General features: G+C 58.8%; 63 protein-coding genes and 1 tRNA gene (2 of these 64 running past the window's edge). 29 read left to right on the forward strand and 35 right to left on the reverse strand.

The genetic code is table 11. From position 1 onward, the window contains the following. A protein-coding gene (locus VWZ85_RS03835; protein WP_340547041.1) for a flagellar basal body P-ring protein FlgI crosses the window boundary here: on the forward strand, positions 1–671 show its 3' portion. The gene continues 433 nt to the left of window position 1, outside the view; the window shows 671 of its 1,104 coding nt (coding positions 434–1,104); its start codon lies beyond the left edge, outside the window; it ends in the stop codon at positions 669–671. A gap of 405 nt (positions 672–1,076) precedes the next feature. Here VWZ85_RS03835 and fliP read toward each other — a convergent pair whose 3' ends face one another. The 4 genes from fliP to fliF are packed head-to-tail and all read right to left on the reverse strand — an operon-like array spanning position 1,077 to position 4,387. Continuing rightward, positions 1,077–1,820, reverse strand: a complete 744-nt coding sequence (gene fliP / locus VWZ85_RS03840; protein ID WP_340547042.1) for a flagellar type III secretion system pore protein FliP — start codon at positions 1,818–1,820, stop codon at positions 1,077–1,079. Next, complete coding sequence (locus VWZ85_RS03845; RefSeq protein WP_040175044.1) at positions 1,817–2,113, reverse strand: FliM/FliN family flagellar motor switch protein; 297 nt, start codon at positions 2,111–2,113, stop codon at positions 1,817–1,819. The genes fliP and VWZ85_RS03845 overlap by 4 nt, the downstream gene beginning before the upstream one ends. Continuing rightward, complete coding sequence (locus tag VWZ85_RS03850; protein WP_340547043.1) at positions 2,106–2,702, reverse strand: ABC transporter ATP-binding protein; 597 nt, start codon at positions 2,700–2,702, stop codon at positions 2,106–2,108. The genes VWZ85_RS03845 and VWZ85_RS03850 overlap by 8 nt, the downstream gene beginning before the upstream one ends. Continuing rightward, positions 2,702–4,387: a flagellar basal-body MS-ring/collar protein FliF gene (fliF, locus tag VWZ85_RS03855; protein ID WP_416534390.1), complete on the reverse strand. Its 1,686-nt coding sequence runs from the start codon at positions 4,385–4,387 to the stop codon at positions 2,702–2,704. Before fliF ends, VWZ85_RS03850 begins: the two co-directional genes overlap by 1 nt. A gap of 118 nt (positions 4,388–4,505) precedes the next feature. On the opposite strand from fliF, the gene VWZ85_RS03860 reads away from it, so the two are divergent. From VWZ85_RS03860 to VWZ85_RS03905, 10 genes are all read left to right on the forward strand, one after another. Beyond that, entirely contained in the window at positions 4,506–5,030 is a 525-nt protein-coding gene (locus tag VWZ85_RS03860) for a flagellar basal body-associated FliL family protein (protein ID WP_416587190.1), read from the forward strand. Positions 5,031–5,039: 9 nt separating this feature from the next. Then, positions 5,040–5,504, forward strand: coding sequence for a hypothetical protein (locus VWZ85_RS03865; RefSeq protein ID WP_416534389.1), 465 nt, complete (start codon positions 5,040–5,042; stop codon positions 5,502–5,504). Continuing rightward, positions 5,504–6,151, forward strand: coding sequence for a hypothetical protein (locus VWZ85_RS03870; RefSeq protein ID WP_340547047.1), 648 nt, complete (start codon positions 5,504–5,506; stop codon positions 6,149–6,151). The genes VWZ85_RS03865 and VWZ85_RS03870 overlap by 1 nt, the downstream gene beginning before the upstream one ends. Positions 6,152–6,228: 77 nt before the next feature. Next, complete coding sequence (gene motA / locus VWZ85_RS03875; RefSeq protein WP_340547048.1) at positions 6,229–7,098, forward strand: flagellar motor stator protein MotA; 870 nt, start codon at positions 6,229–6,231, stop codon at positions 7,096–7,098. Then, positions 7,098–9,554, forward strand: a complete 2,457-nt coding sequence (locus VWZ85_RS03880; protein ID WP_416544166.1) for a hypothetical protein — start codon at positions 7,098–7,100, stop codon at positions 9,552–9,554. Before motA ends, VWZ85_RS03880 begins: the two co-directional genes overlap by 1 nt. 139 nt (positions 9,555–9,693) lie before the next feature. Continuing rightward, positions 9,694–10,494: a transglycosylase SLT domain-containing protein gene (locus VWZ85_RS03885; protein ID WP_416538495.1), complete on the forward strand. Its 801-nt coding sequence runs from the start codon at positions 9,694–9,696 to the stop codon at positions 10,492–10,494. A gap of 73 nt (positions 10,495–10,567) precedes the next feature. Continuing rightward, positions 10,568–12,601 carry a flagellar biosynthesis protein FlhA gene (flhA, locus tag VWZ85_RS03890; RefSeq protein WP_374015601.1) on the forward strand — a complete coding sequence of 678 codons (2,034 nt, stop codon included), beginning with the start codon at positions 10,568–10,570 and terminating at the stop codon, positions 12,599–12,601. After that, a complete protein-coding gene (locus tag VWZ85_RS03895) occupies positions 12,598–13,377 on the forward strand; it encodes a flagellar biosynthetic protein FliR (RefSeq protein ID WP_416534386.1) in 780 nt (259 codons plus the stop codon). Before flhA ends, VWZ85_RS03895 begins: the two co-directional genes overlap by 4 nt. Then, complete coding sequence (gene flhB / locus VWZ85_RS03900; protein ID WP_416534385.1) at positions 13,374–14,453, forward strand: flagellar type III secretion system protein FlhB; 1,080 nt, start codon at positions 13,374–13,376, stop codon at positions 14,451–14,453. The genes VWZ85_RS03895 and flhB overlap by 4 nt, the downstream gene beginning before the upstream one ends. Next, positions 14,453–14,854 carry a hypothetical protein gene (locus tag VWZ85_RS03905; protein ID WP_340547053.1) on the forward strand — a complete coding sequence of 134 codons (402 nt, stop codon included), beginning with the start codon at positions 14,453–14,455 and terminating at the stop codon, positions 14,852–14,854. The genes flhB and VWZ85_RS03905 overlap by 1 nt, the downstream gene beginning before the upstream one ends. Before the next feature lie 78 nt (positions 14,855–14,932). On the opposite strand, the gene VWZ85_RS03910 is transcribed toward VWZ85_RS03905, so the two are convergent. From VWZ85_RS03910 to VWZ85_RS03950, 9 genes are read right to left on the reverse strand one after another with little or no spacing between them, the layout of a single operon-like run. After that, the gene (locus tag VWZ85_RS03910) at positions 14,933–15,421 is read right to left on the reverse strand and encodes a flagellar basal body-associated FliL family protein (protein WP_340547054.1); all 489 of its coding nucleotides are present in this window, start codon (positions 15,419–15,421) and stop codon (positions 14,933–14,935) included. 9 nt (positions 15,422–15,430) lie between these two features. Further along, positions 15,431–16,171, reverse strand: coding sequence for a flagellar basal body L-ring protein FlgH (gene flgH / locus VWZ85_RS03915; protein ID WP_340547055.1), 741 nt, complete (start codon positions 16,169–16,171; stop codon positions 15,431–15,433). Further along, a complete protein-coding gene (gene flgA, locus VWZ85_RS03920) occupies positions 16,171–16,587 on the reverse strand; it encodes a flagellar basal body P-ring formation chaperone FlgA (protein WP_340547056.1) in 417 nt (138 codons plus the stop codon). Before flgA ends, flgH begins: the two co-directional genes overlap by 1 nt. After that, positions 16,587–17,372 carry a flagellar basal-body rod protein FlgG gene (flgG, locus tag VWZ85_RS03925; protein WP_340547057.1) on the reverse strand — a complete coding sequence of 262 codons (786 nt, stop codon included), beginning with the start codon at positions 17,370–17,372 and terminating at the stop codon, positions 16,587–16,589. The genes flgA and flgG overlap by 1 nt, the downstream gene beginning before the upstream one ends. A 10-nt stretch (positions 17,373–17,382) precedes the next feature. Then, positions 17,383–18,099 (reverse strand): flagellar hook-basal body complex protein, encoded by a 717-nt coding sequence (locus VWZ85_RS03930; protein WP_340547058.1) that lies wholly within the window; start codon positions 18,097–18,099, stop codon positions 17,383–17,385. After that, entirely contained in the window at positions 18,099–18,371 is a 273-nt protein-coding gene (locus VWZ85_RS03935; protein WP_340547059.1) for a flagellar biosynthetic protein FliQ, read from the reverse strand. The genes VWZ85_RS03930 and VWZ85_RS03935 overlap by 1 nt, the downstream gene beginning before the upstream one ends. Positions 18,372–18,375: 4 nt before the next feature. Next, the gene (gene fliE, locus VWZ85_RS03940) at positions 18,376–18,672 is read right to left on the reverse strand and encodes a flagellar hook-basal body complex protein FliE (protein WP_340547060.1); all 297 of its coding nucleotides are present in this window, start codon (positions 18,670–18,672) and stop codon (positions 18,376–18,378) included. A gap of 44 nt (positions 18,673–18,716) precedes the next feature. Further along, the gene (flgC, locus tag VWZ85_RS03945; RefSeq protein ID WP_340547061.1) at positions 18,717–19,109 is read right to left on the reverse strand and encodes a flagellar basal body rod protein FlgC; all 393 of its coding nucleotides are present in this window, start codon (positions 19,107–19,109) and stop codon (positions 18,717–18,719) included. A 12-nt stretch (positions 19,110–19,121) separates the two neighbouring features. Next, positions 19,122–19,511: a FlgB family protein gene (locus VWZ85_RS03950; protein ID WP_416587192.1), complete on the reverse strand. Its 390-nt coding sequence runs from the start codon at positions 19,509–19,511 to the stop codon at positions 19,122–19,124. A gap of 88 nt (positions 19,512–19,599) precedes the next feature. On the opposite strand from VWZ85_RS03950, the gene VWZ85_RS03955 reads away from it, so the two are divergent. After that, on the forward strand, positions 19,600–20,928 hold the full coding sequence (locus tag VWZ85_RS03955) for a FliI/YscN family ATPase (protein WP_416538493.1): 1,329 nt from the start codon (positions 19,600–19,602) through the stop codon (positions 20,926–20,928). A 741-nt stretch (positions 20,929–21,669) separates the two neighbouring features. Here VWZ85_RS03955 and flbT read toward each other — a convergent pair. From flbT to VWZ85_RS03980, 5 genes are all read right to left on the reverse strand, one after another. Next, positions 21,670–22,074, reverse strand: a complete 405-nt coding sequence (gene flbT / locus VWZ85_RS03960; RefSeq protein WP_416534381.1) for a flagellar biosynthesis repressor FlbT — start codon at positions 22,072–22,074, stop codon at positions 21,670–21,672. Positions 22,075–22,076: 2 nt separating this feature from the next. Beyond that, positions 22,077–22,448: a flagellar biosynthesis regulator FlaF gene (gene flaF, locus VWZ85_RS03965; protein ID WP_340547064.1), complete on the reverse strand. Its 372-nt coding sequence runs from the start codon at positions 22,446–22,448 to the stop codon at positions 22,077–22,079. 81 nt (positions 22,449–22,529) lie between these two features. After that, positions 22,530–23,342: a flagellin gene (locus VWZ85_RS03970; protein WP_416539911.1), complete on the reverse strand. Its 813-nt coding sequence runs from the start codon at positions 23,340–23,342 to the stop codon at positions 22,530–22,532. 208 nt (positions 23,343–23,550) lie between these two features. Then, positions 23,551–23,910 (reverse strand): flagellar export chaperone FlgN, encoded by a 360-nt coding sequence (gene flgN / locus VWZ85_RS03975; RefSeq protein ID WP_340547066.1) that lies wholly within the window; start codon positions 23,908–23,910, stop codon positions 23,551–23,553. Beyond that, positions 23,903–24,190 carry a rod-binding protein gene (locus VWZ85_RS03980; protein WP_416538492.1) on the reverse strand — a complete coding sequence of 96 codons (288 nt, stop codon included), beginning with the start codon at positions 24,188–24,190 and terminating at the stop codon, positions 23,903–23,905. The genes flgN and VWZ85_RS03980 overlap by 8 nt, the downstream gene beginning before the upstream one ends. Before the next feature lie 236 nt (positions 24,191–24,426). Between VWZ85_RS03980 and VWZ85_RS03985 the strand changes: the two genes are divergently transcribed. The 6 genes from VWZ85_RS03985 to VWZ85_RS04010 all read left to right on the forward strand — a co-directional run bounded on the left by VWZ85_RS03985 (position 24,427) and on the right by VWZ85_RS04010 (position 31,926). Beyond that, on the forward strand, positions 24,427–26,010 hold the full coding sequence (locus VWZ85_RS03985) for a flagellar hook-length control protein FliK (protein ID WP_416587194.1): 1,584 nt from the start codon (positions 24,427–24,429) through the stop codon (positions 26,008–26,010). A 4-nt stretch (positions 26,011–26,014) separates the two neighbouring features. After that, complete coding sequence (locus tag VWZ85_RS03990; RefSeq protein ID WP_340547069.1) at positions 26,015–26,701, forward strand: flagellar hook capping FlgD N-terminal domain-containing protein; 687 nt, start codon at positions 26,015–26,017, stop codon at positions 26,699–26,701. A 29-nt stretch (positions 26,702–26,730) separates the two neighbouring features. Continuing rightward, positions 26,731–27,621: a phosphotransferase gene (locus tag VWZ85_RS03995; RefSeq protein WP_374015437.1), complete on the forward strand. Its 891-nt coding sequence runs from the start codon at positions 26,731–26,733 to the stop codon at positions 27,619–27,621. A 184-nt stretch (positions 27,622–27,805) separates the two neighbouring features. After that, the gene (locus VWZ85_RS04000) at positions 27,806–28,792 is read left to right on the forward strand and encodes a glycosyltransferase family 2 protein (RefSeq protein ID WP_416544165.1); all 987 of its coding nucleotides are present in this window, start codon (positions 27,806–27,808) and stop codon (positions 28,790–28,792) included. After that, positions 28,789–30,489: a beta-1,6-N-acetylglucosaminyltransferase gene (locus tag VWZ85_RS04005; protein ID WP_416587197.1), complete on the forward strand. Its 1,701-nt coding sequence runs from the start codon at positions 28,789–28,791 to the stop codon at positions 30,487–30,489. Before VWZ85_RS04000 ends, VWZ85_RS04005 begins: the two co-directional genes overlap by 4 nt. 6 nt (positions 30,490–30,495) lie before the next feature. Continuing rightward, entirely contained in the window at positions 30,496–31,926 is a 1,431-nt protein-coding gene (locus tag VWZ85_RS04010) for a nodulation protein NodH (RefSeq protein WP_416587199.1), read from the forward strand. Between the two features lie 25 nt (positions 31,927–31,951). On the opposite strand, the gene VWZ85_RS04015 is transcribed toward VWZ85_RS04010, so the two are convergent. The 11 genes from VWZ85_RS04015 to VWZ85_RS04065 form a co-directional block, all read right to left on the reverse strand. Next, positions 31,952–32,416, reverse strand: coding sequence for a PTS sugar transporter subunit IIA (locus VWZ85_RS04015; protein ID WP_416534374.1), 465 nt, complete (start codon positions 32,414–32,416; stop codon positions 31,952–31,954). A 43-nt stretch (positions 32,417–32,459) separates the two neighbouring features. Beyond that, positions 32,460–33,023: a ribosome hibernation-promoting factor, HPF/YfiA family gene (gene hpf / locus VWZ85_RS04020; protein WP_340547074.1), complete on the reverse strand. Its 564-nt coding sequence runs from the start codon at positions 33,021–33,023 to the stop codon at positions 32,460–32,462. A gap of 348 nt (positions 33,024–33,371) precedes the next feature. Beyond that, positions 33,372–34,130 (reverse strand): LPS export ABC transporter ATP-binding protein, encoded by a 759-nt coding sequence (gene lptB, locus VWZ85_RS04025; RefSeq protein ID WP_340547075.1) that lies wholly within the window; start codon positions 34,128–34,130, stop codon positions 33,372–33,374. Beyond that, the gene (locus VWZ85_RS04030) at positions 34,130–34,609 is read right to left on the reverse strand and encodes an LptA/OstA family protein (RefSeq protein ID WP_416538503.1); all 480 of its coding nucleotides are present in this window, start codon (positions 34,607–34,609) and stop codon (positions 34,130–34,132) included. Before VWZ85_RS04030 ends, lptB begins: the two co-directional genes overlap by 1 nt. 24 nt (positions 34,610–34,633) lie before the next feature. Beyond that, positions 34,634–35,233 carry an LPS export ABC transporter periplasmic protein LptC gene (lptC, locus tag VWZ85_RS04035; protein WP_340547076.1) on the reverse strand — a complete coding sequence of 200 codons (600 nt, stop codon included), beginning with the start codon at positions 35,231–35,233 and terminating at the stop codon, positions 34,634–34,636. A gap of 18 nt (positions 35,234–35,251) precedes the next feature. Then, on the reverse strand, positions 35,252–36,223 hold the full coding sequence (locus tag VWZ85_RS04040; protein ID WP_340547077.1) for a KpsF/GutQ family sugar-phosphate isomerase: 972 nt from the start codon (positions 36,221–36,223) through the stop codon (positions 35,252–35,254). Next, a complete protein-coding gene (locus tag VWZ85_RS04045) occupies positions 36,220–36,834 on the reverse strand; it encodes a ribonuclease D (RefSeq protein WP_416538485.1) in 615 nt (204 codons plus the stop codon). Before VWZ85_RS04045 ends, VWZ85_RS04040 begins: the two co-directional genes overlap by 4 nt. Before the next feature lie 232 nt (positions 36,835–37,066). Next, positions 37,067–37,142 (reverse strand) — tRNA-Thr (locus VWZ85_RS04050). A gap of 72 nt (positions 37,143–37,214) precedes the next feature. Then, on the reverse strand, positions 37,215–38,735 hold the full coding sequence (locus VWZ85_RS04055) for a heme biosynthesis protein HemY (RefSeq protein WP_340547079.1): 1,521 nt from the start codon (positions 38,733–38,735) through the stop codon (positions 37,215–37,217). A gap of 10 nt (positions 38,736–38,745) precedes the next feature. Further along, a complete protein-coding gene (locus VWZ85_RS04060; protein ID WP_416587201.1) occupies positions 38,746–40,101 on the reverse strand; it encodes a hypothetical protein in 1,356 nt (451 codons plus the stop codon). A gap of 53 nt (positions 40,102–40,154) precedes the next feature. Beyond that, positions 40,155–40,874, reverse strand: coding sequence for a uroporphyrinogen-III synthase (locus VWZ85_RS04065; protein WP_416587202.1), 720 nt, complete (start codon positions 40,872–40,874; stop codon positions 40,155–40,157). Positions 40,875–40,963: 89 nt separating this feature from the next. Here VWZ85_RS04065 and tsaD point away from each other — a divergent pair, with 89 nt between their 5' ends. The 5 genes from tsaD to VWZ85_RS04090 are packed head-to-tail and all read left to right on the forward strand — an operon-like array spanning position 40,964 to position 44,156. Next, the gene (gene tsaD, locus VWZ85_RS04070; RefSeq protein ID WP_416587204.1) at positions 40,964–42,061 is read left to right on the forward strand and encodes a tRNA (adenosine(37)-N6)-threonylcarbamoyltransferase complex transferase subunit TsaD; all 1,098 of its coding nucleotides are present in this window, start codon (positions 40,964–40,966) and stop codon (positions 42,059–42,061) included. Further along, positions 42,058–43,020, forward strand: a complete 963-nt coding sequence (locus tag VWZ85_RS04075; protein ID WP_416587206.1) for an NAD(P)H-dependent glycerol-3-phosphate dehydrogenase — start codon at positions 42,058–42,060, stop codon at positions 43,018–43,020. The genes tsaD and VWZ85_RS04075 overlap by 4 nt, the downstream gene beginning before the upstream one ends. Position 43,021: 1 nt before the next feature. Then, positions 43,022–43,294 (forward strand): YciI family protein, encoded by a 273-nt coding sequence (locus VWZ85_RS04080; protein WP_340547084.1) that lies wholly within the window; start codon positions 43,022–43,024, stop codon positions 43,292–43,294. Then, positions 43,294–43,716 carry an EVE domain-containing protein gene (locus tag VWZ85_RS04085; protein WP_340547085.1) on the forward strand — a complete coding sequence of 141 codons (423 nt, stop codon included), beginning with the start codon at positions 43,294–43,296 and terminating at the stop codon, positions 43,714–43,716. Before VWZ85_RS04080 ends, VWZ85_RS04085 begins: the two co-directional genes overlap by 1 nt. A gap of 44 nt (positions 43,717–43,760) precedes the next feature. Next, on the forward strand, positions 43,761–44,156 hold the full coding sequence (locus VWZ85_RS04090; protein ID WP_416539901.1) for a DUF1761 domain-containing protein: 396 nt from the start codon (positions 43,761–43,763) through the stop codon (positions 44,154–44,156). Positions 44,157–44,525: 369 nt separating this feature from the next. Here VWZ85_RS04090 and VWZ85_RS04095 read toward each other — a convergent pair whose 3' ends face one another. The 4 genes from VWZ85_RS04095 to VWZ85_RS04110 form a co-directional block, all read right to left on the reverse strand. Beyond that, positions 44,526–44,867, reverse strand: coding sequence for a DUF2853 family protein (locus VWZ85_RS04095; protein ID WP_340547087.1), 342 nt, complete (start codon positions 44,865–44,867; stop codon positions 44,526–44,528). 250 nt (positions 44,868–45,117) lie between these two features. After that, positions 45,118–45,777: a PRC-barrel domain-containing protein gene (locus VWZ85_RS04100; protein WP_416534366.1), complete on the reverse strand. Its 660-nt coding sequence runs from the start codon at positions 45,775–45,777 to the stop codon at positions 45,118–45,120. 252 nt (positions 45,778–46,029) lie between these two features. Continuing rightward, the gene (gene ahcY, locus VWZ85_RS04105) at positions 46,030–47,421 is read right to left on the reverse strand and encodes an adenosylhomocysteinase (RefSeq protein WP_340547089.1); all 1,392 of its coding nucleotides are present in this window, start codon (positions 47,419–47,421) and stop codon (positions 46,030–46,032) included. Between the two features lie 144 nt (positions 47,422–47,565). Then, complete coding sequence (locus VWZ85_RS04110; RefSeq protein ID WP_340547090.1) at positions 47,566–47,880, reverse strand: hypothetical protein; 315 nt, start codon at positions 47,878–47,880, stop codon at positions 47,566–47,568. 273 nt (positions 47,881–48,153) lie between these two features. On the opposite strand from VWZ85_RS04110, the gene VWZ85_RS04115 reads away from it, so the two are divergent. Then, positions 48,154–48,750, forward strand: a complete 597-nt coding sequence (locus tag VWZ85_RS04115) for an HD family hydrolase (protein ID WP_340547091.1) — start codon at positions 48,154–48,156, stop codon at positions 48,748–48,750. 41 nt (positions 48,751–48,791) lie between these two features. Here VWZ85_RS04115 and VWZ85_RS04120 read toward each other — a convergent pair whose 3' ends face one another. Together VWZ85_RS04120 and VWZ85_RS04125 are read right to left on the reverse strand one after the other, a co-directional pair. Then, positions 48,792–49,346 carry an ActR/PrrA/RegA family redox response regulator transcription factor gene (locus VWZ85_RS04120; RefSeq protein WP_014876423.1) on the reverse strand — a complete coding sequence of 185 codons (555 nt, stop codon included), beginning with the start codon at positions 49,344–49,346 and terminating at the stop codon, positions 48,792–48,794. 83 nt (positions 49,347–49,429) lie between these two features. Next, positions 49,430–50,050, reverse strand: coding sequence for an SCO family protein (locus VWZ85_RS04125; protein ID WP_340547092.1), 621 nt, complete (start codon positions 50,048–50,050; stop codon positions 49,430–49,432). 380 nt (positions 50,051–50,430) lie between these two features. Between VWZ85_RS04125 and regB the strand changes: the two genes are divergently transcribed. The 5 genes from regB to VWZ85_RS04150 form a co-directional block, all read left to right on the forward strand. After that, the gene (gene regB, locus VWZ85_RS04130; RefSeq protein WP_416587208.1) at positions 50,431–51,828 is read left to right on the forward strand and encodes a sensor histidine kinase RegB; all 1,398 of its coding nucleotides are present in this window, start codon (positions 50,431–50,433) and stop codon (positions 51,826–51,828) included. 92 nt (positions 51,829–51,920) lie between these two features. Next, positions 51,921–53,471 carry a PAS-domain containing protein gene (locus VWZ85_RS04135; RefSeq protein ID WP_340547094.1) on the forward strand — a complete coding sequence of 517 codons (1,551 nt, stop codon included), beginning with the start codon at positions 51,921–51,923 and terminating at the stop codon, positions 53,469–53,471. 99 nt (positions 53,472–53,570) lie between these two features. Next, positions 53,571–54,047, forward strand: a complete 477-nt coding sequence (gene tsaE, locus VWZ85_RS04140; RefSeq protein ID WP_416587210.1) for a tRNA (adenosine(37)-N6)-threonylcarbamoyltransferase complex ATPase subunit type 1 TsaE — start codon at positions 53,571–53,573, stop codon at positions 54,045–54,047. After that, positions 54,044–55,042 (forward strand): aminoglycoside phosphotransferase family protein, encoded by a 999-nt coding sequence (locus VWZ85_RS04145; RefSeq protein WP_416587212.1) that lies wholly within the window; start codon positions 54,044–54,046, stop codon positions 55,040–55,042. Before tsaE ends, VWZ85_RS04145 begins: the two co-directional genes overlap by 4 nt. Positions 55,043–55,065: 23 nt before the next feature. Continuing rightward, positions 55,066–55,130, forward strand: the start of a protein-coding gene (locus VWZ85_RS04150) for a nucleotidyltransferase family protein (protein WP_416587214.1). It continues 610 nt past the right edge of the window; only the first 65 of its 675 coding nucleotides appear in the window; its start codon is at positions 55,066–55,068; the stop codon falls past the right edge of the window.

Genomic DNA, 55,130 nt, shown 5'->3' on the forward strand with positions numbered 1-55,130 from the left:
CTGGTGGCGCGGTCGCGGAGGGTGAAGGTGCCTCTGTCACCCAGGGGGTGCCGACCGCAGGTGTTATTCCATCGGGGGCCAGGGTCGAGCGCGAGATCGACTTTGATCTCTCGTCACTGACGTCCATGCGCCTTGCCCTGCGGGAGCCAGATTTCACCACCGCTGGCCGTATCGAGCGGGCGATCAATGCGGAATTTGGTCGAAACGTCGCTCTGATGCGGGATTCCGGGACCGTCGAAATTGACGTGCAGCGCACCAATAGCCGGTCAACGGCCCATGCAGTTGGTCGGATCGAGAATATCCTGGTCGAACCGCAGCGCAAGGCGCGTGTGGTTGTGGATCAACGCTCCGGCACCATTGTAATGGGCAGCGATGTCCGTATTTCACGTGTCGCGGTTGCGCAAGGCAATCTGACCCTGCGGATCGAGGAAACACCCCTCGTGGTTCAGCCCAATCCATTTGCAGATGGCGAAACGGTTGTCGTCCCACGCACCGGTGCCGCCATTGAAGAGGAGGAGGGCATACAGCTGGCGGAAGTTCCGGAAACAACCTCCTTGTCCGAAGTGGTCGCCGGGCTAAACGCCCTGGGCGTATCGCCGCGGGACATGATCGATATCCTCAAGAGCCTGAAGGCAGCCGGTGCCCTGCATGCCGAATTTGTAGTTCGATAGCAGCCAGGCCCCAAGATAGACAAGACCAGCACCCCCTGAAGCCACGTGGCTTCGGGGGGTGCTTCGTCGTAAGGGAGCTGTTGCGGATCCGCGATTTGCAGATGCGCTGTCACTGAACTCTACCTTCGTGATTGTCACAACCTGGAGGTCTGGGAGATGCGGTCCTGGACATTTCAGCACATTGCCCGAGATGACAGCACGGCTCGCTCTCCGCGCATTACATCAGCGGGGCCCGAGGTCCAGATCACTAAATCTGAGGGAGAGGGAGAGGAAAGCCCGGTCATCAACCCTCAAGGATGTGCTGAAGGATGAGGGCGACCGCAGTATATGGCAGCGCTCAGGGTGATGGCACAGAAAAACCCCCGGCCGCAATGGCGACCGGAGGATTAGGAAGGCGATATCCAACTACGGGAAGTAGCTGCGCACCAAAGCACTCGCGATAAGGCTCCAGCCGTCGGCAACGACAAAGAACGCGAGTTTGAACGGCATGGACACAACGGCCGGTGGGACCATCATCATACCCATCGACATCAGAACCGCCGCGACCACCAGGTCGATCACCAGAAATGGCAGAAAGACAAGAAAGCCGACCTGAAACGCGCGGGCGATTTCTGACAGCATGAAGCTGGACACCAAGGTCGACAGCGGCGCATCGGCGGTTGGGTCAATACCCGCAGTGGCCGGGCGTAGATCCGCTATCGCGTAGAATGTATCGGGATCAAGGCGCGCCGCCATGAAGACACGGAACGGCTGCAAAGCACGTTCAAGCGCGGTTTCAACATCCAGCCGTTCCTCGATCAGCGGATTGATCCCGGTGGTCCAGGCCTCGGTAAAGACAGGCTCCATGACGAAATAGGTGAGAAACAGCGCGAGGCTGATCATCAACATATTCGGCGGCGCCTGCTGCAAACCGATGGCCTGCCGCAGGATCGACAAGACCGTCACAAGAAACGGAAAGCATGTGATCATGATCAGCAGCCCCGGCGCGAGGCTGAGGACGGTGATCAGCAGGATCAGCTGGATCGAACGGGCGGAGATTGATTGACCATCGCCCAATGACAGGCTGAGATCCTGCGCGCTTGCAGGGTCCGGCAGACCGAGGGCCAGCATAGCCGCCAGCGCGACGGCAAAAAGGGCAGTGCGTGTCATCCCAGGCCGCTTTGCAAATCCGCGATTTCGGTCAGGCGCACAGCCAGTTGACCTGCTTGCTCGCCTTCCAGCTCTTCCAATTGGCCTCTGGCGACCAGGCGGTCGCCGACATAGAGATCCACGGGATCCTCCACCCGTTTGTCGAGCGTCAGAATCGCGTTCTCGCCCAGGTTGACAAGATCACGGATCAACGGCCGCGCCTTGCCGACCGATACGACGACCTCAACGGGTACCGACACAAACGGATTGCCTGCATCGCCAGATTTCCGGTTCATTTCAGCAGACTTATCCATATTTGCTGTCCTCTGTTATGTGAAAGGAGAAGGCCTCGATCGAATCCTGGATAGAGTCGATCAGGGCCGAGCTGTTGATTTCCCGCTCAATGCCGCCGACCTTGAGATAGGCTTGACCCGGGCTTAGGATGACATCCTCGCGCACCTGAACCGGTACAGCGAAACTCTTGGTCAGAAGCGCACGCACCGTCGCCCCCTCGCCGGGGGAGACGACAATATTGATCGCTTGATCCGCCTGGCTCTTGGCCATGTCGGTGAGCTGATCAACTATGTGATGTCCAAAGCTCGCAGCCATTGCGTCGGGCAGGACAGCGCTGGTCAGAACCTTGAACATCGGATCCAGCGATTCGAGCAGTTGCGTCTGCGCCTCGTGGAAGGTGAAGCTGAGATCTTCGAGCGAACTGGCCAGTTCCGAGGAGACATGCTTGCTCTCCTTGTCCTTGGCTGTCACCGCATCATCCCAACCAGCGCTGTAGCCCTTTTCGTAGGATTCCAGACGCTGTTCTTCCAACAATTCCTCGTTGACTTCGACAACCGGCACCGCCGGTGTATCCATGGCAAAATCTTCAAGAAGATGGGCAATGGTCATCAGGCTCTCTCCTCATTTTCTTCCAGCCAGCCGCGCAGAATCTGAACCGTTTCCTCCTGGCGTTCGCCAATCATCGAGCGCAGGCGATCAACGGGGTTGTCGCTGCCACCGCCAAGGGCAGGCAGGCCACCCATATCGCCCAATCCGCTCATGTCACCCATGCCCATGCCGCTGCCCATGCCCATGCCACCCATGGGTTCGAACTGGCCGGTTTCATTGTTCTCGATCTCACCATCCAGCGCGAGATCGGCGCCGAGGTTCGGATTGGACATGAAACCGCCTCCGCCAAGTGCCGGCAATTCGTCCATGGCGTCGCCTGTCGGTGCCCCCAGGGCCGGAACGCTGGCCTGGTTCGAAAGGATCGGACGAATGACAAAGAGACCAAGGATCAGCGTCACCAGTGCCAAGGCAGCCATCTGGATAAGCGACATTGCATCCAGATAGATGTTGTCAAAGATGGAGGCGCTGACAACGGTGCCTTGCGGCTCTACCGTAGGCATTTCCATCGATTTCAGCGTGATGACATCCCCGCGCTCCTCGCTGAAGCCAACCGCGGCAGAGATCAGCTCGCGCAGCGCGCCAAGCTCTTCTTCCGGGCGGGGTTCCATCACTGTTTCGCCGGTTGCCGTGGTTGTCTGGACGCCATTCAGCAATACAGCAACGGTCAGTCGTTTAATCGCACCCGGTCCACGCAGAATCTCTTTTTCTGTCTCAGAGATTTCATAGTTGACCCGTTCACGAGTGGCACTGGTGCTGGCTTTCGACCCGTCGCCAGAGGCCCCGTCTCCGTCCGGGATATTTGACGCAACCGTCACTTCGCCAGATTGGTTCTGAGACGAATCCGCGCGTTCTTCCACGTCGGTGCTGATTGCGACACGGCTTTCGGGATCAATGCGCTTTTCCCGGATGGATTCGGTATCTGTTACCGTTTCGACGCTGACTTCGACCACAGCATTACCATGACCAACGCGCGCTTCGACCAGGCGCATGACCCGTTCGCGAATCGACTGCGAGCGATCATCCGTACCCGCGCCAACAGCTGCAGCGGCCTCGGGCGAGCCGATCAGGGCGCCATTGGCATCGATCACCGCTACATTCTCCACCGCGAGACCTGTCACAGCAGAGGAAATCAGAAACCGAATCGCATTGGCCTGGGCCGGCGTGATGGGCGAGCCCATCGGGACAACCGACACAGAGGCAGTCGGTTCGGCCGTGCGCTGGAACGGGTTCGAGCCCGTATTGGCAATATGCACCCTTGCCTGGGTCACATGCGGGCTGGCCACAATCGTACGGGCCAATTCCCCTTCTTTTGCGCGCCAATAGGCGGCGTCAAACATCTGTGATGTTGTTCCGAAGCCGCTGAGCGAATCGAGCAGCTCATATCCGCGTCCGCCGTTTGCCGGCAGGCCTTCGCTTGCCAGTGTCATGCGAAGTTCGTCGCGCGCTGAGGCCGCAACGTAAATTGACCCCCCGCGGACTTCATATTCTGTGCCGCGCTGTTCAAGCGCGCGCACCACATCCCCAGCCGAGCCGCTTTCCAGCCCGGCGTACAATAATTGCATCGTGGGCGTATTCGCCACACGGGACATCGCCAGGACGCTGAGAATCACGATCACCGTGGCCCCCACGGCAATCAGGCGCTTTCGCGTGTCCAAACCTGCCCAGACATTCTTGATCTGCTGCACATTAACCTCCGTAGCACCGGCATTCTGTCCGATGTGCAACCCTTTTGCCGGATTGCCCTTAACATTCGGTTAGTGTCCGCAAGCTAAGAAGATGAGGCACGACGTATTAGGGATAGTCATGACAGACGCTGTAGTAGACACAGAACAGGACGCCCCGGCCAACAAGAGCAAGCTGCCCCTTATCATTGGGGTTGTTCTTGCGCTTGCTGGTGCCGGTGGGGGATTCTTCGCTGTCCAGTCAGGCCTTCTTCCCTTTGGTCAGAGCGCAGCCCCAGAAGGGGTGGATGCGACCGAAGTGGCGCCAGAAGGCGTGGACAACGGTGAGACGGCGGAGGATATCGCCAATCTCGCCTTTATCGAAATGGAACCGATTGTGATCACCTTGCGCAAGGCAAGTGGGCTAAAACACCTTCGATTCCGCTCTCAGCTGGAGGTTGATCTCGCCCATCGGGCCGAGGTCGAAAAAATCCTCCCGCGTGTTGTCGATGTTCTCAACAGCTATCTCAGGGCACTGGAACTGGAGGATCTGACCGATCCGATGGCCTTGCCGAAACTGCGCGCACAGATGCTGCGGCGGATCAATATCGCAACCGGCCAGGGCCGGGTGCGTGATCTGCTGATTTTGGACTTCGTATTGAACTAGGAGAACGGGATGGAACTGATTGCAGATATCCTGCTTGCGGCCGGGGCCATGGGGGCAGGCTTTTATTGCCTGGTGCTCTCGCGACGGCTGAAGCGTTTCAACGACCTGGAGAAAGGTGTGGGAGGAGCGGTTGCCGTGCTCTCCGCCCAGGTCGATGACCTGAATAAATCACTGCTGGCAGCACGCCATGTATCGGATGGATCGAGCAAGGCCCTGGACCAGCTGACCGGCCGGGCCGAATCGGTTGCACAACGCCTGGAGCTGATGATGGCATCCATGCACGACATGCCCGAAGTTGCGGCGCCTGAGCCTAAGGCACAGGCACCCGAACCCGCAGCTGCCGAAGAAAACGACGCGCTCGCCGCCGCTTATCAAGCCGACGCCGAGCCAGAAGCGGCGCCGGAACCTGAGCCTGCAAAACCTGCAGGGCTGATGTTTGTCCGCCACAACCGTTCGCAGGGCCGGGTAGCATAATGGCCAAGACAGCACAGACCAAAGCCCCGAAGGCAAAACCAAAAAAAGCAACGCGCATGAAGCGGACACGCAGCGGTGCGCTCATGATGCTGGCCTTCTTGCTGATGGGATCCGCTATTGTGCGCCTCGGGCTGGAGGCAGGACCGGCGATCGCCCGGGAAGTTGCAAACCTACAGGACGAATCGACTCTGAAGGATGAGCCGAAAGGCACCTTGAACGGTAAGTCGATGCCGTCATCGGCAGAGCTCCAGAACATGCTGGCGGCCTTTCAGGAGCGCGAAGCTGCACTGTCTGCGCGCGAGGCCGAGATTGAAGATCGCATGAAGGCGCTCGAGATCGCAGATGATGCAATCGAACAGAAGCTTGTTGCGCTGGAACAGGCGGAGGAAGAGCTGAAATCGACACTGGCTCTCGCCGATGGTGCAACAGAAGGGGATCTGACGCGTCTGACTGCGGTCTACGAGCAGATGAAACCCAAGGAATCAGCAGCGCTGTTTGAGGAGATGGATCCGGCATTTGCAGCTGGTTTCCTCGCGCGCATGCGCCCTGAGGCAGCCGCAGGCATCATGGCCGGGCTCAGCCCGCAGGCAGCCTATACAATCAGCGTGGTCCTGGCGGGTCGCAACGGGTCTGTTCCAAAGGAGTAAGCAAGCGCTGCTCCTCAGGCTTTTTTAACGTGAATCGCCTAAACTTGTAGAAACAAACGAAATTCGGAGTGGACCTAATGCTCGGTATTGTAGGCATCGTGGTTATCTTTGTCATGGTGTTCGGGGGATATCTCCTGGCCGGTGGTAAGATGACAATCATCATCAAGGCCCTGCCGTTTGAATTCATGATGATCGGCGGCGCCGGTATCGGGGCCTTTCTGATCAGCAATGACATCGGCGGCGTGAAACACACGCTGAAGGACATGGGCAAAGTGTTCAAGGGTCCCAAGTGGAAGGCCGACGACTATCGCGATCTTCTGTGTCTCTTGTTCTCTCTGATCCGGATCGCGCGGGCCAATCCCGTTGAGGTCGAACAACATATCGAGGATCCCGAGAACTCATCGGTCTTCAACCGGTATCCCAAGATTCTCGCCGACAAAGAGGCGGTGAACCTGATCAGTGATACCATGCGGTCCGCCTCGATGAACTATGACGACCCCCATCAGGTGGAAGAGGTTCTGGAAAAGCGCATCGAGGCAAATCTTCATCACGCGCTGCATTCCAGCCATGCGCTTCAGACACTTGCAGACGGGCTGCCCGCGCTTGGGATTGTTGCGGCGGTTCTCGGGATCATCAAGACGATGGGCTCGATCGACCAGCCCCCGGAAGTCCTGGGTAAGCTGATTGGTGGCGCGCTTGTCGGGACATTCCTTGGCGTTTTCCTGGCCTACGGTCTGGTTGGCCCCTTCGCCGGCAAGGTGAAGTCGGTAACCGAGGAAGATGCGCATTTCTACTCCCTCATCCGAGAAGTTCTGGTGGCAAATCTGCACAATCATGCCGCAGCGATCTGCATTGAAGTCGGACGTCAGAACACCCCGTCGCATATTCGCCCCGGCTTCTCTGAGCTGGAAGACGCGTTGAAGTCGGTGAAACAGGACGCAGCATGATGTGGCGCGCGCTGACCCTTGCAGCATTTACCCTGGCTGCGGCATCTGTGGATGCCCAGACGGTGGTCGCCCGTTCGGGAGAGCATGACGGGTTTTCCCGGCTGGTCATGCGGCTTCCAAATGGCGCGCCATGGTCGCTGCGTCAGTCAGGCCAATCGGCGCAGGTGGTCATTGAAACGCCAACAGTGGTGTTTGATACATCCCGAATCTTCGATCTTATTCCGCGGACGCGCCTGCAATCTGTGTCGCAGGCCGGTCCCGGACAACCGCTAAACCTACAGCTTGGTTGCGCATGTGAGGTGACCTCCTTCGTGCAGAAGGACGGGTATTTGGTGATCGATATCGCCGATGGCCCCGCCGGGGCCGAGCGGCGTGTCATCGCAGGCTCGCCCTTGCCTCTGTTGCCCGGCACGTTCAACAGCGCAGGCTATCGCTTCAATCTAGCCGCGCGCGCGGCTGCTGATGCACGCGCCGCACTCGATCTAGCCGGCGTCACGTCCGGCAGCTCCGACCGGCCCAATCCGGTACAGCGCCTCCCCGTAGCTGTGGCGGACGCCCCATCAGCCGTGGTGCTGCCCCTCAATCTGAACCGGACACCCCGCACAAACACTGAAGCAAATCCTGCCGGGGGCACAAGTGTTGCCGCCGCGCCAGCCCCGGAACCAACACCGGTCCCGGTACAGGTTGATACCGATATGCTGCTCGACCTGTCAGAAACGGAGCGCGCAGCCACAGTCAACGAATCTGAACAGCGGCTGTTGCAACAGATCAGCCGGGCAACCAATCAGGGCCTGCTGGAGCTTGTTGGTGTAGAAGTTCACGATGGTCCCGCCGGACATATCCTTGACCCGCTGAGCAGCCGTGATCGCCCTCTTAATCCGCTGGACCAGATCTCTGTCACGTCCTCCGTGGATCGCGAAACCGGCCTGGTTGCGCGCCGCTCGGGCGATTCCAATCAGCCGACACACTGCTTGTCGAGCACACAGCTTGCCATCCATGAATGGGGCACTGATGAGCCATTCTCTGACCAGATATCACCGCTTCGGGCTGAACTGGTGCGTGAATTCGACGATGTCGATCCGGCTGCCGTCCTAACCCTGGCGCGGGCCTATCTCTTTTTTGGGTTCGGTGCTGAGGCACAGGCGATCTTGCGTATGATGCCGTCTGGCGCAGCGGAACATGATGATGCCGTCGCGCTGACCGCGATGGGGGCTGTGCTGGACGGTCAGGACCTTGGCGTAAACCACGCCTTCGCCGGGCAACAGGTCTGCGACAGCGAAGTGGCGCTCTGGGCAGCGCTGGCCGATGGCACGATCAAGAAAAACGCAAAGACGGATGCAATCCAGCAGGCCTTTGCCAAGCTGCCACCACATTTGCGGGTCCAGGTCGGTCCGCGGGTCAGCACACTTTTTGCAAAGGCCGGTGACCCTCATCTGGCGGGCGCCACGCTGCGTTCGGTTGATCGTACCGGCGTCGACCACGTGCCCGAAATCAATCTGGCCGAAGCCGAAATCGCCAAATTGGAAGGTGACGTCGAAACCGTGGCTCAGGAGCTGACGGAGGAGGTCGCGGAGCGGACGGAAAACGCCCCCCGTGCCTTGATTGAGCTGATTGATCTCAGCTTTGCCGAGCGCTCTGCGCTGTCGCCGGATGTCCCGGATCTTGCCGCGTCCTATGAGGTCGAGAATCGCGATAGCCCACTGGGCATGGACTTGCGCCGCGCCGTGGTCTCGGCATTGGCCCTGACCGGCCAGTTCCATGACAGCTTCAATGAATTGGATGCCTTGAGCAGACGTGATGGTCCTGCGGCGCGCACTGCCGCGCTGGAACCGCTTCTGACATTGCTGACGGAACGCGCAGATGATGTGACATTCCTGCAGTATGCGCTGGTCATTGCGGCCAATGGTACCCCGGCCGAGGTAGCTCCGATTGCCGATATCGTGGCTCAGCGGCTGCTTGATCTCGGGTTTGCACAGCAGGCACAGTCGATCCTGAAGAAGCTCGCCATGGAACCCGGCAACGCCAAACGACGCCTGCTTCTGGCCAAGGCAGCACTCGCGATGGACAAACCGCACTCCGCGCTGGTGGAGCTGATGGGGCTGTCCGGGTCTGAAGCAAATAAGCTGCGCGCCGAAGCGCTGTGGCGAAACGGTGAATATGCAAGAGCTGGCGAATATCTTCTTGAAGAAGACGAAGAGGATGCGGCGGCGCGCGGTTTCTGGCACTCGGAAGATCGCGAGAATCTTGCAACCATTGATGCTGATGTTGCGCAGCAGTTTGGCGGAGTCGCGCGGGTGACGACACAGATCGAAGAAACTGCAAAAGAACCAAGTGGTTTGCCGCCCCTGGCCCATGCGAGGGCCCTGGTCGAAAGCAGCGAGGGGACACGCGGCGGTATTGCCGATCTGCTGCAGAAGGTGACGCGGCAGCCAGAGCTTTCCGAAGACGGATCATAGCTGACAACGATCTTTTCTGCCACGCTGACAGAAACCAGGACCGCCTCACCGGCGGTCTTGGCGCATCTGATGATAACGGTTTGTCAATGCTCTGGTCTTAGGCTCGGACTTAGGGTGAATCCTCATTTGGACAGGCAGAATGCCGAAATTGAGCTTTCTTTTCAGACAACAGCGGCGATGTGCCCGCTGCACAGTCAGTTTGCCAGTATGGCCTGCGCTTTTTTGTGCGGCGCTGGGGCTATTGGTGTTTTTGAAACCGCAGACCGGACATGCGTCCTCACCGCAGGTTTCGGCGTTATGTGATCTCGCCGCACGGCGCGCGGCACGTGATCAGGGCGTGCCACTGGACGTTCTGCGCGCAATTACCAGAACGGAAACCGGTCGTGGCGGCAAACAAGGGCTTCAGCCATGGCCGTGGACGGTCAATATGGAAGGCGCCGGTAAGTGGTTTCAGACTGAAGATGAGGCGAGAGCCTATGTCTTCTCGCACTTCAAGCGCGGCGCGCGCAGCTTTGATGTCGGGTGTTTCCAGATCAACTTCAAATGGCATGGTCAGGCGTTCGACTCGATTGACCAAATGTTCGATCCACTTGCCAATGCGCAATATGCAGCGCGCTTCCTGCGCGAACTGCATGATGAATTCGGCGATTGGTCCCAGGCGGCCGGCGCCTATCACTCGCGCACGCCGACCTATGCAAATCGCTATACAGCACGTTTCGATCGCGTTCGGGCTGATCTGAAGCCAGTCGAGACCGTTGCCGCGCTGCCGGTGGAGCGCAAACGGGCCACCTTCTCTGCCCCGCAACCGCTCGCCATGCTTCACAATCCCTCACCGCTGATCACCCAAGGCGCAGCGCCCTCCGGCGCAGCTCGATTGGGCTCACTGGTCCCATTAACGGGCGGCGGCGCATCCGCGCAGGCTCTCATCGTACTGAAATAAGGGCTGAATTTCCGTGCCAAATATTGATATACAAAAACTGTTCAGCCCCACCGTGCTGCTCGCACTCGCGCTGATGGCGATTATCGTGATGATGATTCTGCCGATGCCAGCCTGGGTTCTGGATATCGGTCTCGCGGCTTCCTTCGGGCTTGCGATCCTGATTTTCACAATCACCTTGTTTATCGAGCGGCCTCTGGATTTCTCATCATTCCCGACGATCCTGCTGGCCTCTCTGATGCTGCGGTTGTCGCTGAATGTATCATCGACAAAACTGATTATCGGTCAGGGCCATACCGGCACCGATGCCGCAGGCGGGGTGATCGAGGGATTCGCCCAGTTCGTCATGGGGGGCAGTGTATTCCTTGGCCTCGTTGTCTTTGGGGTGCTGTTGATCGTGAACTTCATGGTCATTACCAAAGGTGCAGCGCGGATGGCCGAGGTCGGCGCCCGCTTTGCACTGGACGGGATGCCAGGCAAGCAGCTGGCAATCGACAGCGACATGTCGGCCGGCGCCATTGATCACGCCACAGCGCGCGAGCGTCGCGAGGTGGAACAACGCGAAACAACATTCTTCGGCTCTCTGGACGGTGCGTCCAAATTCGTAAAAGGCGACGCAATCGCCGGCCTGCTGATCACCCTGTTGAACCTGATCATGGGCCTGATCATGGGCGTGCTTGTTCACGACATGCCGGTTGTTTCCGCATTTGAAACCTATGCGATCCTGACGGTTGGCGATGGTCTGGTCTCTCAGATCCCCTCGGTCATCATCTCGATTGCGGCAGCTCTCTTGCTGGCCCGCGGCGGTGCGACGGGCTCGACCGATATCGCGCTGGCCGATCAGCTGGGCAAACATCCGGCCGCTCTGGCGACCGTTGCCGTGCTCATGTCGCTGTTTGCGCTGGTTCCGGGTCTGCCGTTTATCCCCTTCATGGTGGGGGGCGCTGTACTGGGATACACCGCATATAAGATGAGCAAGAACATGAAGGACCGCGAAGAAGCGGATATGGACGAGCGGATCGAAGAAGTCATGGAGCCGAAGGAAAACCGGGCGCTGGGTGACATCCTCGATCTGGACGACCTGCACCTGGAATTCGCACCGGATCTGGTGAGCATGGTTCTGGATGCCGGGACCGGGCTGGATGCCCGCATTGCCAATATGCGGACGCATGTGGCAACCACCTTTGGGCTTATCCTGCCGGAGATCCGCCTGACGGATGAGCCTGAGCTGATGACCGGCACCTATGTGATCAAAGTGCAAGGGGTGGAACAGGTGCGCGGCATTCTGCATCCCGAAATGGTGCTCGCGTTGATGCCCGACAATCACGCAGCCCTGCCGCCCGGCACCGATGTGACAGAACCTGTCTATGGTGCACCTGCGCGTTGGATATCTTCGAAGAGCCAGGAAGATGCAGCGCTCTCAGGCGCCACAATCGTCACCGCACCGGAAATTCTGGCCACCCATTTGTTGGAAGTGATCAAGCAGAACTTCCCGCGTCTGCTGACGCTGAAATCCCTGCGCCGTCTGCTGAACGAAATGACCGAGCTGACAGATGAATTCCGCGCCGAGGCAAATCGCAAACTGCTGGACGAACTAGTGCCGGACAAGGTGCCGATGGACACGTTGCACAGCGTCTTGCGTCTGCTTCTGGAGGAGCGGGTGTCCATCCGCAACATGCCTCTCATTCTCGAATCGATTGCCGAGGCACGCCTCCATACCAACCAGCCCGAGATCATCTGTGAGCATGTGCGCCAACGTCTCGGTTTCCAGCTGGTTGGTGAGATGAAGCGCGAGGATGGAACCATTCCGCTGATCCAGCTGGCCCCGGAATGGGAAGAGACCTTCTCTACCTACCAGATCGACGCTCAGGGTGGCGCCGTCGATATCGCGTTGCCGCCGGATCAGTTCAACCGACTGGCCGAGGGGTTGAGCGACCGACTGAACAGCACGACAGAACAGGGCGTTTTTGCAGCGGTTGTTACCTCGACCCGGCGTCGTCGATACCTGCGGACAATCCTGAAATCACGCGGCATCCTCAATCCGGTTTTGTCTTTCGAGGAAATCGGACTTGAGGCCAGACCTGCCCTGGTAGGCATGGTTCCGGCATGAGCATTGGCTTTCTGCCGCCTGAGCTGGTCGCCCTTCTGGGCGCCGGCTTTTGGCATGGGGCCATCGTCTTTCTGCGGGTTGCGGCCATGGTGTCCGTACTACCCGCCTTTGGCGAAAAATATGTCCCGGTGCGGATCAAACTGGCCATTTCGCTGGCGTTCACATTTATCGTGGCGCCGGCCTTGCCGTTGCTGCCGGAACCGGCCAGCCCGCTGCATTACGCCAGTCTCGCGCTGAGTGAAGCCGTTGTTGGTCTGGCCCTCGGGGTCGCGATCCGCATGTTTGTTCATGCAATCCAGATCGCCGGAACAATTGCCGCGCAGTCGACGTCTCTCGCACAGGTTCTGGGCGGTATCGGTGCCGAGCCAATGCCCGCTATTGGCGCCGTCCTGTTGATCTCGGGATTGGCGCTGGCGGTCATGCTGGGTCTTCATATCCGTGTGGCTGAATTCATAATCTACAGCTACATGATGTTCCCGGTGGGTGAATTCCCGGCGGCATCCGGCCTGTCGGATTGGGGTGTACACCGTGTTTCGCGCGCCTTTGCGATGGGGTTCTCTCTCGCTGCACCGTTCCTGATCGGCTCAATGGTCTACAATCTGACACTGGGTGTCATCAACCGCGCCATGCCCGCGCTGATGGTGGCCTTTGTCGGTGCGCCGGTGGTTACCTTCGGAGGTCTCGCAATCCTGATGGTTGCCAGCCCAATGATCTTGGATATCTGGAGCACCGCGCTTATGAGCTTCTTTGCCAATCCGGGTGAGGGGATGCCATGAGCGACGACGACTCAGACAAGTCATATGAACCAACACCGCAGAAGCTTGAGAAAGCTCGGAAAAAAGGTGAAGTTCCAAAATCTACCGACCTGTCGGTGGCGGCGTCCTATCTCGGGCTGATCATCGCGATTTACGTGTCGGGGGCAGACGTTGTCGCCGAAATCGGCACGATATTGATGTCGTTTCTCGATCAACCCGACCGGCTGGCAGAACTATTCTTCAACGGCGCCGGTACCGTGCCGGTTGGCGGGATCATGATGGCTGTCGGGACCTCAAGTCTGCCGATCTTTATCGTCCCTATGGCCGCTGTTTTCCTGTCCATTGTCGCCCAGCGGGCCCTGGTTTTTGCTCCCAGCAAGCTGGAGCCAAAACTCTCAAAGATCTCGATCATTTCCAACGCCAAGAATAAATTCGGGCGTTCGGGCCTTTTTGAGTTCTTCAAGAGCACCGTAAAGCTGATCCTCTACTCGGTCTGCATGGGTGTCTACCTGAACTATCGGCTGCCGGATATGATCGCGTCTTCTGCCACCGGTGCTTTTGTCGTCGTGATGATGATGGCGCAGCTGGCACTGGAGTTTCTCATCCTCGCGCTGATCATCGCGCTGGGTATTGGTGTCATCGATGCCGCGTTTCAGCAGGCAGAGCACAATCGGAAAAACATGATGTCCCGCCAGGAAATCATGGACGAAAGCAAAGAGTCCGAAGGCGACCCGCATCTAAAGGGCGCCCGCCGACAAAAGGCCCATCAGATTGCCATGGGCCAAGGCGTCGCAGATGTGGCAAAGGCAGATGTCGTTATCGTCAACCCGACTCATTACGCTGTCGCATTGAAATGGGACCGTGCACCAGGACAGGCGCCTGTCTGTGTGGCCAAGGGGGTGGATGAAGTCGCTGCTATCATTCGCGAAGTTGCCAATGAGAATGGTGTCCCGATCCATAGCGATCCGCCGACCGCGCGCGCCCTGCATGCCGCGGTTCAGATCGGCGAGGAAATTCACGAAGAGCATTATGCGCCGGTTGCCGCCGCGATCCGCTTTGCGGAGAACATGCGCCAACGGGCCAAAGGGATGGTGTGATGAAGCAGAAAATGCTCGATCAAATGGCCGATGTGACCGAAGCCCTGTATCTGCAGGAACATGCCAAGGTAAAGCCGGTTCTGGATGCGGAAGCCCGCGTGCGCGGCCAGCTGACTAAGCTGGACCAGCAGATCAAAGACAGCCGCGATCTGGCCAGCTCCGACCATGCAATGAAAGCGCTTGGTGCCGATCTTCTGTGGCAAGGCTGGCATACCCGCGCCCGTCGAGAGTTGAATATGGAACTGGCGCAGATCACGGCACAGAAACTGCGGGCAATGGACAATCTGCGCAAGGCATTCGGTCGCAAACACGCGGTGGAGACAATGGCGATCGAAGAGCGCCTGAGGGTCAAGAAAGACAAGGCGCAAAAACTGCACAATCGCCTGATGAATATGGACTGAGCCACCTGACACAGGATTGCATCTAAGAGAAAGGCCGGTTCGAATGAACCGGCCTTTCTCTTTTCGGTAGTGCATTGGTCAGACGTCTTGTCGCGACATCTCTACAATCAGGACGTCATAGATATCTTTGCCCAGTTGTTTCTGCGCGGCCTCACGCAGCGCGGTCCGCAGCGGTGTCAACATGTCGGATCGGGTGAAGGCCCCGCGAAAGCCACCCATATTGGCATGATCGAACAGAACCTGCAGAAAGATATCCCGCAACTTGGGTTCATAAGCGTGGATCTTCTCGTTCATGCCAGCCTTGGTTTCCAGGCTGAGCGACACCACCACCAGCGAGGACAGCTGTTCGCGCTCGACAACGGGAACCACGAACTGGTTCGCCATCTTGATGTATTCGCGCTGCTCTTCCTCATCACCCGGCAGCTCCGGAGTGATCTCCTCGGCATGTTCGCCGCTATCCTCAGCGTGGTCTTCTGGGGCCGGTGCCGGAGCCATCATGATCCCGGCGCCGATACCTCCGGCAGTTCCGACCAGCAGTAGAATGACAGGCAGTAGTTTTGACAGCATGTGCAGGCCTCAGAATGGCAGGATCACGTCCAGCACCTGCTGGCCGTAACGCGGTTGTTGGACATCAGTGATCTGGCCGCGGCCACCATATGAGACCCGCGCGGACGCGATCTTGTCGTAGGTGATCTCATTTTGACGGCTGATATCGTCGGGGCGGACATAACCGGTCACCAGCAATTCGCGCATCTCAAAGTTGACGCGCAGCTCCTGCGTACCGTTGATGGAGAGAACACCGTTCGGCAGGACATCGACCACAGTCGCGGCAACCCGCAGTTCCAGTTTCTCGCTCCGTTTCACGGACCCCTTGCCACCCGAGCTGCTGCTGCTGCCGATATCGACGGCATCAGCCATCGTGGCACCGTCCGGCAATTTCCGGTCAATCCGCTGCGGCAGGCCCAGCAGCTGCGGCAGCGCCAGGCTCTCGGACCCGGAGCGGGACCGTTTGGTGTCGTTTGAAATTTCGGCCTCTTCGTCAATCTCGATGACGACCGTCAGGATATCGCCCCGTTTGGTTGCCCGCCGATCCCCAAGCAGCGACTGACGCGAGCCGCTCCAGAGCGAGGCCTGGTCGACCGGACGCTGTGTCTGGGTATCGACCGGCAGCCCCTGAAACAGCATGGCGACATGCTCGGGCGATTCATTTGCCGGGCTGAACGTGGGAGGCTTGCCAACATGGTCGAGCCGTCCGCAGGCGCTGAGCATGATCACACCAGCAAGGGCGGATTTTGCCAAATAAATTCTATTTTTCATCAGTTTACCTCAACTGTTCCATCTGCGGCGATCCGCCCGCTGATGGTTGTGCGTGACGACAAATTCATGACACGTATGGCCTCTCCATCTGCGCCACGGCCAAGCGAGCGGCCCTCGGCGAGGATGGTAAGTCCACCACGTTTGAAACGAATGGTGACCAGATCATTGCGATCGACGATGGCCGGAGGGCCGACATCACCGGGACGCATCGGCCGCCCCGCATAGAGTGCCACGCGCGCCTCCTGCCCGATCACGAGAGCAGGATCTGAGATCGCGCCCAGCACCTCGGCCTGTTTCAGAACCAGATCCTCGGCCGTCACGATTTCCTTGGCGCGGATGGTGCGCACGGGGACCAGTATATCGGCCCAGACAGGTTGGGCGCAGAGCAGCATCATAATGGCGAGGATCGGTTTCATCAGCGGACCTGTGTGGTTGCGCCCATCATCTGATCGACGGCAGAGATGACCTTGGCATTCATTTCATAGCCGCGCTGCGCTTCGATCAGCTCGGTGACCTCGCGCACGGCATCGACGGAACTGGCCTCCAGGTAGCCCTGGCGCAGAGTACCAAGACCATTCTCGCCGGGCGTCGCCACGCTGGCTGCGCCGGAGGCTTCGGTTTCGACAAAGAGGTTGCTGCCCAGCGCTTCGAGACCCTTGGGATTGGAGAAGCCGGCAAGTGTCAGCTGTCCCATCAACTGGCCTTCGGCGGCCTCGTCGAAATAGGCGTAGACCTCGCCCTCGGCATTGATCGACACATTGCGTGCATCGGTCGGGATGGTGATATCCGGCGACACGGTGAACCCGTCGGAGGTGACAATCAACCCTTCGGCCGACCGTTTGAGCGCGCCATCACGGGTGTAGGCGGATTGGCCGGACGGCAGGGTAACCTCCAGATAGCCCTTCCCGTCAATTGCGACGTCCAGATCGTTGCCGGTCTGGGTCAGGGCACCCTGGGCCAGGTGAATGGAAATCGCCGAGGCACGCACACCAAGACCGACCTGCACACCGGTTGGCAGCACGGTTCCATCAGAGGCATTTACCGTGCCGGCCCGCGTCACCTGCTGATAGTGCAGGTCCGCAAACTCCGCACGCCGTGCGTTGTAACCAGTAGTATTCATATTGGCGAGGTTGTTCGAAATCGTCTCTACACGCAGTTGCTGCGCGGTCATTCCGGTTGCGGCGATCTTGAGGGCGCGCATGGGGGTACTCCTACGACTTAGTCAGGTTTTTGATGGCGTTGCGGACACGTTCGTGTTCGGTCTCAAGAAAGCTCTGGCCCATTTCATAGGCACGCTGAATCTCGACCATGCGGGCCAGCTGAGAGATGGCATTGACGTTGGAGCCTTCGAGAAAGCCCTGAAGCACGCGCGCTTCTCCGGCCACTTCGATTTCTCCATCAACACGGAACATGACCCCGTCTTCACGGACCATCTGGTAATTCTCTTCCGGCTTGAAAATGCCGATCTGTCCAAGGGCGCGACCGTCCGCGCTCAGCGTGCCATCGGCGCCGAATTTGATCGACTTGGCATCCCCCGGAATGAAGACCGGCGCCCGGCCCGCATCCAGAACCCGATGGCCATCCATAGTGACGAGATCGCCTTCGGCGTTGGTTGAAAACGCCCCCGACCGGGTCAGGCGCTCACCCATCGGAGTTTCGACCATGAAGTAACCGTCGCCTTCAATAGCGAGATCGAGGTCGCCGCCGGATTGGGTCAGCGCCCCCTGTGCCATGGAGGTGTTACGGATGTTGGCCCGCCCCATCGACAGGGATTCCTGGCCGGGGGCAGACTGGATGAACTCCGAGAAGATCAAGCCTTCAGCCCGGTAGCCGGTGGTGGCGGAATTGGCGATATTGTTTGCCACAACACGCATTTCGCGCATCAGACCGGATTGGCGGGACAAGGTGGTGTAACCGGTGTCTCCCATTACAGACCTCCTGAAATCAGCGGCACAACGTGCCCATCAAAAAAGGCGACCAGGGTCTGCGTCATGAACCCCATGGTCATCCAGAAAACGACAAGAATGGCGGTAAGCTTCGGGACAAAGGTCAGGGTCATTTCCTGCACCGATGTCAGAGCCTGAAACAGGCCGATCGCGAGGCCAACAACCAGCGCGACCAGCAGAACCGGCGTCGACATCATGACCGCAGCCCAGAGAGCCTGGCGCAGAGTGTCGTAGAAAAGCCCTTCGCTCATCATCGGCTTACACCGGCATCCGCAGGATTTCCTGATAGGCTTCGACGACCTTGTTGCGCACGGTCACTGCGGTTTCCACGGCAAGCTCCGTCTGTGCCAGTGCCTGTACCAGGGCATGCGGATCGCCGTTGCCGGTCATGGCGGTGACCGAGACCTGCTCGCTTTGTTGGAGCGTGCCGGCAAATTCCTCAAAGCTGGCCTTGATCCGGGCTTCGGCGCTTGTTGGCGCGTGCTCGGGGTCAACTTTGGTTGCGGGACGCGCTGCGGCATAGCCGTTTGTGGCGGAAAGACTGCGAATATCCATTCTGGATCTCCAAGTATGTCAGTGTGTTTCAGAAAATTTCGATGTTATCTGCGCAGCAGTTCCATCAGCGAGGACGACATCTGCCGCCCCTGTTCGAACATCTTGAGGTTGGCCTCGTAGCTGCGCTGAGCTTCACGGGCGTCGGCAATCTCGATCATCAGATCGACGTTGGACCCTTCGTAATGACCGCTGTCGTCAGCCAGCGGATGCGAGGGATCGAAGATCTGCTCCAGGTCTGACCGGTCCAGACGCACCGGACCAACTTCGACCTTCTCGACATCCGTGCGCAGATCTCGCACCGCTTCGAACGGGACGGTCTTCCGGCGATAACCGGGCGTGTCCGCATTGGAAATATTCTCCGACACGTGGCGCAGACGGCTTGCCTGTGCCTTCAGTGCGCTTGCGGAAACGGAAAGGGACTTGGAAAATTCGCTCATGATCTAACCTTCTCAGTTCCGGCCAAGGCTGCTGCGCAAAACGTTCATCGACGATTTGTATATCGCCAAAGCACGATCATGCTGCCGCTTCACCTCGACCCCTTTCAGGATTTCGGTTTCGATCGAGACGGAATTATCGTTGGGGTCAGTGCTGTTGTTGGTCTGGGTCACAGCCCAGTCCATCCCATTGCCTGAGGCACCGTTCAGATGGTTGGAGCGGCTGGCGATCATGTCGCCGGGGCGCGAACCCTGAGCGTATACCTCTTTGAAAGGCTTGATATCCTTGGCATTGTAGCCTGGCGTGTCGGCATTGGCGATGTTCTGTGACACCAATGCCTGGCGCTTCCCTGCATGGGTCGCCATTGAGTAGGCAATCTTAAAGACGTTCAGTTCTTTAAACACCGGGGCTTCTCCCTCGATCAATTTCAATCAAGGCTTAACCCCAATTCCTTTAGAAATTGTTTTCAGGAACAGTTGGAGACACCAGAACATGATCTCAGCCATCAACGCATTGACTCAGGATTTGGCGAACAAAAGACTGTCTTCGGCGGTGGGTCGGGTGTCGGAAATATCAGGTGGTGCAATCACGGTATCGGGGTTGAACGGCCAGGCACGTATCGGTGACCGCCTGATTCTGCGGAGAGCCGGAAGCGACCCGTTGCAGGGCGAGGTCATGAGAATTTCAGGTAGTGAAGTCAGCATGTTACCTGATACAGCGCCAGATCGCGTGGCGATTGGCGATGCTGTACTTCTGCATCCGACACCGGATTTTGCACCCTCTGACAGCTGGATCGGCCGGGTGATTGATCCCTTTGGTGCAGCATTGGACGGACGTCCTCTCATGCGCGGCGAAGCCACGCGGGATCTGATGGCTTCTCCGCCCAAAGCCGCCTCACGTCGCCCGATGGGAGAACGACTCGCCACTGGGCTGGCGGTGTTCAATACGATTCTGCCGATTGTAAAAGGTCAGCGTATCGGACTTTTTGCCGGATCCGGTGTGGGGAAATCCACGCTGCTGTCAACATTGGCGCAGAATATGGAAGCTGATGTGGTTGTCATTGCGCTCATTGGCGAACGCGGACGCGAGGTCAACCACTTCGTCAAGGACGTGCTGGGTGCCGAGGGGATGAAGCGTGCGGTGGTCGTCGCGGCCACATCGGATCAGTCGGCACTGGTTCGCCGTCGCTGCGCCTGGTCGGCTATGGCGGTTGCTGAACACTTTCGCGACCAGGGGAAAAATGTCTTGTTCCTGGCAGATTCGGTGACCCGGTTTGCCGAGGCACATAGAGAAATTGCCGTTTCATCCGGCGAGGCTCCGGCACTGCGTGGATACCCGCCTTCGGTCACTCCGCTGATCACCGGCCTCTGCGAACGAGCCGGTCCCGGGAACGAGAATCAGGGGGATATCACAGCTATTTTCAGTGTTCTGGTTGCAGGCTCCGATATGGATGAGCCGATTGCAGATATTCTGCGAGGCGTCCTTGATGGTCACATCGTGCTCAACCGCGAAATCGCGGAGCGGGGGCGGTTTCCGGCTGTCGACGTTTCGCGTTCCGTATCCCGTAGCCTGCCCGCCGCTGCATCGCCTGACGAGAATGCAGCAATTCTGGATGTTCGCAAATACCTGGGCGCCTATGAGCAATCCGAAGTTATGATTCGCGCAGGCCTTTACTCCGAGGGCAACGATGTCACGCTTGATCAGGCCGTAAAGCTCTGGCCTGAGTTGGATTCCTTTTTCGGTAGAGCAGACCCGGAAGGGATACAGAGCAGTTTCAACCGCTTGATGCTGATGATGCGACGCGCCGTGGCGATCCGATAGGGCAATCTTGTACCCCGGTTTCTATCGACGGACGCCAGCAGCACATCCGCATAGTCAAGACGACGTCCTGCGAGCAGATGCAGATTGTGAGCAGACTGACATATGGAGAGGTTTGTGATCCGCACAGGCCGCGCAGGGTTCTGACGGGACGGAGCAGCAGCTTCTCCAGCTGGTTGAAAACTGCGCCAATGCCTCATGTCAGGGATATCGAACCTGCTTCAGACGCCGCGCACGGTCCAGAACAGGGCGCATAGCTATCCTGTGTGCACGCGCTCCAACCAGAGATCTATCCAAAGCGAAGTGATCAGCATCACAGCAATCTGTCGCAGATCAAAGGCCGCCGACATCTGCCATATCGATCAAGCATTTGGTAAAATGCGCCCCGCCGCTACAGATAAGAATGGCGACATTGAGGTGGTCTGGGCGGGCCGCTGCACCACGCAAGTGATCTCATTGATGCTGATGCCGTTAGATGCTGCGTCTGCCAATCGATCCGAGGGACGAGCAATTCGCTCTGAGCCAGCGGATCTGATTGGGATGTCCGCCGTTTGACTGGGGTGTCTGCCGTTATCACCATATGTACATGAGGCGAGGCAGAATATTCGAACTCAAGCTCTGTGTGAGACGCCTGCTTTCACGCCCACACCTGGATTGTGCTTCACAGGCCCAAGGCGGCCTGATCATTCTCTGTGATGACAATTCCAGCCGACGATGCCGTTTCCGGCATAATCGGCTGAGAACTCATGATGGGCGCACTGCCATCAACCGGTCTTCGCGTGGCAAGAGGGTGCGCAACGCTTTCAAGCACCGGTAATGGTTGTCGGAGAGAACCGCATCAGTGGCCTCTGCCAGCGAGGCGCGACTGTCCGGATCGGTGAAGACCTGGCTCAGCTCTTCAATCCGGCGCAACATCTGCAAGCGATCTTCCTCGCCGTTAACATCGCCAGACAGGACCAGCTGCGCGGCGTAGCAGACGCGACGTACCGGCGTGTTGGCTTCTTCGGGATGGATGGCATCGCGCAGGCGCAGGATATTTGCATCCGGAGTTACGATCGACAACCGGCTGCGCCGATCCCCGTTTTCAATTACTGCACCATTCACCAATACCCGCTCTTTCGGGGCAAGTTTCAGGACCAATCCGCTCATATTCAGGACGCTCCGCTGCGAAGGCCACGCATAATGGCCGTGTTGATTTCGACCAGCAGCCGCACGTCCGCTTTGCGGGCCAAGACTTTACTGGTGTGTTGATGGGTAAATTCCCCAAGCGAGAGCAACTGAGCTTTTAGTTCATCCGGGAGTGGGTTCCCTGGACTTGCAACCTCGATTGAAAAGATCGACCAGAGTTTACGGTTATCGGTGAGCGCTGCGGCAAGTTCGGTAAACCCAGGCTTACCTTTCTGTGCGGCCGCAACCATGCGACGTGTTACTCGGGCAATGACTTCATATTCGAGGTTCTTTGCAGTTCGGGTCGGGGCCTTCGCCGCCGAATAGGCGCTCTTCGCCTTTAGAAGGGCATTCACGTGTTATCCTAACATGTAATCTACAGATTCTCTGCGATAGGGGATCTGGGGCGCGCAACAGCGCCCCAGATCAAGCCGTCATTAACGGAACAGCTGCATCAGGGTCTGTGGCGCCTGGTTTGCAATCGACAATGATTGCACCGCCAGCTGCTGCTGGGTTTGCAGCGCCTTCAGCCTTGCAGAGGATTCCTCCATATTCGTGTCGGTCATGGTGCTGACGCCCATTGTCAGGGAGTCGGACAGTTTCGACACAAACATGCCCTGGTCGGACAGACGGTTGGAGTCCGCACCCAGCTGAGCTGCCGCATCAATCGCGTTGCCCAACATAGTTTCGATATCGGTCAGAGCAGTAGCCGCGGTGGCAACGTCGGTAATGGTGGTGATACCGGCTGTGCTGATGTTTGCTGCCGAGTCGATCGAGGTCACAGTGATTGTATCTGCGGTCGGATCCAGTCCACCCAGAACAGTCAGTGCAGTGGTGACCGTATCATCGAGCAGGTTGGCCCCGTTGAATTCAGCAGAGTCGATGATCGATTCGATCTGCGCCGCCTTCTTGGCAATGCTGTCCTGAATCTTAGCATGGTCAACGTTTTCCGAGTTCGCGGAAATCGCCAGCTGCTTCATCTCGGTCAGAGTTTCAACGATCTGCTCGGCACCGGACAGAGCAACAGCAACAGTTGCCTCACCAACGCCCAGGGATTCCTGTACCGACTTGTAGCCGGCGATGTCGGAGTCCATGGTCTTGGAGATCGCCCAAACGGCCGCGTTGTCTTTGGCCGAACCGATACGCTTACCGGTCGAAATCTGGCTCTGCGTTTCGTCAAGGCTGTTGTTCACGGACTGCAGGGTCTGCAGTGCAACCATTGCGCCGTTGTTAGTCAGAATGCTGGACATAGCATGTATTCCTTTGATTAGAGGCGTTTTGACCTCTGGTTTCCCTGCCCCGAAGGGCGCTCTCTGACGTCTTTCTGACTATGCGTTCCGCCGTCCGGCTTCCGCGCCACCCTCTTTGGAAGGTGCAAAGTGACATTGGCCTACTATGTGCTAAAGGAGTGCTAATGCCGGAAATTCCATTGCTAGAATTTTCCCTAAATTGGGCTGGTTATGCCCGTTTTTCCAAGCTGGGTGTGCCCCCGGTCGCAAAGCGGGTTTTCCGCCCCGACTGATCGTAGACATCCAGCCCCTTGCGCACACGACGGAGTTCGGCCATCCGGGCAGCCACCGCCCGAATACCTTCCATCGCGCTATCGAGCAGTACCTGATTGCGCGAAACCTTGCCCTGGACATGCTCCAGAGCCTCGCGCTCCAGATCGGCTGTCATATTCAGCGTCGTGATGATTGCCTCTTTTTTTGCAAGCAGCGGCTCCAGCGCCTGCAGATTGCCACTGACCAATGCCGCGCGTTCGGCATCAAGCAGGGAATCGAGTTCCTCAATCAGTTGTTGCGGTGTCTGATCAGTCATTGGTCTGTGCCTCTTTCAATGCGTGATAAAGTGATTCTGCCAGGCCGATACCGCCTGCTTTGGAGATCTGCTCCGCCTGTGCGCGCACAAGAAAACTGGAAAACTGATCTTCGCCCGCGCCGCCGCCCATGGTTTCGCGGCTTTCGCCAAGGCCTGCGGATTTCAACATTTCTGTAAGAAAGGTCGCCTCAAGTTCCTGAGCTGCTTTGCGCAGCGGGTCTTGTGGCGGTTTGATCGCTTGGGGGCGCTGTAGCGCCGGTAGTTGAGCAATCTGTTCCATGATGTACCTCATTCTGAGACGTCGAAATTGCTTCGATTTTTTCTATTTTGGCGGATGATCGGTTAAAATTGCCGTAACCGATTGGCGTTAAGGTGCATGGATCGAGATAGAATGTCTGGAAGCCAATGTTTATCAACGCACTTACGACTCCCACCTCTGGTGGAGCGCAGGGATCGGAGAAGATCCAGCAAGGCGAATCGGCAAAATCGCGTAAAGGCGCAAGCTTTGACGCGGTTATGGCAGAGACTGCAAAATCTTCGGATAGCGCAGAAACCGCGGTGACCGAGGTTGAGGAACTCGCAGAACAGCAGACCTCAGCGTCCGGCGCTTCGGAAAAAGCGAATCAAACCGTACAGGATGGTGACGCAGAGGCGCCCATCGACGAAGCCCGGCAAGATACGTCGAGCGAAGAACAGATTTCTGAAGACCCCAAAATCGTGATGGTTCAGCCGGAAACGACAGCTGAACAGCATGAGGTGCCCAGCGCGCATCCTGCGCCGGTGGCGATCGGCCAGAGCGGCAATCAGACCGATGGATCATCTGATCCCGATGCCGAAAGCGGCAAGCAGGCGATGCAATCCGAAAGAACGGTTGACGGCGCGTCGGATGATAAGGCTGCTAACCTTAAAGCAGCCTCGGATGCTGCAAAAACTGCCGGATCCGCTGCGATGATCCAACAATCTGAAGCTGGGGCACAGGCGGTGGGTGATCCCCGCAACGGAGGGCTTCAAGGGGCGCAGTCTGAGACAGCCAGCATGCCGGAACGCGCCGCGGCAGAGGCGAATCAAAAGCTTGCGCTTAAGGGCGATCCGACGAGCGCCGAAGCCAAGGCGGATCGACAATTGACCGGTGATCACCGCACAGCGACGCCCGAGGTGCCTGGCACCGGTGCAGGGTTGAACCGCCAGCCTGCAGGCACTGATGCCCTTGCGCAGTCCACAGCACGTACTCAGGCGGAGCAAAAAACCGCGCAGTCGCTGGCTGCAACGGCACCGCAGTCTGAAGCGGCAAAGGAGACGGTTAAACCCCCTTCGGCGCAGCAGACCCAGCCCGTCGAGCAACAGCGGACGGCAACACCGATACCGGTAGAGGCAGCACCGCCGCCCGTACGAGAGAAATTTGAAGCCCGGCGCGCCGCGTCTGAGCAGGTACAGCAGAACACAGCCGCTCAGACCGCTGCACATATCCCGCAGGGCACCTATTCGACGGCCCGCTTCGGCCTTGGTGCCGGGACCCTGACTGCCGCGATGCCCAGCGCCAACGCCACTTCGGCGCTAGCGCTTGATTCGCTGACCTCAGCAGAGGCCGGAGGGGCCAAGGTCACAGGCGGCAGCACAGGAATGGAACTACCAGGCCTGGCGCAATTGCTGACCGAGGCAACCGTGAGCCCGGGAACCGTTCACAAGCCGGAAACCCCTCGTCTGATTGCGAATCAGATGGCCGAAGCCCTCGCGATGAAAGGGGATCGCAACGTTGACGTTGCTCTAAATCCCAAGGAGCTGGGGCATGTGAATATGCGTGTTTCAGTCACGGATACCGGCGTCAGCGTCATGATCCAGACCGAACGCGCCGAAACCGGCGATCTGATGCGCCGCCATATCAACGAACTGGCGGATGAATTCCGGCGCATGGGATTTGAGGATATCTCGTTCCAGTTCTCAGGCGGTGAGACCTCCAATCAGGGCGGTGGCCATGACGCCTCCCATACCCCAGCGGGTCGATCCGCAGGGCGTGGCGACGAAGAGATGGCCGATCTCCCCGTAGAACCGATGACACAATCACTCAACCTCGGTGAGGTTGGGCTTGATATGAGGATGTAAGACGATGACAACTGTATCGGGTGCTGCGGCACCGCAACAGCAACAGGCAGCGACCGCCGCGCCGGAACCGAAAAAAGCCACCGGAATTGCCTCTGACTTTGAGACGTTTCTGAAGATGCTCACGGCGCAGGCGCGATATCAGGACCCTTTGGAACCCATTGATTCGACAGAGTACTCTGCGCAGCTGGCACAGTTTTCCATGGTCGAGCAGCAGGTTCAGGGCAATGAGGTTCTGGAAGGTATCCAGGCCCAATTGGGTCTCGCCAATATGGCAGCTATGTCGGGCTGGGTCGGTATGGAAACACGGTCTGCGGCGCCTGCCTATTTTGACGGGACCAATCCTGTCACCGTGTCGCCCAATCCAGCCCAGATCGCGGACACTGTTCACCTGGTGGTCAAGGATGATAGCGGCAAGGAAGTTCAGCGGATCAGCCTACCGGTCACTGCCGAGCCGTATCAGTGGCAGGGTATTGACGATGACGGGTACGCGTTTGATGCTGGCAGCTATAGTTTCACGCTGGAAAGCCAGAAAAACGGTGAAATCGTTCTCTCCGATACTGCTGAGACCTATACAAGGGTGAAAGAAACTCAGATGCGGGGCAACGAAGTGGCCTTGATCCTTGAGGGCGGCTCGGCGATTTTGGCGTCATCGGTGACAGCATTGCGTGAACCTACGGCACCTGCAGTCTGACGCATAATGGCACCGAAGACCTGGACTGTGTGGTAACACAGACCATAGCGACGGAGCCTGACCTGCAACACCATCGGACACAGTTCGAAACACGTTTTCTTGCGCATCTCGCTGGCCTCGGCCTGAGCGACGCTGCGCCATGTCCGCTGCTGGGCGGTCGCTCCAACCGGGTCTGGCGGTTGGGCGGTATTGTTGTGAAGCTCTATGGCAGAGGCAATGCCAACCCGCTGTTTGCCAATGATCCCTCACGCGAGCAGGCGGCACTCAGCGCGCTTTACCGCACTGGCATGGTGCCGTCTCCGCTGGCCGCGGGTCAGTTCGAAGGGCGCGACTGGCTGGCCTATCAACACTCGCCCGGGGTGACCTGGTCATCCGGTACCACCCATGTGGCAGAACTGCTGGGACGTCTGCACACACAGCCTGTCATTCCAGATCTACCAAACGGCATATCCGGCAGCGCAGAGATTGCCGCCCAGACCCGCACCATTCTGGGCCATTGTCGCATGGGCAATGACCTGTTGCGAATTGCACCCACGAGACCTGTCGCACCGCTTGGCGTCCCTAGCCTCATCCACGGGGATCCGGTTCCTGGCAACATAGTGACCTGCGATGGGCAGCTGACATTGATCGACTGGCAATGCCCACAGATCGGGGATCCGGCGGAGGACATCGCGCTATTCCTGTCTCCGGCAATGCAGCAGGTCTATCGCGGTGCACCGTTATCGGCAGTTGAGGAGGCGGCATTCCTGGCGGCCTACCCTGATCCGCAGGTCGTGGCGCGCTACCTGGAGCTGAAACCCTGGTTCCACTGGCGTATGGTGGCCTATTGCCGGTGGCGCGACGAACGCGACGGTGAGGCGGACAGCCGCGCCTATCGGCTGGAACGGGCAGCTCTGGACGCGTGCCTCGCAGCCGCCTGAGGGGCTTTGCGGGAGCCATTTCGCAACAACACCGTCAATCCCAAATTCATTGTTTCCAAATAGCTTACATGGCATATTGTGCGGAATGTCGCTGGCGGTGATGCGGTCGGGTTGACGACAGTCCGACACGGCACCTTTGCAACCGGGGATGGAAGCAGTCTTGAGCCTTTGGGAGTCTTATCGCATGCGGCTGCGGCGGAAACGCCGGATCCTGCGTGCCATGCGCAAGTCCCGCGAATTGTCAGCGGTTCAGGATCAGACCGATCAGATCCGGCCCGGTGACATACTGCTGGTGACAACCCTGCGCAATGAACAGATCCGGCTGCCATATTTCCTCGATTACTATCGCAAACTGGGCGTCAATCATTTCCTCGTCGTAGACAATGGATCGGTCGACGGCACGCGCGAATATCTGCAAGGCCAGCCCGATGTCTCGGTCTGGCACACAGTGGCCAGTTACAAGCGTGCCGGTTTCGGCATTGATTGGATGAACCATCTGAAACGTCGCTACGCCCATGGTCACTGGGTGCTGGTCGTCGACCCGGATGAGCTGTTCATCTACCCGTTCTGCGACAGTCGTCCGCTGCGGGCACTGACCGACTGGCTCGACAATTCTGCGATCCGTAGTTTCTCGGCCATGCTGATTGACGTCTATCCAAAAGGGAAACTGGATGCCGTTCCCTATCGCGCCGGACAGGATCCGCTCGAAATCGCCAATTGGTTCGACAGCGGCAACTACTCGATCAAGCGCAATCCGATCTATGGCAACCTGTGGATCCAGGGAGGGCCGCGGGCGCGTGTGTTTTTTGCCGATCAACCAAAGAAAGCACCGGCGCTGAACAAGATCCCGCTGGTGAAATGGGATCGCCGCTATACCTATGTCAGCTCGACCCATGCCCTGCTGCCACGCGGCCTCAATCAGGTCTATGAAACGGATGGTGGTGAAAAGGCCAGCGGCGCCTTGCTGCACACAAAATTCCTCCACACGTTTGTGACCAAAGCCGAGGAAGAGATGCTGCGTGAACAGCATTATGCGGGATCGGCCGAATACAAAGCCTACGCCAAGGCCATAGAGGATCAGCCAGAACTCTGGTGCAAGTGGAGCGAGAAATATATCAACTGGCGCCAGCTGGAGATCCTTGGCCTGATGTCCAAGGGCAACTGGGCATGAGCACGGTTGGCATCGTCTTGCTGGTCCATACGGCACTGGACCGGGCCGAACAGGTCGCGCGCCATTGGGTCGCGGGCGGGTGCCCCGTTGTTCTGCACGTTGATAAGAAGGTCCCTCAGGCAACATTTTCTGCCTTCAAGGCCGCATTTGCAGGTGATCCAATGGTGCGGTTTTCGCGGCGGCATCGCTGCGAATGGGGGACCTGGGGCATCGTCGCAGCCTCTCAATCCGCATCCGAGCTGATGCTGGCAAAATATCCCTCGGTGCGACATGTGTTTCTTGCTTCGGGGTCCTGCCTGCCGCTGCGCCCGGTGTCTGACCTGGTGGACTATCTTGCCGCCCGGCCCCGCACCGACTTCATCGAAAGCGCGACCACTGCCGATGTGCCATGGATTGTTGGCGGGCTAGATGTGGAACGGTTCACGCTGCGCTTTCCCTTCTCGTGGAAGAAACGCCGATACCTTTTTGACAAATATGTCTCGCTTCAGCGCAAGCTGGGCATCAAGCGCAGGATCCCCGACGGGCTGGTGCCTCATATGGGCAGTCAGTGGTGGTGCCTGACGCGGCAGACACTCTCAGCGATTCTGGAAGACCCAGACCGGCCGCGCTACGACCGGTATTTTCGCAAGGTCTGGATCCCGGATGAGAGTTATTACCAAACCCTCGTTCGACTCTATTCCAGCAATATCGAAAGCCGGTCACTGACCCTGTCCAAGTTCGATTTTCAGGGCAAGCCGCATAATTTCTACGACGACCATCTGCAACTGCTGCGTCGGTCCGACTGCTTTGTCGCGCGGAAAATCTGGCCTCATGCGGATCGGCTCTATTCGACGTTTCTGGGCGATCAGCCGGATCTGATGAAAACCTCGGAACCCAATCCGGGCAAGATAGACCGGATTTTCTCCAAGGCGGTTGAGCGGCGCACCCGCGGTCGTCCCGGCCTTTATATGCAAAGCCGCCTTCCGGCCAACGGGCTGGAGAATGGCATCACCTGCAACCCCTACTCGATGTTTCAGGGTTTTACAGAGCTGTTCGAGAATTTTGAGGAGTGGTTGACCCAGGTCACCGGCGCAAAGGTTCATGGGCATCTTTTTGCCCCCGAGCGGGTGGAATTTGCTGACCGCCAGACGCTGATGAACGGCGGTCTGAGCGACAGTGCCAAGCTACGGGATTATCATCCCAAGGGGTTTCTGACCAATCTGATCTGGAACACCCGTGGTGAACGGCAATGTTTCCAGTTTGGACCGCAGGACAATCAGAGTATCAATTGGCTGGTAGCGCGCGACCCCAATGCACAGGTTTCGGTGATTTCCGGTGCCTGGGCGGTGCCCCTGTTCCGGTCCAACAGGAATTTCTCCGACCTGCGACGTGAAGCGGCACGATTGCAGCAGATCGAGGCGAAACATATCGAAATTCTCCGCTCCAAATACGTAAAGGCGCGTGTGCGGATCTGGTCGATGGCCGAATTTGTCGAATCTCCGATGGAGCCCCTACAAACCATTCTGGATGAATTCGGAGCACAGGCGCAGCGCCATCTGACGACGGCGCCAAGGATGGTGGATCTGGCGGGATTTGGTCAGTTTCTGCAAAATCTAAAGAACCAGGGGATGCACCCTTATCTGATGGGCGATTTCCCGGCGGAACAGGGGCCGTTGAACATGCCGAAGACGCCGCGCAAACCCTATTTGGTGCAATAGCGAACCATGACCCAAGACTTTGACTACTTTGTTGTGTTTGCGGAGATGCGGACCGGGTCCAATTTTCTCGAAGCCAATCTGAACGCTCTTGAGGGCGTCACCTGTCACGGCGAGGCCTTTAACCCCTATTTTATCAGCTATCCCAACCGCGAGACGACGCTGGGCTGGACACAAGCACAGCGCGACAGTGACGTTCTGGGATTTCTGTCGCAGATCCGCGACGCCGAGGGCGCGTTGAACGGTTTTCGCTACTTCCACGACCATGACCCGCGCGTTCTGGACGCGCTGCTTGACGATCCACGTTGTGCCAAAATCATCCTGACTCGGAACCCGGCAGACAGCTATGTCTCGCATAAGATCGCGCGCAGTACCGGCCAGTGGAAATTGACAAACGTGAAACGCCGCAAGGACGGGCTGGCGACGGTCGATGCGGAGGAATTTGCCCATCACGTTGCCGAGCTGCAGGGTTTTCAGCTTACATTGCTGAACCGGCTGCAAAGGTCTGGCCAGACAGCCTTTTATCTGGCCTATGAGGATCTTCAGGATCTGGAAGTGATCAACGGTCTGGCAAAGTGGCTGGGTGTCGATGCCCGGCTGGCGCAGCTTGACGATAGTCTCAAACCGCAAAACCCCGCTGCGCTGGAAGAGAAGGTCGCCAATCCTTCGGAGCTTGACCGTGCGATGGCGCGGCTGGATCGTTTCAACCTCTCTCGGACCCCGAATTTCGAACCGCGGCGCGGCCCGGCAGTGCCTGATTACATCGCGGGGCAGCAGCTGCCGCTATTGTATCTGCCGATCAGCGGTGGTCCGACGGATGTCATACGCAGCTGGATGGCCGGGCAGGAACCAGACGGCGATGGCGCCTTGATTGAGGGGATGAACCAAAAGCAGCTGCGGCAATGGAAGCGCGGCCATCCCGGGTTCCGCAGTCTCACCGTTCTGCGTCATCCGGCGGCCCGGCTGCATCATGTCTTTTGCACGCGCATTCTCGGGTCAGAGACAGGAACATTGCGCCAGATCCGTAATCTGCTGCGCAAACAGTTCAAGGTTCCGCTGCCCAAGGACCCTGCACATGGATCCTATACCCGCGAACAGCATCGAACGGCTTTTGCAGGTTTTGTCGAGGTGATTGGTGCCAATCTTTCAGGGCAGACCGGGTTTCGCACCGATGCCTGCTGGGCCACTCAGGCGCAGACAATTGCGGGGTTTTCAGCTGTTCAATCGCCAGATCTGATCCTACGCGAAGAGGATCTGGCCACGACTTTGCCTGACCTTGCCCGGTGGCTTGGCCAATCCAAAGCCAGCGCCCCGGACGCACCCGGGGTCGACCAGCCGTATAGTCTTCAGGATATTTATGACGACACGCTGGAGGCACAGATCGCAACTGTTTACCAGCGCGATTACATATTGTTCGGGTTTGACGCCTGGGCGCGCTGACACGCCCGCCCGCGCGTGTGCAACGTCAGGCCGCCTGAACCGACTGATCCTCGGTCAGGATGGTATGAAGCGTCGCCGGGTCAGGGTTGGCCCGCAGCTTGGTGCAAAAGCTCTGTTCACGAAGCGTGCGCGATACCAGTGCCAGCGCTTTGAGATGTTCAACGCCGGCATCCTCCGGTGCAAAGAGCGCGAAGGCGATATCAATCGGCTGGCGATCCACCGCACCAAATTCCAGCGGTGTCTCCAGCAGCAGGAATACACTGACAACCTTGTCCAGACCATCAAGGCGCGCGTGTGGCAGGGCAACACCGTGCCCCACACCGGTGGGGCCAAGGCTTTCGCGATCCAGCAAAGCCTCGACCGTTGGTTGCGCCGGGAGCCCGTAGGCGAGTTGAGCAACATCTGAAATTTCTTGAAACAGACGCTTCTTGCTGGATGCAGCGCCAAAGACACGTACGGCCTCAGGCTTCAGGATGTTAGAGATCTGCATACTTCAATAGCTCCGCTCAACTCACGTAAAACGCCGTGACAGGTTACGGATCGATCCACCCGATATTCCCGTCTTCACGACGATAGACGACGTTCAGGCCGTCCTTGCCTTCTTTGCGAAACACCAGAACCGGGGCGCCTGCCAGTTCCATTTGCATCACGGCCTCACCAACCGAAAGGGATGGAATTTGTGTTTCCATCTCGGCGACGATGATAGGCTGCAATGATTCTGGTTCAGACTCGGTGCCGGCGTCTTCAGAGGCGAGGATATAAGAGCTTGCGCCGAAGAGTTCAACCGGCTCGCTCCGATCACGGTGATGGTCCTTCAGCCGACGCTTGTAGCGGCGCAGCTGCTTCTCCATCTTTTCGCAGCAATCCTCAAATGCGGCATAGATTTCAGTGGCATGCGCTTTTGCTTGCGCGGTCAGACCAGTGGACAGGTGCACGGTCGTTTCACAAACATATTCATGCGCAGACCGCGAGAAGACGACATTAGCGTCCGTCGGGCGTTCAGCATATTTCGCGACCGCCACGCCAAGCTCCGATTGCACATGGGACTGCAACGCTTCGCCAATGTCGATCTGTTTTCCGCTGATTTGGTAACGCATGTGATCTCCTTCACAAATAGACCCCCAAAACCCAACTCGGGCCAAGCCCGGCTGCTCTCGCTTCAGTTCTGAAAGTGGGATTTAGGCAAGACAGTCGATTGCATTCGTCTGGGCCTTGTTAACAAGGCTGGAGCGAGGACAGCATCGGACTGCGGGTTTGCCATGAGTCAATTCGATGACAACCAGGCGAGAGAGTCAATGCAAATCGGCGTCAAACGGTTACCCATTTATGAGTAGGCGGCGGGTTTCCACCTGTTCTCAAATGGTTGACGACGCGCTGCTGTCAACGGCGTGCGGCAAGGCGCCGACCGGGCATGTCACTGTGCAGCTGGACCGTGTCAGTAGGGATCAAGAGATCCGAAAATTGTCCCCGAGATAGACGCGGCGCACATTTTCGTTTTCGACCACTTCGGACGGTGTGCCGGACATCAGCACCTTGCCATCATGCAGGATATAGGCGCGGTCCACGATCTCCAGTGTTTCGCGGACATTGTGGTCGGTGATCAGCACGCCGATACCGCGTTTTTTCAGATCACCAACCAGATGGCGAATATCCCCGACCGAGATCGGGTCGACCCCGGCAAAAGGTTCATCAAGAAGCAGATATTTCGGATCCGCAGCCAGACAGCGGGCGATTTCGACGCGGCGACGCTCACCACCAGACAGCGCCAGCGCCGGCGCCCGGCGCAGATGCTCAATCGAGAAGTCAGACAGCAGTTCTTCCAGACGCTCGCGGCGTTTGTGGGCGTGTTTCACCGCAATATCGAGCACGGAGGAGATATTATCTTCCACCGACAGGCCGCGAAAGATCGACATTTCCTGCGGCAGGTAGCCAATGCCCATGCGCGCGCGACGGTACATCGGCAGCGTGGTTGCATTCTGCCCATCGATGGTAACCGAGCCAGCCTCAGGGAATACCAGACCAGCAATCGCGTAGAAGCTGGTGGTTTTACCTGAGCCGTTCGGCCCAAGCAGTGCAACGACCTCACCCCGGTCCAATGACATGGAGACATCGCGGATGACGACCTTCTTGCTGTAGGATTTACGCAGCTTTTCGATGCGCAGACCTGAGCTGCCGTCGGTGACTGTCAATGCGGGCGCGGCCATCAGTCGCCGCCGCCGTTCAGAATGGTTTTCACCCGGCCAGACAGGCTGGCGGTGCCAGTAGTCAGATTCACAACAAGGCGATTGGACGTCAGCGTCCCGGTGGACTGACTGAGCAATACATTGCCCGTCATCACCACGGTTCCGGAGTCGATGGTGTATTCGGCTCTCTCCGCCTCTGCCGCGTCGGGACCGTTTACAAGGATGACATTGCCGGTGGCTTCCAGCCGTTCGACGCCTGTTTTGCCAGTTTCGTCCTGCTTGTAGATCACCAGAACGTTGTCGGCCGACAATCGCATAACACCCTGCACGATCACAACGTCGCCAACAAACCGAGCTGACCCGTCAGCCTGATTCACGTCCAATGTCTCTGCGGTGACTTCCACCGGTTGCGACGGATCAGCCTTGATCGAGCCGAATGCGATGGACGCGGACTGCGCCGACACCCCCGTTGAGAACAGGGCGACCGGCAGGCAGAACATCAATACACGCAGATACAACACAGGTTATCTTTCTGATTGTTGCGGGTCATATAGCAGCTTGACCCCTTTGTTGAAAACCATATGTACCGGCCCGCCCTCGGTTTTTGTATCTATCTGCATGGCGCCTGCGGTCAGATCGCCCATCGCGCCACTGGCCTGAACGGGTCCTGGGCTGTCCGCCTGCACGCCATTGAGAGCGGCGTTTAATTCCTGCGTGATGACCCGCAAACCGTCGCTCGACAGGATTTCAACATCGCCGCGAAAGTTTGCCATATTCTTATCCGGGCGCAAGGCGCCTGTGTCCGAACTCAGCAGGAAGCGGCCGCCACTGGTCATCCTGATCTCGGCTTCGAGGTTCACTGCGGTTGCTGGCGCGTCTGGGCCACCCGGGCGAGCCAGGGCGGCGGTTACCATGATTTCATCACCCTGCGCGGTGGTTCCCGAAAAGAACGGCGCGGTGATCTGCTGTCCGCGGGTGCGATCCTTCAGATCTTCTTGGGCGAAGGGGATCACCGCATCTGTTTCGACGCCGCGTGAAATCAGGAACATGGTCGACATCAGCGCCAGGGCCATCAGCGGCAGCAAGACCTTCAGATAGGCCACAAGGCGGGAATAGCCATCCATGGTTCGCCGCGTCCCCCCTCAGCCAAGCCCGACGCGCAGGCAATCGTGGATATGCAGCAGTCCGACGGCCTTTGCCGTCTCTGCATCGGGATCGACGACAAACAGGCAGGTAATCTTGCGGTCATTCATGATTGCGACGGCTTCTTCCGCAAGCGAGCCGGGAGCAATGGTGGTCGGGTTGTGAGTCATGACATCGGCGGCGGATTTTTCCAGCAGCCCGTCCATATGCCGCCGCAAATCGCCATCGGTTATGATGCCCTGCAGCACACCGCCCGCATCAGTGACACCAGCAACGCCAAATCCTTTCTGGCTGATTTCGATCAGCGCATCGGGCATTGGGGTTTCGGTGCTGACCAGCGGCAAGGCCGCCCCGTCGTGCATCAGGTCGTCAACCTTCGACAGTCGTGCGCCCAGCTTGCCACCGGGGTGGAAGGCGCGGAAATTTTCGGGTCGGAAATCCCTGTGCTTCATCAAGGCGATGGCCAGCGCATCGCCCATCGCCAGAGTGAGCGTCGTCGAAATCGAGGGCACCATGCCAAAACCGCAGGCCTCGCCCATGGCGGGGATTTGCAGATGCACATCGGCCTCTTTCATCAGGGTGCTGTCCATCCGGCTGGACAGTCCGATCAGCGGGATGCCAAAGCGACGCGTGAACGAAAGCAGATTTGCCAGCTCAGGCGCTTCACCAGAGTTGGAAATCGCCAGCACCACATCACCTTTGGACAGCATGCCGAGGTCGCCGTGGCTGGCTTCGGCGGGGTGGACGAAATAAGCGGGCGTCCCGGTAGATGCCAGGGTCGCGGCGATCTTGTGCCCGATATGACCGGATTTACCGATACCGCTGACGATGATCCGCCCTTCGGCCTGAAGCACGAGGTCTACGGCCTCGGCAAAACGTTCATCCAGACTGTCCGCCAGCGCATCCAGAGCACGGGCTTCGTCGGTGATCACCTGTCGCGCGGTGGCGAGGAATGTCTCTGCGCTGCTCATGAGTGTGCAAAGATATCGGTTTCGGGCCAGCCGGCGAGATCCAGCTTGGCACGCATCGGCAGAAAATCGAAACAGGCCTGCGCCATTTCGCTGCGACCTTCCCGATCCAGACGCTTGTCCAGCGCCGCGCGCAGCCGGTGCAGATACAGGACATCGGACGCGGCATAGTCGAGCTGCGCATCGGTCAGTTGCGGCGCCCCCCAGTCGCTCATCTGCTGTTGCTTGGAAATATCGACACCGATCAGGTCCTGAGTCAGGTTCTTCAACCCGTGGCGATCCGTGTAAGTGCGGACCAGGCGGCTGGCAATCTTGGTGCAATACACCGGTGCCGCCAGCACTCCAAACGCGTGATACATGGCCGCAATATCAAAGCGGCCGAAATGGAACAGTTTCAGCACGTTGGGATCCTTGAGCATCCGGCAGAGATTGGGGGCTTCGGACTGCCCCTTGGAGACCTGCACGATATGCGCATTGCCGTCACCGCCTGACATCTGAATAACGCAAAGCCGGTCCCGATGCGGGTTGAGACCCATCGTCTCGCAGTCGATCGCAACGACTGGCCCGAGATCAAGCCCGTCGGGCAGGTCGTTCTGGTAAAGGTGATTGGCCAAGAGACGCGATCCTTTGTCTGGCAGGTACAACGGGTTTGGCCCCGAGATAGGGGTTTCGGCAGGCAAACTCAACTCTGGCACCGGCAATTGGCTCCGCTTTGGCGTGGAGCAGGTCCAATGCAACAGGGGGTCTGGCAGATATCTGCGGTCTTTTGATTGATCGCGGCTATAGATCGGCCACCGATATTAAGTCGGGCGATCCTGCCGCGATGATCTTTTGCCGGTGGTGGTATGGTGCCGCTGAAGGGACTCGAACCCCCGACCCCATCATTACGAATGACGTGCTCTACCATCTGAGCTACAGCGGCGACCAGCGCGGGTCAGGGCCCGCAGCGGTCTGTGCGGCGCGCTTTAGCATTGGCGCGCCGCTTGGAAAAGATCTATTTCGCGCCTTGGAATTTCCCCTTGGGCTCTTCGGAAGCGTCGGATGCTGGGCTGTCTGGATCCGGTACCGCCGCCGGATCGTCACTTTCCAGCAATTCGACCTCGGGGATGTCACTTGTATCAGGTCCGGCGGCCCCTTCCGGCGTGCCTGTGATCAAGGGCAGCACCTGCGCACCAGTGGCGCCGACAATCTCGGGGGCCTCGGGGCGGCGCCAGCTAAGTGTGTCGAAGCTAGAACAGTTTTCACAGACCGGCGCCCATTCCGCGTGGATATGATTGCAGGTATCACAGACCCACTGTGGTCCGCGTGGCGCATTCAACGCCCGTGCCAGCCAGCCTTGGATTACCGCGTCCGAGGCACCCTCGCCCTTCTCGATGGCCGCCATCAAGGTCAGCGCCCGTGCATCGGGATTTCGTTCGACCAAATCGCCCAGCGCACGACGGGCCTCTGGAAAATCCTCGGCGACGATATGCAGCTCGGCCATCACCAGCCGGGTTTCATCATGCTGCGGCGCCAGCCGCGACAGTTGAGCAAAGCGTTTCACCCGCTCCGCCGCGGTTTCATTCGGCTCGACCTCGGCAAAGGCATGTGCCAGATCCGGGTGCGGCTGCGCTTCCCAGGCTTTTTTGAGAACCCGGATGGCGTAGCGCTTCTTGTCGCGCGCCAGATAGGCACGGGCCGCCATGGCCGCCGCGGGGACCAGATCCGGCGAAAGCCGGTTGGCCTCGATCGCCTGTTCCTGCTGTTCGACGGTCGCCCCGTCTTCGACAATCGCGCGAGAGGCGGACAGGGCCAGCACCGCATCGCGGCGCTTGTAGACGTCACGCGGCAGGGTGCCGGTCTTCAACTTCGTCGTTAGCGTCTTGCGCGCACCAGCCCAATCCTGCGCCCGCGCCTGAAGTGTCAGCAGCGTATCCTGCACCTCTTCATGTTTGGGCCGCAGAGCAAGCGCCTTCTCGGCCAGTTGACGCGCCGTATCGGTATCCCCTTCGGAGAGCTTCTGTTTCATGATGCCGCGCACCCCGACAAAGCGAGTGGACTGGTTGCTCACCAGCCGCTTATAGGCCTCCGCTGCCTTCTTGGTGTCGCCTGCCAGTTCCGCAGCCTGCGCTGTCAGCAGGTCCGTCAGCTCCGGCTTTTCAAGATATTTCTCCGCGCGCGCAGCCTTGGCCATTGCCAACCGCCCTTCGCCAGAAGCCAGCGCCATCAACCCGTCGGATAGCGCCTGATAGCCCTTGCGCTCGCGCCCCTTGTCGAAATAGCGCGAAATCGCGGTTTCATCGCCATTAAGGAACCGTAGCGTCGCCAGAAGAAGTGAGAGAAGTTTGAATGCAACCCAAACGGCAAAAACCAGAACTGCAAGCGCAATGACCGACTGCAATGCGCTCAGGGTGTATTCGGTGCCGGCGACCGTGATCTGAACGCCGCCAGCGGTTTCCGTCAGCAATGTGGCACCAAAGGCGAGCACCGCCACGATGGCGACGAAAACGAGAATCTTCAACAATGACCAGAGCATGGCAGCTTCCTTATTTGGCGTTCAGGCTTTGGGCCAGTTCATTCACGGCAGCAACCGCCGAGAGGCGCGCGCGTGCAGCAGCCTGCCAATCAGCGAGCGGCGCAAGCGCGGTTTCGGGCAGGGCCTCAAGTTCCATCAGTGCGTCCTGCAGATTGCCATTCTGGACAGCCGCCTCGGCACGGGACAGAACGGCATCAGGATCATCCCCTTCGCGCGGTGCGACCGAACGTGCCCCAAGCTGACGCCGCATATAGGCGGCGATACCGCCGGTTCCCTTGGCTTCCTGACGTGCCGCAGCCAGCGCCTCACGTGCAGCCGGGGCAAACCCATCGCGCAGGCTGGAGCGGGTACTGACGCCAGCCTCTGCAGAGCCTGCCAGCGCCTCTGGCGGCGTCACACCAACCGCCCGCAGCTCATCCAGCAGACCGCTGAAGCTTGTCCCCGCATCAAGCGCCGAGCGCAGCCGCGCGACAATTGTTTGCGCACTGGCGATTCGGGCGGCCTCGGCGCTGGCTGCATCCATTGCACGCGCCTCATCGACCATTTTTTCGACCTCGGCCCGCTGTGCAGCCAAGCTGTCCTGGAGCTTGTTCAGTTCCGCCTCAAAGGCAGCAACAGCCTCTGGGCTAGCCGCGTCCGTGATCGGACGGCTTTCCAGCGCATCAACGCGGATCGCCAGACTATCCAGCGCGTCCGCGAGACCGGTATCACCTGCGGCGGTCACTCCGGATTTCAGCGCGGCCACCTCCTGCTTCAGCGTATCCAGCTGTTCCGCCAGCGGTGCAATATTCAGATCGGCAGCGGTGGCGGCAATCCGGTCTTCCAGCTCGGAAATCCTTGTGTTCAGGCGCTCCTGAAGCTCCTCCAGAGCCGTGGCATCGACCGAAGGGGCGGTGCGCCACGACGGGGGCAGGAAGCCGTCCAGCACATTCGACTGCCCGGCCACAAACCCAAGCCCAGCCGCCACGACCCCTCCCAGAACCGCTGCGCCAAAACCGCCGCGTCTCTCTACGATACGCTCAACCTCGGGCGCCGGTGGGGTGAAGGGGGGCAGATCATCTGCACTGCGCTCCGTAGCGGCGGTCTCCGCAGTCGAGGCTTCGGCCAGCTCGGCAGTTTCTGCCTGCTGCGGGTCAAGTTGATCGCGCTGATCATCAGAGACAGCTCCGGTTTCAGCATTTACCGGCTCGCTTGGCTGCACGTCTTCGGCCTCTGAATCCACCTCGGATTTGGTGTCCTCAGCTTGCGTCGCTTCGACCAGCTCGGACGGATCGTCGCCAGCTGCGGTTTCGTCGATGTCCAGCTTGGAGACAGACGTCTGGCCCCTCTCGGCCCGCATCTCATCGGATGTTTTCTTGTCAGCCACGCCGACATCCCCCTCGATTCTAAAAATCTCATAACATCAACTCGGCAATAAACTTACTGTGCCGATGGTCCACCCTCAACCCGCGCCAGACCAGCTGCGGCATCACGCACCAATGCGCACATATCCTTCGCCGTTGGAGATTTACATATCTGTAAGTCTTTGCATTTCAATACGTTCAAAGGCTCGGCCACTGCTTTGCTGAAGGCGATCAGATGGAGCTCTGCGCGATATGGTGCCAATTTGACGAATTGCAGCGCAGTCCGCGGTGAAAAAAGCGGCACGATCAGCGAGGCTTGCGCATCCAGCGCCGCACGGGCCTGATCGTCGTAGCGCAGCAGAACCTGATCGTAGATCACATGTTCCTGGCAGTTGATACCCGCCTGACAAAGCCGCTTTGCGATATCACCGCGACTGTGGACACCGCGAAGATGAACGAGTGGGGTTTCGGGTGATAACTCTGTCACCGTCCGGACCAGCTGATCGGCATCCTGCCCGCAGCATTTCGCCTGCCACCCTTTTGCTCTGGCGACGTCGGTCGTGCGGTCTCCGATACAATAGGCCCGCTGATCTGACTGAGGCTTAGGGGCAAACCGGACTGCATTGGCGGAAGAAAAAACCACATCCCTAGTATAGAGATTGGTTGCGGGCGAAGTCAGTTGCACATCAACGGGCCGCGCATCAAGCAATGGTGCGTAGATCACCTGCATCGTCGAGCGGGTGGATGCCGGAAGATCCGCAACGAACCGTTCCGCCGCCGCGCGGGGGCGTGTCATCAATAGGCCGACCATCACACGCCCCTCGGGATTGTTCGCCACTGCCATAGGTGGTAGCCCCAGCGGGGATATGATGCAACGGTAACGCCATGACACGAGACCTCACCCTGCTGGGATTGGAAAGCAGCTGCGATGATACGGCGGCAGCGGTAGTGCGCCATCCGGGACACGGCCCGGCGGAGGTGCTGTCTTCCATCGTTTTCGGCCAGACCGAGCTTCACAGTGCCTTTGGAGGCGTTGTACCGGAGATCGCGGCCCGCGCTCATGCTGAAAAACTTGATCATTGCGTTCGTGATGCGCTGGCTGCCGCCGACCTGAGATTGTCGGATATGGATGCCATCGCGGTCACCGCAGGTCCCGGGCTGATTGGCGGCGTCATCTCCGGGGTCATGTGCGCAAAGGGGTTGGCCGCCGCGAGCGGGCTGCCGCTGATTGGCGTGAACCATCTTGCCGGTCATGCGCTGACTCCACGGCTGACCGATGCGGTCCCTTACCCCTATCTGATGCTTCTGGTGTCCGGCGGCCATTGTCAGTACCTGATCGTTCGTGGGCCTGCCGATTTCAGACGGCTTGGCGGCACCATTGACGACGCTCCGGGTGAGGCTTTCGATAAAACCGCCCGCCTTCTGGGTCTGCCGCAACCGGGTGGCCCATCCGTACAGGCTGAGGCGGAGACCGGTGATCCTCGTCGTTTCCGCTTCCCCCGCCCTTTGCTGGATCGTCCAGATTGTAACCTGTCCTTCTCCGGCCTCAAGACGGCGCTGATGCGGATGCGCGATCAGGTTATGGCCGAAAAAGGCGGTCTGACACGTCAGGATCGGGCCGATCTCTGCGCCGGATTTCAGGCAGCTGTCACCGATGTTCTGGCCGAGAAGACGCGCCGGGCGATCCGGCTCTACCTCGAGGAGATCCCCGACACGCGCACGGTTGCCGTTGCCGGAGGTGTCGCGGCCAATACCTCCATTAGAGCCGCGTTAGAGACAGTTTGTGCCGAGTTCGACGCCCGGTTCGTAGCCCCGCCGCTGGCACTTTGTACCGACAATGCCGCGATGATTGCCTATGCCGGACTGGAACGGTTTCGCAATGGCGAGCGCGACGGCATGGACCTTGCCGCGCGACCACGCTGGCCACTGGACCAAAGCAGCCCTGCCATGTTGGGCAGCGGCAAGAAAGGAGCAAAGGCATGAGTGTTTCCGTGCTCGGATCCGGTGCCTTTGGCACTGCTCTGGCGATATCGCTGGTAGCCAACGGGCCGGTCACCCTCTGGGCGCGCGACGCCGACCAGGCGCTGCAGATGCAGGAAACCCGCCGCAACAGTCGGCGCCTGCCAGATGCTGCGCTGCCGGACAAGCTGACGGTGACAGACGATCTGGAACGCGCCGCACAGGCCGAAACGGTGCTGCTTGCGGTGCCAATGCAGACGCTGCGCGGGTTCATAACCGCTCACGCCGCTTTGCTGCGCGACCGCAGGCTTGTGGCCTGCTGCAAAGGGATGGAGCTCAAAACCGGGCTTGGTCCATTGGCGGTGATCCGTGACTGCCTGCCCGAGGCCCGAACGGCGTTGCTGACCGGCCCCAGTTTCGCCGCTGACATCGCACGGGGCCTGCCAACGGCCCTTACGCTGGCCTGTGGCAACGCAGAGACCGGGAGGGAATTACAACAACAGCTGACCACCAAGACCCTACGGCTCTATCGCACCACAGATACGATTGGCGCAGAGATTGGCGGTGCGCTGAAAAATGTTATCGCAATTGCCTGCGGCGCCGTGATTGGTGCCGGTCTGGGCGATAGCGCCCGCGCCGCGCTGATGACCCGGGGATATGCCGAGATGCAGCGTATGGCGCTGGCCACAGGGGCCCGCCCCGAGACACTGGCCGGTCTCTCCGGTTTTGGCGATCTGACGCTCACATGCAGCTCTGATCTGTCGCGAAACTACCGCCTGGGGCTTGCCATCGGCCGCGGCGAGGCTTTCGATCCAAATATCACAGTCGAAGGCGCCGCCACGGCACGCGCGGTCCATGCCGCGGCCACGGCGCGGCAACTGGACATGCCTATCACCGCTATCGTCGTCGCCCTGCTCGATCAGCGCTTGACGATTGCCGATGCCACCGCTCAACTGCTTTCAAGACCACTAAAAGAGGAATGACATGCTGATTGCCCTGATCGCGCGCGATAAACCTGATCATTTGCAGACCCGGATGGACAACCGTGCCGCGCATCTGGCCTATATCGAGGAGACCGGCGTTGTTGCGCAGGCGGGACCGCTACTGGATCAAGACGGCGGCATGGTCGGCTCGCTGATCATCCTTGATGTCGAGGACATGGCTGCGGGCCAGGCTTGGGCGGATAGCGACCCCTATGCAAAGGCCGGACTGTTTGAAGCGGTTGAGCTGATCACCTGGAAAAAGGTCGTCGGCTGATGGCCTATTGGCTGTTCAAATCCGAACCCTCCACCTGGGGCTGGGCTGATCAGCTAGCCAAAGGTGACGCGGGTGAGGAGTGGGACGGCGTCCGCAACTACCAGGCGCGCAACTTCATGCGCGACATGGAAATCGGCGACCTCGGGTTCTTTTATCACTCGATGAAGGAGAAATCTGTGGTCGGGATCGTCGAAATCTGTGCCGAGGCCCACCCAGACAGCACCACGGATGACCCGCGCTGGGAATGCGTCAATATCAAAGCGGTGCGCAGCTTCTCTAAACCGGTGACACTTGATCAGATAAAAGCCGATCCGCGGCTTGAAAACATGGTTCTGGTCAAGAACTCCCGCCTCTCGGTACAACCTGTCACCGCTGAAGAATGGGCCCATATCTGCGCGTTGGGGGAGACAGATCCCGGTTGATCTGACAGAATTCTCAGGCTGGCGCTAGTATCAGGGAGAGTGCAATGGAAATACTGAATGTTATCGCAGCCGCGATTGCCGGCTTTGTTCTGGGCGCGGTCTGGTATGGCGTGCTGGCTGAGCCTTGGATGCAGGCGGCAAAGGTGCCTCGCGATGAAAACGGCAAACCGACAGGTGGGCAAACACCGGCGGTTTTTGTTGCTACCTTTGTGCTTCAGCTCATTGTTGCGGGCATGATGCGCCATGTCTTTGCCCTGTCGGGGATTGATACCGTGGGCGGTGGCCTCGTCGGCGGGCTGGGCGTAGGGCTGTTTTTCATCACCCCATGGATCATGATCAATAACCTCTACGCTGTCAGACCGCTGCGCCTGTCAATGATTGATGGCGGCTACGCTACGCTGGCCTGCGGTGCGATTGGTATCGTGCTGACGTTGTTCTGACGCCCTTCGCTGGCGAAACGCTATGCACAAAAAAGGGAAGATCCGATCATATGACAGGATCTTCCCTTTCACCCCACGTGCTCCAATTCCACCACACGTGTTCGTAAATCTGTGATCCTGGCCATCCTGACCGGTATCTAGAAGATAGGCCGACCAGCGGTGATTCCGCAAAGGCAATACAGGTAAAATGCAATACATGTACAACCGGGGCATGTTCCGTGTCGCCGTGATGTCGGTTAATCCCGGTGTCTCCACGAACCAATGACAGAACGACTTAGAAGAAGCCGCCCCACCATACATCATGATATACGAAAAGCGCCCGCCGGGGGCTTCCGACGGGCGATCCTCAGCGGTCTTCAGGCAATCTGATCAGCCGTAGACGGATTCTTTTCCGAAGTGCTTGGTCAGCATATAGTAGACGACTGCGCGGTATTTGTTCCGCTCAGACTTCCCGTAGGTCTCGATCACGCTATCGATTGCAGACATCAGCTCGGGCCCATCGGACAGGCCCAATTTCTTGATCAGGAAGTTATTTTTGACGGTCTCCAGCTCTGCCGGCTGGCTGGAGGCTACGGTGGATGCGTCGGCGTCATAGATGGCCGGACCACAGCCGATGGTGACCTTGGTGAGCAGGTCCATATCCGGATCCATGCCACATTTGGTTTTCAGATCACTTGCATATTGCTCGATCAGATCGTCGCGTTTTCCCAAAACTCTCTCTCCCATGTTACTCAGCGGAACTACTGGTATCGCCAGGCACTGCGCCTGATCAGTTCTTATTCCAGCAGCTTAGTCGCAGAACGGAACAGGGCAACCGGGAATTTCGGCGGTAACCTCTCATTTCTGTGCGAAACGACGAACAATCGCCGAACACGACAGAAATGGCGCCCCTCGGATGAGGGGCGCCAAAGCCATCTCACAACACCTCAATCAGGTGCCGATTCAATGTGGCAGAGTCGCGTTATACGCGGTCACCGATGAGACGATCATCCTGCAGCGGCTTGATCATGTTTTCGTCGATCTCCGGCATCGAGCGCAGAGCCGCCTCGGTACGTGTGCTCAGCTTCAGCTGACCGTTGCGGGTGAAATCCATGTCGGACAACGGCACGGCAACGGTGTATTCATTCAGGCCAAGGAAACCGCCGACGCCGATCACACCTGCGATCTTACCGTCCTGTTCGATCACATAGTCGATCTCACCGACATTCTCGCCGGTCGCGGAGAAGACGTTTTTGCCGACCAGATCAGCGACGGTCATCTCATCCAGTGGCGGCAGAGGTTCACCAGCGGCATCCGAGGCATCATATTCCCCGCGCGGGATGGTGGTGGAAGCGTCAGAGCTTACATTGACGTTTTCATCGCCATCCGCCGGAGTTTGGCCGTTCACGGTCTCAACGCCGCTATCTACCTTGTATTCACCACGCGGAACGGTGGTGCCTTCGGTGGTGTCGAGCGACACGCTGCCGGTTGTTTCCTGGCCACCAACAGTTTCGATCTGGGTGTCGGCCTTGCTTTCGCCACGCGGCACCGAGGTGCCAGCCTGCGCAATACCAGCGCCAGCCATCAGGGCAGCAGCAGTCACACCAGCAAGAATACGGGTTTTGGTTTTCAGTTCGGTCATGTCGTTTTCTCCTTCGTTTGAAGTACGGAAATCAAACGTCATGCCGCTCGAATACGTTCCCGGATTTTTCCGGAATCTCGACATTAAATTATTGGAACTTTTGAGCGCGAAACAACGTTGTCGCGCGCGGTGCGTGCTAGGTCAGACCTATTAAAAGGCAAATAAAAATCAGTTACATAAAAGAAAACACCCCACCGAAGGCGGGGTGTTCTGTACGTTTACTTCATTCCGAAAATCAGAAGGAAGATAGGATCAGTAGCGATAGTGCTCAGGCTTGAACGGGCCCTCGGGTTTGACGCCGATATAGGCCGCTTGTTCGGGGGCCAGTTTCGACAGTTTCACACCGATCCGGTCCAGGTGCAGACGAGCAACTTTTTCGTCCAGGTGCTTGGGCAGGATGTAGACATCGTTCTTGTAGGCCTCACCACGGGTCCACAGCTCGATCTGCGCCAGCACCTGGTTGGTGAAGGAGGCCGACATCACGAAAGACGGGTGGCCCGTCGCGTTGCCAAGGTTCAAGAGGCGGCCTTCGGAGAGCAGGATCAGACGGTTGCCCGAGGGCATCTCGATCATGTCGACCTGTTCCTTGATGTTGGTCCACTTGTGGTTTTTGAGGTTGGCGACCTGGATCTCGTTGTCGAAGTGGCCAATATTGCCAACAATCGCCATATCCTTCATCTCGCGCATATGCTCGATGCGGATGACATCCTTGTTGCCGGTGGTGGTGATGAAGATGTCGGCGCTGTCCACTACATCTTCCAGCAGGACCACTTCGAAACCGTCCATCGCGGCCTGCAGGGCGCAGATCGGGTCCACTTCGGTGACCTTAACCCGGGCACCGGCGCCGCGCAGGGAGGCAGCTGAGCCCTTGCCCACATCGCCGTAACCGCAAACTACGGCGACCTTGCCTGCCATCATCGTATCGGTGGCACGACGGATACCATCGACCAGCGATTCCTTGCAGCCGTATTTGTTGTCGAACTTCGACTTGGTGACCGAATCGTTCACGTTGATCGCCGGGAAGGGCAGCTGCCCTTCTTTCACCAGCTCGTAAAGACGGTGAACGCCGGTGGTGGTTTCCTCGGAAACGCCTTTGATCGCCTCACGGGTTTTGGTGAACCAGCCCGGGCTTTCGGCCATACGCTTTTTGATCTGGTTGAAGATCGCTTCTTCCTCTTCGGAGGTCGGAACTTCGATCAGATTGGTTTCGCCAGCCTCTACGCGCGCGCCAAGCAGCACGTAAAGCGTTGCATCGCCACCATCATCCAGAATGAGGTTTGCGCCTTCAGGGAACTGGAACGAGCGATCCAGATAATCCCAATGTTCTACAAGGGTCTGGCCCTTGATCGCAAAGACAGGCGTGCCGCCTGCCGCGATTGCGGCCGCAGCGTGGTCCTGGGTCGAGAAGATGTTGCAGGAGGCCCAGCGCACATCCGCGCCCAGCGCCACCAGCGTTTCGATCAGAACCGCAGTCTGGATGGTCATGTGAAGCGACCCGACAATCCGGGCCCCTTTCAGCGGCTTGCTGTCGCCATATTCGTCACGCAGGGCCATCAGCCCCGGCATTTCGGTCTCAGCGATGTCGAGTTCCTTGCGGCCAAACTCGGCCAGCGCGATGTCCTTGACGATATAATCCCCGGCCATTGCGTGCTCCATTCCGGTTACATTTTGTCTACCGCAGCAGGTAACACCGCAATGGTTTATAAGCAACGAAGATGCCCGAAAGCGCCGGGGCGCAGCGACCGGAGGTCGTGCGCCCCGACCTTCCCAACGGTCCGGGGGGACAGGTCAGCTGGGGGTGCCTTGCGGCCTGGGGTCTTCCGTCAATTGAAAAAACCCGGTGCCGGAGGCCACCACACAGCTCAACCCGTTGGGATGGGAAACCAGCACGGTGAAAGTGCCGGTTGTTGCTGAAGCCCAGAATTCGATCACGGTGGAAACGGGCTGGCTGGCTTGCAGCCCGCCAGCAGTCAACCGCTCGGCGTATGAGGATTGCAAACGATCCACCAGGTGATCGCGGGGACTGCAGCCAGCGGCAAGCACCGGCGGCGCAGTCGCAAGCATCCCAAAGATAAGCGAGGTGCAGGCAAGACGTTTAAACATGACAATCTCCTTTCGCATGTGCCAAAGCGACGAAAGAGGCTTGCCAAGGGGGCAAGAGCCCCTGTCGTACCTATAAATATGGGGCCAGAACCGGCCGGTATCAAATCCCGGCCGGTCAACTGTTCGTGGTGTCCATGTGTGCTCAGCAGGTGATCCTGCCACCACATAGGCTCGAGAACACCGTTGGCGGCCTGCCTTAGGCGCCGTGCCGGCAATTGCGCTGCACGCACTCACCGGCTAGTCAGAACCCACCGCCAAAGGAAGAGACTGACCATGCCCCCCAAACCTCCGCGCGCCTGGCAAAGGATGCTCTCCGGTCGCCGCCTTGACCTGCTTGATCCGACTCCGGTCGATGTCGAAATCGAGGATATTGCCCATGGGCTGGCCTTTGTGGCGCGCTGGAATGGCCAGACCATTGGTGATTTTGCCTATTCCGTGGCAGAGCATTCGCTTCTGGTGGAGACGATCTACGGTCGCCTGAACACGAAGGCGCCGGTGCGATGGAAGCTGGCGGCCCTGCTGCACGACGCGCCGGAATATGTCATCGGAGACATGATTTCGCCAGTAAAGAATGCCGTTGGCCCAAGTTACGGCGAATTGGACCAGCGGTTGACGACGGCGATTCATATCCGCTTTGGTCTGCCTGCCGTATTACCTAAAACGGTCAAGGCCCAGATCAAGAAAGCAGATCGGATCAGCGCCTGGATGGAAGCAATCGAGATCGCCGGATTTTCCCGCAGCGAAGCCGACCGCCTGTTTGGAAAGCCGGATCAAGCGCTTATGGAAGGGCTTTCCATCCGCCTGCGACCACCAGTCGAGGTCCGCAAAGATTACATCACCCGGCACGCCGATCTTTTGGCACTGCTCTGATCCCAAGAAAAAGCCTCTCCCGATCTGGAGAGGCTTTCGCTTCACTTGGGGCTGCGTTTGGCGAGAATTCGCTGCAGCGTGCGCCGGTGCATGTTCAGCCGTCGCGCGGTTTCCGATACATTCCGGTCGCATAGTTCATAGACCCGCTGAATATGCTCCCACCGCACACGATCCGCACTCATTGGATTTTCCGGCGGCGGCGGCAGCTCTTCTTCATTGGCGAGCAGCGCGTTCATGATGTCCGACGCATCAGCAGGTTTTGACAGGTAATCCGTCGCACCAATCTTCACCGCTGCAACGGCTGTCGCAATGGCACCATATCCAGTCAGAACAACCACTCGGCTGTCGGGGCGGCGCTCTCGCAGGATCTCCACCACATCAAGCCCGTTGCCGTCCTCTAGCCGCAGATCGACCACCGCAAAGGCTGGAGGGCGGGCTGTGGCTATGGCGCTGCCTGCTGCGACAGATCCTGCTGTCTCCACCTCAAAGCCACGTTTTTCCATGGCCTTGGCCAAGCGCCGCAGAAAGGGCTCGTCATCATCGACCAGCAAGAGCGTCTTGTCCGGTCCTATTTCCTGCATAGCAGCTTCGCCCATGCTGTCGGTCTCCCCCGCAATGTTATCAGGTCGTGAGGCTTGATATTACGTCTCGCCTCCGAAACGTCAAACCTTCATCAGGATTACAGGTTTTCCAGAAAGCAGCCGACCTTGTCAGCAACCTGTTCCGGTGTCTCGTCACGGCGAAAGAACTCCACAAATCCCTGCTCGGGCAAAACCAGATAGGAAAAGGTCGAGTGATCAACAAGATAGTAGTCTTCGTCGCCGTCATGTTTCTTGTAGTAGGTCTTGTAGGCGCGGCTGGCGGCCTTAACCTGTTCGTGTGATCCCGTCAGACCAATCATCCGTTCATGCAGATTGGCGGCAAAATCACCCACCACCTCAGGTGTGTCGCGATCCGGGTCGATGGAGATGAACACCGGTGTCACGTCCTGTCCACGCTCATCCAGCAGATCGATGACCTCGGCATTGCGGGCAACATCCAGAGGGCAGACATCAGGGCAAAACGTATAGCCGAAATAGACCAGCGACGGCTTGGTGATCACATCCTTATCCGTCACCGTCTCACCCTTGGCGTTCAGCAGCTCAAACGGTCCGCCGATTGTATCGGACCCTCCTGCGATCTGACTGGCGCGGCATTCGGCGAAGTCATCACCCGCGCCGCCTCCGCGTGTGGCAAACCAGGCTCCCCCTACCAGGGCAGCAACAACAACGGCAGCAAGGATGGCATAGAGACGGGTCATGAGATCACACTTTGCGCAAGAATTAGATGGGTCATCAGGCTGCGCCAGACCTACCAAGAATCTCAGGCGATGCAACGGGCGGAGCGAAGCAGCCGCCGCGCATCGGCCAGAAGTGGTCCAGCGATCCTGCACGAGGGTCGACCTATCGCAGGCCTTACCCCAATGACCAGACGGACAAATCAGCGCAGCCGCGGGCGATCCCGGCGACAGTCACCGTATAAGGAGGCCATCGCCAAAGCAGATCAATTGTCTGTCTGCGCCAGGAATGCGAGGATACTGCGACAGTCTGGTTTCGTCTTGTTCCAGAGCAGGCCATATGTCAGCCAGATCCCGACCGGAGCCAAACAAAATGGCCCCATCCCCTCGGCACGGAGTGCGGTATGAGCGCGACAAATATTGACCTGCTGAGCGGGCAGGAACGGAGCCACTGGATTCGCCTGCGCACGTTGATCCTGCTGCGCTGGGTGGCGATAGCTGGTCAGGTCTCTGCCATCACCGTGGCACAGCAGCTCTATAATCTGCAGCTGGAGCTCGTGCTTTGCTATATCGCGATTGGTGTTTCGGTTCTGGGCAACCTCATTGCGATCATTCTGTTCCCGCAGAACAAACGCCTCTCGGAATTCGAGAACTTCCTGATGGTTCTCTTTGACCTCCTGCAGCTGAACTTCCTGCTCTATCTGACCGGTGGATTGAACAACCCCTTCGCGCTGCTGGTGCTGGGGCCGGTGACGATTTCCGCCTCGATGATGCGGCTGCGCTCGACCCTGATTATCGGTGCCACCGCGATCATCCTGGTAACACTGCTTGCGGAATTTCATCTGCCGCTGCGCACGCCGCAGGGGTTTGTGCTACGGGTGCCGGATATCTTTGTCTTTGGCAACTGGACTGCCATCGTGATCGCGGTCTTGTTCATTGGCGCCTATTCCTACCGGATTAGTGCAGAGATCCGCTCTATGTCGGATGCGCTGGCCGCGACCCAGATGGCCCTGTCGCGCGAACAGAAGCTTACCGATCTGGGCGGCGTTGTGGCCGCTGCGGCCCATGAGTTGGGCACACCGCTGGCCACGATCAAACTGGCCAGCGCAGAGTTGATCGACGAATTGGATGACTGGCCCGACCTGCGCGAAGATGCCGCTCTGATCCGTGAACAGGCGGACCGGTGTCGCGATATTCTCAGAGGCATGGGGCGCGCGGGCAAGGATGATCTGCATCTGCGCCAGGCCCCGCTTTCCACCGTGATAAACGAGGCGGCAGAACCGCATATGTACCGGGGCAAAACCGTGATCTTCGAGGAAGCCCCGGAAAGCGATGGCGATCCCCAGCATCCGACCATCCTGCGCCAGCCGGAAATCATTCACGGCCTGCGCAATCTCGTGCAGAACGCGGTGGATTTTGCCCGAACAACAGTCTGGATCGATGCCAGCTGGAACGATGAGACGATTACCCTGCGCATCAGCGACGATGGTCGGGGCTACCCGTCACATCTGCTGGGCCGGATCGGCGACCCCTTCGTGCGGCGGCGTCGTAGCGACAGCGACCGGCGCCAGCGTCCCGAGTATGAGGGCATGGGTCTGGGACTGTTCATCGCCAAGACATTGCTGGAACGCAGCGGCGCTCAGCTGATTTTCGCAAATGGATCCGATCCCAATCAGACCTTGACCCGTGATCCGGAACGTTGTGGCGCATTGGTGCAGGTCAGCTGGCCCCGAAGCAAGATTGACGCTCTGACGGGCGAAAATGCCGTTCCCATCGGGGAAAATAAACGTATAGAAATTTAACTATTCACTTTTAGGCAACCAATTAAACTTCATTTAACCATTATCGGGAAACATCGGTCGGGAGAGTAAAACACTTGTGGGTAACGGACATCATGCAGCAGATCCTATCGACCGACTGGCTTGTATTGGCAACGCTTTGTGCGGCTACGGCCGCAGCAGCTGTCTGGTGGCTGTCTCCGAACCCCAAACCCAAGGGCTTTGAGCAGGATCTGCTGCAGGGCGATGGGCGCTCTGATGCGGTGTTTCTCTTTGATGACACGACGCTGATCGGCTGGTCCTCCGGCGCGCGCCGGTTCGTGGGCGAACAGGCGGAGAGCTTCAGCTGGGCCAACCTGCGAGAACAATTGGCCCGCAGCTATCCGGGCCTGCCGCAGTCTCCCGGCTTTCTGAAGGATGTCGGACCGCTGGTGCTCTCGGGTACGGCAAATGCCGAAAGCCGCGAGGCGCTCTGCGAATGGATTGATGGTGTCACCCGGGTACAGCTTCGCAGCACGACATCCGAGGAGCATAATCACAGCATCGACCAGGAGCTTACGACCCTGCGTTCAGCCGTGCATCAGGCGCCCTACCCTGTCTGGCTGCAATCCGATGACGGTGCGGTTACCTGGTCCAATCTTGCCTATGACGATCTCAGCCAGAAGCTCCGTGGCCGCAACGTCGATTTCTCGGAACCGCTGTTCACCAATCTTGATGACCCGATGGCCAGCGGCAAACCTGAACGGATTTCGATCCCCATGCCCGAGAGCAAGAAGAAGCTCTGGTACAATATCTCGACCACCGAAACCGAAGCCGGCTGGTTGTGCCACGCGGTGGATGTGAATGCGGTTGTTGACGCCGAAATCGCCCAGCGCAACTTCGTCCAGACATTGGCAAAGACGTTTGCCCAGCTTTCTATCGGTCTTGCGATTTTTGACCGGAATCGTCAGCTGGTACTGTTCAATCCGGTGCTGATCGACCTGACCGCCCTGCCCGCCAATTTCCTCAGCTCGCGGCCGAATCTGCTGACCTTCTTTGACCGGCTGCGCGATCAACGCATGATGCCGGAACCCAAGAATTACTCCAGCTGGCGCCATCAGATGGCCGACCTTCTGGAAGCTGCGGCCGAGGGCCGCTATCAGGAAACATGGTCGCTGCCATCGGGGTCAGTCTACTCCGTCTCTGGCCGCCCGCACCCGGATGGGGCGATTGCCTTCCTGTTTGAGGATATCACCGCCGAGATCACCCTGACCCGCCAGTTCCGTTCCGAGCTTGAAATGGGTCAGTCGATCATGGACCAGATGGACGAAGCCATCGCCGTTTTTGCAAATGACGGTACCATGACCTTCTCCAACGCCGCCTATCACGATCTGTGGCAGATGGATCCCGACGGCAGCTTTGCCAAAATCACCATCATGGACTCCAGTCGGGTATGGCAGGACATGTGCGCCGCAACACCGGCCTGGGGAGAAGTTCGCGATTTCGTTGCAGGTAGCGACAGCCGCACCCCCTGGTGGGCAAACGTGCAGCTGCGCAACGGCACCCCGCTGATCTGCAAGGTGACCGCCATCCAGAACGGGGCAACCATGGTCAGCTTCCGCTCCCCGGACCCGGCACCGGCTCCGGTGGACCAACAGCGGTTTGCGATTACCAAGCAGGAAAAATAGCGCTGTAGGCAGCCCTTCGATCAGCAGGAAAGCCCGGTTCGATACCGGGCTTTTTCGATCCGGCTTGCAGCCTTGCGCGCGTGGCGGCATTGTCGCCCCATGACAACCCAGACGCTCGTAATCCCTCTCGCCTCACCCGACCACACCGCCGTGCTTGCCGCCCGTATTGGTGCCCAGCTGCAGGGTGGCGATTGCCTGCTGCTGGAAGGCGTCATCGGCGCCGGTAAAACCCATTTTGCCCGCAGCCTGATCCAATCTCAGATGATCGTGCCCGAGGATGTCCCCTCGCCCACATTCACTCTGGTTCAGACCTATGAGCTGCCCGGCGGAGAGCTGTGGCATGCCGATCTTTACCGTCTGTCAGCCCTCGATGAAATCGAAGAGCTGGGTCTGATTGCGGCTTTTGAAACAGCTATTTGCCTTATTGAATGGCCGGACCGCCTAGAGGAACTCACGCCAAGCGACGCGCTGCATGTTTCGTTGGCGCTGGACCCAGACCATGACGATGCCCGCACCGCCACCCTGCGATGGAGCGATCCGCGCTGGGACACCCTGATGAAGCAGATTTCCACATGACCGACCGAAACCATCTCATCTCAACCTTTCTGAGTGATACCCCCTGGCAGGACTGGACGCGCGAGCCGCTGGCCGGCGACGCGTCCAACCGGCGCTATGAACGGCTGCGCCATCACGATGGCACCTCTGTTGTGCTGATGGATGCCCCGCCTGATCAGGGCGAGGATGTTGCTCCATTTGTGGAGATTGCGACCTACCTGCGCGACCAGGGACTGAGCGCACCGGAGATTCTGGCCGAAGACCGCACAAACGGGTTCCTGATCATCGAAGATCTGGGCGATGCTCTCTTTGCGCGTGTGATGCGCGATGATCCGGCACAGGAACGCGCGCTATATGAGGCCGCTACCGATGTTCTGATCGCCCTGCATGACGCCCCGATGCCAGAGCTGGAGCCGCTGGGACCCAGACTGATGGCAGAACTCTCCGGCCTCGCGTTTGAAAAATACCGGGATGTGATCCGTGAGGAGACGTCGGCTGAGCATCTTGCCCGCTTCACCGACCAGTTCGAGGATATCCTGCGCCGCACGATCAAAGGTGACGTTGTTTTGGTTCAGCGGGACTATCACGCGGAAAACCTGATCTGGCTGCCCGAGCGCACCGGCGTCGCAAAAGTCGGATTGCTGGATTTCCAGGCCGCCCGTGCGGGTCATCGGGCCTATGATCTCGTGTCTCTGTTACAGGACGCCCGCAGAGATGTGCCTGCCGCCATCGAGATGCAGATGATGGATCGCTACGTCACCGCGACCGGTGTCGACGAAGGCAGCTTTCGCGCGGCGTATACCGTGCTGGGTGTGCAGCGAAATATGCGCATTCTGGGTGTTTTTGCGCGTTTGGGCAGGGATTATGGCAAACCGCAATACGTCGATCTGATCCCGCGTGTGTGGGATCATTTTCATCGGGGCCTCGACCACCCGGCAATGGCACCGCTGGCGGAGTTCCTGCATCGTGAAATGCCGGTGCCCACCCCTGAGGTCCTCGACCGGTTGCGCGGCTGATGGCAGACCCCAGATATCCTGTCATGATCTTCGCCGCGGGCTTTGGCACCCGGATGCGCCATCTGACCGCAGATCAGCCAAAACCGAT

It is taken from the genome of Phaeobacter sp. JH20_29 (assembly GCF_048056175.1).
GTDB classification, from domain to species: Bacteria; Pseudomonadota; Alphaproteobacteria; order Rhodobacterales; family Rhodobacteraceae; genus Phaeobacter; species Phaeobacter bryozoorum.

Bases quoted from the DNA above. Each gene is read 5' to 3' on its own strand.
- fliP (WP_340547042.1), bottom strand. From the start codon at position 1,820: ATGACACGCACTGCCCTTTTTGCCGTCGCGCTGGCGGCTATGCTGGCC.
- VWZ85_RS04005 (WP_416587197.1), top strand. From the start codon at position 28,789: ATGAGCACGGTTGGCATCGTCTTGCTGGTCCATACGGCACTGGACCGG.
- VWZ85_RS04010 (WP_416587199.1), top strand. From the start codon at position 30,496: ATGACCCAAGACTTTGACTACTTTGTTGTGTTTGCGGAGATGCGGACC.
- VWZ85_RS03970 (WP_416539911.1), bottom strand. From the start codon at position 23,342: ATGTCCAGCATTCTGACTAACAACGGCGCAATGGTTGCACTGCAGACC.
- VWZ85_RS04090 (WP_416539901.1), top strand. From the start codon at position 43,761: ATGGAAATACTGAATGTTATCGCAGCCGCGATTGCCGGCTTTGTTCTG.
- regB (WP_416587208.1), top strand. From the start codon at position 50,431: ATGAGCGCGACAAATATTGACCTGCTGAGCGGGCAGGAACGGAGCCAC.
- lptC (WP_340547076.1), bottom strand. From the start codon at position 35,233: ATGGATGGCTATTCCCGCCTTGTGGCCTATCTGAAGGTCTTGCTGCCG.
- VWZ85_RS03845 (WP_040175044.1), bottom strand. From the start codon at position 2,113: ATGGATAAGTCTGCTGAAATGAACCGGAAATCTGGCGATGCAGGCAAT.
- tsaE (WP_416587210.1), top strand. From the start codon at position 53,571: ATGACAACCCAGACGCTCGTAATCCCTCTCGCCTCACCCGACCACACC.
- VWZ85_RS03930 (WP_340547058.1), bottom strand. From the start codon at position 18,099: ATGGGAGACACCGGTTACACCACCTTGTCCCGCCAATCCGGTCTGATG.
- VWZ85_RS03895 (WP_416534386.1), top strand. From the start codon at position 12,598: ATGAGCATTGGCTTTCTGCCGCCTGAGCTGGTCGCCCTTCTGGGCGCC.
- VWZ85_RS04145 (WP_416587212.1), top strand. From the start codon at position 54,044: ATGACCGACCGAAACCATCTCATCTCAACCTTTCTGAGTGATACCCCC.
- flbT (WP_416534381.1), bottom strand. From the start codon at position 22,074: ATGAGCGGATTGGTCCTGAAACTTGCCCCGAAAGAGCGGGTATTGGTG.
- VWZ85_RS04040 (WP_340547077.1), bottom strand. From the start codon at position 36,223: ATGAGCAGCGCAGAGACATTCCTCGCCACCGCGCGACAGGTGATCACC.
- VWZ85_RS04100 (WP_416534366.1), bottom strand. From the start codon at position 45,777: ATGACCGAACTGAAAACCAAAACCCGTATTCTTGCTGGTGTGACTGCT.
- VWZ85_RS03865 (WP_416534389.1), top strand. From the start codon at position 5,040: ATGGAACTGATTGCAGATATCCTGCTTGCGGCCGGGGCCATGGGGGCA.
- VWZ85_RS03905 (WP_340547053.1), top strand. From the start codon at position 14,453: ATGAAGCAGAAAATGCTCGATCAAATGGCCGATGTGACCGAAGCCCTG.
- VWZ85_RS03910 (WP_340547054.1), bottom strand. From the start codon at position 15,421: ATGCTGTCAAAACTACTGCCTGTCATTCTACTGCTGGTCGGAACTGCC.
- VWZ85_RS03955 (WP_416538493.1), top strand. From the start codon at position 19,600: ATGATCTCAGCCATCAACGCATTGACTCAGGATTTGGCGAACAAAAGA.
- ahcY (WP_340547089.1), bottom strand. From the start codon at position 47,421: ATGGCCGGGGATTATATCGTCAAGGACATCGCGCTGGCCGAGTTTGGC.
- VWZ85_RS04065 (WP_416587202.1), bottom strand. From the start codon at position 40,874: ATGACACGCCCCCGCGCGGCGGCGGAACGGTTCGTTGCGGATCTTCCG.
- tsaD (WP_416587204.1), top strand. From the start codon at position 40,964: ATGACACGAGACCTCACCCTGCTGGGATTGGAAAGCAGCTGCGATGAT.
- flgA (WP_340547056.1), bottom strand. From the start codon at position 16,587: ATGAAACCGATCCTCGCCATTATGATGCTGCTCTGCGCCCAACCTGTC.
- flgN (WP_340547066.1), bottom strand. From the start codon at position 23,910: ATGACTGATCAGACACCGCAACAACTGATTGAGGAACTCGATTCCCTG.
- VWZ85_RS03980 (WP_416538492.1), bottom strand. From the start codon at position 24,190: ATGGAACAGATTGCTCAACTACCGGCGCTACAGCGCCCCCAAGCGATC.
- VWZ85_RS03935 (WP_340547059.1), bottom strand. From the start codon at position 18,371: ATGATGAGCGAAGGGCTTTTCTACGACACTCTGCGCCAGGCTCTCTGG.
- VWZ85_RS03860 (WP_416587190.1), top strand. From the start codon at position 4,506: ATGACAGACGCTGTAGTAGACACAGAACAGGACGCCCCGGCCAACAAG.
- VWZ85_RS03985 (WP_416587194.1), top strand. From the start codon at position 24,427: ATGGCAGAGACTGCAAAATCTTCGGATAGCGCAGAAACCGCGGTGACC.
- VWZ85_RS04135 (WP_340547094.1), top strand. From the start codon at position 51,921: ATGCAGCAGATCCTATCGACCGACTGGCTTGTATTGGCAACGCTTTGT.
- VWZ85_RS03850 (WP_340547043.1), bottom strand. From the start codon at position 2,702: ATGACCATTGCCCATCTTCTTGAAGATTTTGCCATGGATACACCGGCG.
- VWZ85_RS03880 (WP_416544166.1), top strand. From the start codon at position 7,098: ATGTGGCGCGCGCTGACCCTTGCAGCATTTACCCTGGCTGCGGCATCT.
- VWZ85_RS04110 (WP_340547090.1), bottom strand. From the start codon at position 47,880: ATGTTTAAACGTCTTGCCTGCACCTCGCTTATCTTTGGGATGCTTGCG.
- fliE (WP_340547060.1), bottom strand. From the start codon at position 18,672: ATGGATATTCGCAGTCTTTCCGCCACAAACGGCTATGCCGCAGCGCGT.
- VWZ85_RS04120 (WP_014876423.1), bottom strand. From the start codon at position 49,346: ATGGGCGAAGCTGCTATGCAGGAAATAGGACCGGACAAGACGCTCTTG.
- flgH (WP_340547055.1), bottom strand. From the start codon at position 16,171: ATGAAAAATAGAATTTATTTGGCAAAATCCGCCCTTGCTGGTGTGATC.
- motA (WP_340547048.1), top strand. From the start codon at position 6,229: ATGCTCGGTATTGTAGGCATCGTGGTTATCTTTGTCATGGTGTTCGGG.
- VWZ85_RS04125 (WP_340547092.1), bottom strand. From the start codon at position 50,050: ATGACCCGTCTCTATGCCATCCTTGCTGCCGTTGTTGTTGCTGCCCTG.
- VWZ85_RS04115 (WP_340547091.1), top strand. From the start codon at position 48,154: ATGCCCCCCAAACCTCCGCGCGCCTGGCAAAGGATGCTCTCCGGTCGC.
- VWZ85_RS03885 (WP_416538495.1), top strand. From the start codon at position 9,694: ATGCCGAAATTGAGCTTTCTTTTCAGACAACAGCGGCGATGTGCCCGC.
- flgG (WP_340547057.1), bottom strand. From the start codon at position 17,372: ATGCGCGCCCTCAAGATCGCCGCAACCGGAATGACCGCGCAGCAACTG.
- VWZ85_RS04055 (WP_340547079.1), bottom strand. From the start codon at position 38,735: ATGCTCTGGTCATTGTTGAAGATTCTCGTTTTCGTCGCCATCGTGGCG.
- VWZ85_RS04080 (WP_340547084.1), top strand. From the start codon at position 43,022: ATGCTGATTGCCCTGATCGCGCGCGATAAACCTGATCATTTGCAGACC.
- VWZ85_RS03990 (WP_340547069.1), top strand. From the start codon at position 26,015: ATGACAACTGTATCGGGTGCTGCGGCACCGCAACAGCAACAGGCAGCG.
- flhA (WP_374015601.1), top strand. From the start codon at position 10,568: ATGGCGATTATCGTGATGATGATTCTGCCGATGCCAGCCTGGGTTCTG.
- VWZ85_RS04030 (WP_416538503.1), bottom strand. From the start codon at position 34,609: ATGTTCTGCCTGCCGGTCGCCCTGTTCTCAACGGGGGTGTCGGCGCAG.
- flgC (WP_340547061.1), bottom strand. From the start codon at position 19,109: ATGAGCGAATTTTCCAAGTCCCTTTCCGTTTCCGCAAGCGCACTGAAG.
- flhB (WP_416534385.1), top strand. From the start codon at position 13,374: ATGAGCGACGACGACTCAGACAAGTCATATGAACCAACACCGCAGAAG.
- VWZ85_RS04015 (WP_416534374.1), bottom strand. From the start codon at position 32,416: ATGCAGATCTCTAACATCCTGAAGCCTGAGGCCGTACGTGTCTTTGGC.
- VWZ85_RS04085 (WP_340547085.1), top strand. From the start codon at position 43,294: ATGGCCTATTGGCTGTTCAAATCCGAACCCTCCACCTGGGGCTGGGCT.
- hpf (WP_340547074.1), bottom strand. From the start codon at position 33,023: ATGCGTTACCAAATCAGCGGAAAACAGATCGACATTGGCGAAGCGTTG.
- VWZ85_RS04075 (WP_416587206.1), top strand. From the start codon at position 42,058: ATGAGTGTTTCCGTGCTCGGATCCGGTGCCTTTGGCACTGCTCTGGCG.
- VWZ85_RS03870 (WP_340547047.1), top strand. From the start codon at position 5,504: ATGGCCAAGACAGCACAGACCAAAGCCCCGAAGGCAAAACCAAAAAAA.
- lptB (WP_340547075.1), bottom strand. From the start codon at position 34,130: ATGGCCGCGCCCGCATTGACAGTCACCGACGGCAGCTCAGGTCTGCGC.
- VWZ85_RS04000 (WP_416544165.1), top strand. From the start codon at position 27,806: ATGCGGCTGCGGCGGAAACGCCGGATCCTGCGTGCCATGCGCAAGTCC.